At 69.9% G+C, this 57671-nt stretch carries 51 protein-coding genes (1 of these 51 running past the window's edge); 26 read left to right on the top strand and 25 right to left on the bottom strand.

Annotation, left to right across the window (positions count from 1 at the left end; translation table 11 throughout):
• Positions 1-455 precede the first annotated feature (455 nt).
• From rsmG to ACSEEN_RS14215, 4 genes are all read left to right on the top strand, one after another.
• On the top strand, positions 456-1163 hold the full coding sequence (gene rsmG / locus ACSEEN_RS14200) for a 16S rRNA (guanine(527)-N(7))-methyltransferase RsmG (protein WP_440713514.1): 708 nt from the start codon (positions 456-458) through the stop codon (positions 1161-1163).
• A 75-nt stretch (positions 1164-1238) separates the two neighbouring features.
• Positions 1239-2183: a ParA family protein gene (locus ACSEEN_RS14205; RefSeq protein WP_440713554.1), complete on the top strand. Its 945-nt coding sequence runs from the start codon at positions 1239-1241 to the stop codon at positions 2181-2183.
• Positions 2180-3250 carry a ParB/RepB/Spo0J family partition protein gene (locus ACSEEN_RS14210; RefSeq protein ID WP_440713515.1) on the top strand — a complete coding sequence of 357 codons (1071 nt, stop codon included), beginning with the start codon at positions 2180-2182 and terminating at the stop codon, positions 3248-3250. The genes ACSEEN_RS14205 and ACSEEN_RS14210 overlap by 4 nt, the downstream gene beginning before the upstream one ends.
• A 94-nt stretch (positions 3251-3344) precedes the next feature.
• Positions 3345-4040, top strand: a complete 696-nt coding sequence (locus ACSEEN_RS14215; protein ID WP_440713516.1) for a hypothetical protein — start codon at positions 3345-3347, stop codon at positions 4038-4040.
• A gap of 459 nt (positions 4041-4499) precedes the next feature.
• On the opposite strand, the gene ACSEEN_RS14220 is transcribed toward ACSEEN_RS14215, so the two are convergent.
• From ACSEEN_RS14220 to ACSEEN_RS14235, 4 genes are all read right to left on the bottom strand, one after another.
• Positions 4500-5642, bottom strand: coding sequence for an N-acetylmuramoyl-L-alanine amidase (locus tag ACSEEN_RS14220; protein ID WP_247865592.1), 1143 nt, complete (start codon positions 5640-5642; stop codon positions 4500-4502).
• Between the two features lie 133 nt (positions 5643-5775).
• Positions 5776-6114, bottom strand: coding sequence for a thioredoxin (gene trxA / locus ACSEEN_RS14225; protein WP_247865591.1), 339 nt, complete (start codon positions 6112-6114; stop codon positions 5776-5778).
• Between the two features lie 30 nt (positions 6115-6144).
• Positions 6145-7086 carry a thioredoxin-disulfide reductase gene (gene trxB / locus ACSEEN_RS14230; RefSeq protein WP_440713517.1) on the bottom strand — a complete coding sequence of 314 codons (942 nt, stop codon included), beginning with the start codon at positions 7084-7086 and terminating at the stop codon, positions 6145-6147.
• A gap of 81 nt (positions 7087-7167) precedes the next feature.
• Positions 7168-7446, bottom strand: a complete 279-nt coding sequence (locus ACSEEN_RS14235; RefSeq protein ID WP_247865589.1) for an RsmA family anti-sigma factor — start codon at positions 7444-7446, stop codon at positions 7168-7170.
• A 114-nt stretch (positions 7447-7560) separates the two neighbouring features.
• On the opposite strand from ACSEEN_RS14235, the gene ACSEEN_RS14240 reads away from it, so the two are divergent.
• Positions 7561-7881, top strand: a complete 321-nt coding sequence (locus ACSEEN_RS14240; RefSeq protein ID WP_247865588.1) for a hypothetical protein — start codon at positions 7561-7563, stop codon at positions 7879-7881.
• A gap of 5 nt (positions 7882-7886) precedes the next feature.
• Here the strand turns inward: ACSEEN_RS14240 and ACSEEN_RS14245 are convergent, their stop codons facing one another.
• Positions 7887-8579 carry a TetR/AcrR family transcriptional regulator gene (locus ACSEEN_RS14245; protein ID WP_247865587.1) on the bottom strand — a complete coding sequence of 231 codons (693 nt, stop codon included), beginning with the start codon at positions 8577-8579 and terminating at the stop codon, positions 7887-7889.
• Positions 8580-8684: 105 nt separating this feature from the next.
• Between ACSEEN_RS14245 and ACSEEN_RS14250 the strand changes: the two genes are divergently transcribed.
• Complete coding sequence (locus tag ACSEEN_RS14250; RefSeq protein ID WP_440713518.1) at positions 8685-9608, top strand: sterol desaturase family protein; 924 nt, start codon at positions 8685-8687, stop codon at positions 9606-9608.
• A 170-nt stretch (positions 9609-9778) separates the two neighbouring features.
• Here ACSEEN_RS14250 and murJ read toward each other — a convergent pair whose 3' ends face one another.
• From murJ to ACSEEN_RS14265, 3 genes are read right to left on the bottom strand one after another with little or no spacing between them, the layout of a single operon-like run.
• On the bottom strand, positions 9779-13552 hold the full coding sequence (gene murJ, locus ACSEEN_RS14255; protein WP_440713519.1) for a murein biosynthesis integral membrane protein MurJ: 3774 nt from the start codon (positions 13550-13552) through the stop codon (positions 9779-9781).
• Positions 13549-16014 carry a DUF6049 family protein gene (locus ACSEEN_RS14260; RefSeq protein WP_440713520.1) on the bottom strand — a complete coding sequence of 822 codons (2466 nt, stop codon included), beginning with the start codon at positions 16012-16014 and terminating at the stop codon, positions 13549-13551. The genes murJ and ACSEEN_RS14260 overlap by 4 nt, the downstream gene beginning before the upstream one ends.
• 4 nt (positions 16015-16018) lie before the next feature.
• A complete protein-coding gene (locus ACSEEN_RS14265; RefSeq protein WP_247865583.1) occupies positions 16019-17035 on the bottom strand; it encodes an NUDIX hydrolase in 1017 nt (338 codons plus the stop codon).
• Positions 17036-17127: 92 nt separating this feature from the next.
• Here ACSEEN_RS14265 and ACSEEN_RS14270 point away from each other — a divergent pair, with 92 nt between their 5' ends.
• The 3 genes from ACSEEN_RS14270 to ACSEEN_RS14280 are packed head-to-tail and all read left to right on the top strand — an operon-like array spanning position 17128 to position 20177.
• On the top strand, positions 17128-18612 hold the full coding sequence (locus ACSEEN_RS14270; RefSeq protein ID WP_298445221.1) for a CCA tRNA nucleotidyltransferase: 1485 nt from the start codon (positions 17128-17130) through the stop codon (positions 18610-18612).
• A gap of 10 nt (positions 18613-18622) precedes the next feature.
• On the top strand, positions 18623-19714 hold the full coding sequence (locus ACSEEN_RS14275) for an aminotransferase class V-fold PLP-dependent enzyme (RefSeq protein WP_440713521.1): 1092 nt from the start codon (positions 18623-18625) through the stop codon (positions 19712-19714).
• 49 nt (positions 19715-19763) lie between these two features.
• Positions 19764-20177 (top strand): hypothetical protein, encoded by a 414-nt coding sequence (locus ACSEEN_RS14280; RefSeq protein ID WP_440713522.1) that lies wholly within the window; start codon positions 19764-19766, stop codon positions 20175-20177.
• Positions 20178-20200: 23 nt separating this feature from the next.
• On the opposite strand, the gene ACSEEN_RS14285 is transcribed toward ACSEEN_RS14280, so the two are convergent.
• A complete protein-coding gene (locus ACSEEN_RS14285) occupies positions 20201-21508 on the bottom strand; it encodes an MFS transporter (protein WP_440713523.1) in 1308 nt (435 codons plus the stop codon).
• A 76-nt stretch (positions 21509-21584) separates the two neighbouring features.
• Here ACSEEN_RS14285 and ACSEEN_RS14290 point away from each other — a divergent pair, with 76 nt between their 5' ends.
• Both ACSEEN_RS14290 and ACSEEN_RS14295 read left to right on the top strand, forming a co-directional pair.
• A complete protein-coding gene (locus tag ACSEEN_RS14290) occupies positions 21585-22172 on the top strand; it encodes a YqgE/AlgH family protein (RefSeq protein ID WP_247865578.1) in 588 nt (195 codons plus the stop codon).
• 1 nt (position 22173) lies between these two features.
• Positions 22174-22824, top strand: a complete 651-nt coding sequence (locus tag ACSEEN_RS14295) for a DedA family protein (RefSeq protein WP_247865577.1) — start codon at positions 22174-22176, stop codon at positions 22822-22824.
• 116 nt (positions 22825-22940) lie between these two features.
• On the opposite strand, the gene ACSEEN_RS14300 is transcribed toward ACSEEN_RS14295, so the two are convergent.
• The 4 genes from ACSEEN_RS14300 to ACSEEN_RS14315 are packed head-to-tail and all read right to left on the bottom strand — an operon-like array spanning position 22941 to position 25797.
• Positions 22941-23396: an SRPBCC family protein gene (locus ACSEEN_RS14300; protein ID WP_440713524.1), complete on the bottom strand. Its 456-nt coding sequence runs from the start codon at positions 23394-23396 to the stop codon at positions 22941-22943.
• A 10-nt stretch (positions 23397-23406) separates the two neighbouring features.
• Positions 23407-24228 carry an SDR family oxidoreductase gene (locus ACSEEN_RS14305; protein WP_440713525.1) on the bottom strand — a complete coding sequence of 274 codons (822 nt, stop codon included), beginning with the start codon at positions 24226-24228 and terminating at the stop codon, positions 23407-23409.
• Between the two features lie 49 nt (positions 24229-24277).
• A complete protein-coding gene (locus tag ACSEEN_RS14310; RefSeq protein WP_440713526.1) occupies positions 24278-25267 on the bottom strand; it encodes a bile acid:sodium symporter family protein in 990 nt (329 codons plus the stop codon).
• Complete coding sequence (locus tag ACSEEN_RS14315; RefSeq protein ID WP_440713527.1) at positions 25267-25797, bottom strand: SdpI family protein; 531 nt, start codon at positions 25795-25797, stop codon at positions 25267-25269. Before ACSEEN_RS14315 ends, ACSEEN_RS14310 begins: the two co-directional genes overlap by 1 nt.
• A gap of 62 nt (positions 25798-25859) precedes the next feature.
• On the opposite strand from ACSEEN_RS14315, the gene ACSEEN_RS14320 reads away from it, so the two are divergent.
• Entirely contained in the window at positions 25860-28802 is a 2943-nt protein-coding gene (locus ACSEEN_RS14320; RefSeq protein WP_440713528.1) for a leucine--tRNA ligase, read from the top strand.
• A gap of 138 nt (positions 28803-28940) precedes the next feature.
• Here ACSEEN_RS14320 and ACSEEN_RS14325 read toward each other — a convergent pair whose 3' ends face one another.
• Both ACSEEN_RS14325 and ACSEEN_RS14330 read right to left on the bottom strand, forming a co-directional pair.
• A complete protein-coding gene (locus ACSEEN_RS14325; protein WP_440713529.1) occupies positions 28941-30026 on the bottom strand; it encodes a DUF2804 family protein in 1086 nt (361 codons plus the stop codon).
• Positions 30027-30096: 70 nt separating this feature from the next.
• Positions 30097-32244, bottom strand: coding sequence for an FUSC family protein (locus ACSEEN_RS14330; RefSeq protein WP_440713530.1), 2148 nt, complete (start codon positions 32242-32244; stop codon positions 30097-30099).
• Positions 32245-32327: 83 nt separating this feature from the next.
• On the opposite strand from ACSEEN_RS14330, the gene ACSEEN_RS14335 reads away from it, so the two are divergent.
• From ACSEEN_RS14335 to ACSEEN_RS14345, 3 genes are all read left to right on the top strand, one after another.
• A complete protein-coding gene (locus ACSEEN_RS14335) occupies positions 32328-33521 on the top strand; it encodes an acyl-CoA dehydrogenase family protein (protein ID WP_440713531.1) in 1194 nt (397 codons plus the stop codon).
• Between the two features lie 160 nt (positions 33522-33681).
• Positions 33682-35796, top strand: a complete 2115-nt coding sequence (locus ACSEEN_RS14340) for a Dam family site-specific DNA-(adenine-N6)-methyltransferase (protein WP_440713532.1) — start codon at positions 33682-33684, stop codon at positions 35794-35796.
• Between the two features lie 62 nt (positions 35797-35858).
• Positions 35859-36227 carry a nuclear transport factor 2 family protein gene (locus tag ACSEEN_RS14345; protein ID WP_298443180.1) on the top strand — a complete coding sequence of 123 codons (369 nt, stop codon included), beginning with the start codon at positions 35859-35861 and terminating at the stop codon, positions 36225-36227.
• Between the two features lie 119 nt (positions 36228-36346).
• On the opposite strand, the gene ACSEEN_RS14350 is transcribed toward ACSEEN_RS14345, so the two are convergent.
• The 3 genes from ACSEEN_RS14350 to ACSEEN_RS14360 form a co-directional block, all read right to left on the bottom strand.
• Positions 36347-37024, bottom strand: coding sequence for an SDR family oxidoreductase (locus tag ACSEEN_RS14350; RefSeq protein ID WP_440713533.1), 678 nt, complete (start codon positions 37022-37024; stop codon positions 36347-36349).
• 131 nt (positions 37025-37155) lie between these two features.
• Complete coding sequence (locus ACSEEN_RS14355; protein WP_298443176.1) at positions 37156-37614, bottom strand: MarR family winged helix-turn-helix transcriptional regulator; 459 nt, start codon at positions 37612-37614, stop codon at positions 37156-37158.
• A gap of 66 nt (positions 37615-37680) precedes the next feature.
• The gene (locus ACSEEN_RS14360; RefSeq protein WP_440713534.1) at positions 37681-39405 is read right to left on the bottom strand and encodes a TPM domain-containing protein; all 1725 of its coding nucleotides are present in this window, start codon (positions 39403-39405) and stop codon (positions 37681-37683) included.
• Positions 39406-39475: 70 nt separating this feature from the next.
• Here ACSEEN_RS14360 and ACSEEN_RS14365 point away from each other — a divergent pair, with 70 nt between their 5' ends.
• Positions 39476-40882 (top strand): phytoene desaturase family protein, encoded by a 1407-nt coding sequence (locus tag ACSEEN_RS14365; RefSeq protein WP_440713535.1) that lies wholly within the window; start codon positions 39476-39478, stop codon positions 40880-40882.
• A 2-nt stretch (positions 40883-40884) separates the two neighbouring features.
• On the top strand, positions 40885-41403 hold the full coding sequence (locus ACSEEN_RS14370) for a putative immunity protein (RefSeq protein ID WP_247865557.1): 519 nt from the start codon (positions 40885-40887) through the stop codon (positions 41401-41403).
• Positions 41404-41451: 48 nt separating this feature from the next.
• On the opposite strand, the gene ACSEEN_RS14375 is transcribed toward ACSEEN_RS14370, so the two are convergent.
• Positions 41452-42243: an LLM class F420-dependent oxidoreductase gene (locus ACSEEN_RS14375; RefSeq protein WP_440713536.1), complete on the bottom strand. Its 792-nt coding sequence runs from the start codon at positions 42241-42243 to the stop codon at positions 41452-41454.
• A gap of 67 nt (positions 42244-42310) precedes the next feature.
• Here ACSEEN_RS14375 and ACSEEN_RS14380 point away from each other — a divergent pair, with 67 nt between their 5' ends.
• Both ACSEEN_RS14380 and dinB read left to right on the top strand, forming a co-directional pair.
• Positions 42311-42994, top strand: coding sequence for a class I SAM-dependent methyltransferase (locus ACSEEN_RS14380; protein WP_247865555.1), 684 nt, complete (start codon positions 42311-42313; stop codon positions 42992-42994).
• 183 nt (positions 42995-43177) lie between these two features.
• On the top strand, positions 43178-44410 hold the full coding sequence (gene dinB / locus ACSEEN_RS14385; RefSeq protein WP_298443158.1) for a DNA polymerase IV: 1233 nt from the start codon (positions 43178-43180) through the stop codon (positions 44408-44410).
• A 61-nt stretch (positions 44411-44471) separates the two neighbouring features.
• Here dinB and ACSEEN_RS14390 read toward each other — a convergent pair whose 3' ends face one another.
• Complete coding sequence (locus ACSEEN_RS14390; protein ID WP_298443155.1) at positions 44472-45569, bottom strand: DUF475 domain-containing protein; 1098 nt, start codon at positions 45567-45569, stop codon at positions 44472-44474.
• 85 nt (positions 45570-45654) lie between these two features.
• Entirely contained in the window at positions 45655-46638 is a 984-nt protein-coding gene (locus tag ACSEEN_RS14395) for a quinone oxidoreductase family protein (protein WP_440713537.1), read from the bottom strand.
• 64 nt (positions 46639-46702) lie between these two features.
• Between ACSEEN_RS14395 and ACSEEN_RS14400 the strand changes: the two genes are divergently transcribed.
• Entirely contained in the window at positions 46703-48019 is a 1317-nt protein-coding gene (locus ACSEEN_RS14400; protein WP_440713538.1) for a TrpB-like pyridoxal phosphate-dependent enzyme, read from the top strand.
• Between the two features lie 174 nt (positions 48020-48193).
• Here the strand turns inward: ACSEEN_RS14400 and ACSEEN_RS14405 are convergent, their stop codons facing one another.
• Together ACSEEN_RS14405 and ACSEEN_RS14410 are read right to left on the bottom strand one after the other, a co-directional pair.
• Complete coding sequence (locus ACSEEN_RS14405; RefSeq protein WP_440713539.1) at positions 48194-48610, bottom strand: ester cyclase; 417 nt, start codon at positions 48608-48610, stop codon at positions 48194-48196.
• A gap of 91 nt (positions 48611-48701) precedes the next feature.
• Positions 48702-49781 carry a lactonase family protein gene (locus ACSEEN_RS14410; protein WP_440713540.1) on the bottom strand — a complete coding sequence of 360 codons (1080 nt, stop codon included), beginning with the start codon at positions 49779-49781 and terminating at the stop codon, positions 48702-48704.
• A gap of 157 nt (positions 49782-49938) precedes the next feature.
• Here ACSEEN_RS14410 and argG point away from each other — a divergent pair, with 157 nt between their 5' ends.
• The 5 genes from argG (at position 49939) to ACSEEN_RS14435 (ending at position 55373) form a co-directional block, all read left to right on the top strand.
• Positions 49939-51357 (top strand): argininosuccinate synthase, encoded by a 1419-nt coding sequence (argG, locus tag ACSEEN_RS14415; RefSeq protein WP_298441872.1) that lies wholly within the window; start codon positions 49939-49941, stop codon positions 51355-51357.
• 328 nt (positions 51358-51685) lie between these two features.
• A complete protein-coding gene (locus tag ACSEEN_RS14420; protein ID WP_440713541.1) occupies positions 51686-52333 on the top strand; it encodes a helix-turn-helix transcriptional regulator in 648 nt (215 codons plus the stop codon).
• A 59-nt stretch (positions 52334-52392) separates the two neighbouring features.
• Positions 52393-53568, top strand: coding sequence for a sensor histidine kinase (locus tag ACSEEN_RS14425; RefSeq protein WP_440713542.1), 1176 nt, complete (start codon positions 52393-52395; stop codon positions 53566-53568).
• Positions 53565-54590, top strand: coding sequence for a DUF8320 family protein (locus tag ACSEEN_RS14430; RefSeq protein WP_440713543.1), 1026 nt, complete (start codon positions 53565-53567; stop codon positions 54588-54590). Before ACSEEN_RS14425 ends, ACSEEN_RS14430 begins: the two co-directional genes overlap by 4 nt.
• A 162-nt stretch (positions 54591-54752) precedes the next feature.
• On the top strand, positions 54753-55373 hold the full coding sequence (locus ACSEEN_RS14435; protein WP_440713544.1) for a LuxR C-terminal-related transcriptional regulator: 621 nt from the start codon (positions 54753-54755) through the stop codon (positions 55371-55373).
• Between the two features lie 7 nt (positions 55374-55380).
• Here ACSEEN_RS14435 and ACSEEN_RS14440 read toward each other — a convergent pair whose 3' ends face one another.
• A complete protein-coding gene (locus ACSEEN_RS14440) occupies positions 55381-56106 on the bottom strand; it encodes an MSMEG_1198 family transcriptional regulator (RefSeq protein WP_440713545.1) in 726 nt (241 codons plus the stop codon).
• A gap of 202 nt (positions 56107-56308) precedes the next feature.
• Here ACSEEN_RS14440 and ACSEEN_RS14445 point away from each other — a divergent pair, with 202 nt between their 5' ends.
• Entirely contained in the window at positions 56309-56884 is a 576-nt protein-coding gene (locus ACSEEN_RS14445) for a helix-turn-helix transcriptional regulator (RefSeq protein WP_440713546.1), read from the top strand.
• A gap of 4 nt (positions 56885-56888) precedes the next feature.
• On the opposite strand, the gene ACSEEN_RS14450 is transcribed toward ACSEEN_RS14445, so the two are convergent.
• On the bottom strand, positions 56889-57671 hold the 3' portion of the coding sequence (locus tag ACSEEN_RS14450) for a cation:proton antiporter (RefSeq protein WP_440713547.1). 414 nt of this gene lie beyond the right edge of the window; only the last 783 of its 1197 coding nucleotides appear in the window; its start codon lies off the right edge, out of view — the gene reads right to left on this strand; it ends in the stop codon at positions 56889-56891.

Consider the following 57671-nt stretch of genomic DNA (forward strand, 5'->3'; position numbering starts at 1 on the left):
TTTGCAGCAGCTCGCGCATCAGATCCGGTGACGCGTCGGCGAGGGCTTGGCCAAGCAGGCCTGCAGGGTCGACAATATGAGGTGCGGTCATCGTGATGACTCCGTTCGAGGATTCTTTAGACGGTTGACTCGAAGGATCACACGGTGGCCGCTCTACGTCCGTCCCGACACGAAGTCGGAGACGATCTCGGCCACCGAGTTACACCACCTTATGGGGCACTACTCGATGTCGTTCGACTGCCGTGGGTTCTCGACGGGACTTGGTCGCTGGGATCTCGACTCGGGTCCGCCCCGGGGTCCGAATCGGCTCGACTGCGGCCGGTGCGGGCCGTGCTCGGGTGCCCTGCCGGCCTGGCGATGCTTCCTCACCGAGTCGTTCTCGTTTCACGTGGAACCGTGAATGGCCCGGGCGATGTTCAACGTGAAACAGTAGTAGGCAACAGTAAGGAGAAGACGTGAGTAGGACGGTCGAGGAGGCAGAGCCTCAGCCCGCCGTGGCACGAGAGATCTTCGGGGAGCGGATCGGACTGGCCCAGCAATACGTCGACATCCTCAGCGATGAAGGCGTGCTCCGGGGGCTGATCGGACCGAGCGAACCTGCCCGGTTGTGGTCACGCCATGTACTCAACAGCGCGGTGGTCGGCGAAGAGATCGGCGAAGGTCTTCGCGTCATCGACATCGGAAGCGGTGCGGGTTTCCCGGGAATCCCGCTGGCGATCGCGCGTCCCGATCTCGAGGTGGTTCTGGTCGAGCCGCTGCTCCGACGCACGACCTTCCTCGACGAGGTGGTCGAGGCTCTTGGACTCGACAACGTGACGGTCGTACGAGGACGCGCGGAAGAACGGCCGACGCTGGAAGCGGTCGGGACCGCGGACGTCGTGACATCCCGCGCGGTGGCACCGCTGGATCGGCTCGCACGATGGTCCGCTCCCCTGATCGCCGTCGGCGGTCACCTGGTGGCACTGAAAGGCCGCACAGCGGCGGAGGAGATCTCGACGCATGCGGCAGCGGCGGGGATGGTCGGATTGACCGATCTGACGACCCGCGAGGTCGGTGCGCAGCTCGACGAACCGACCACCGTGCTGCTCGGCACTCGCATCGAAACCGCGGACGATCGACGGGCGGCACGTCGCGCGGCGCGTCGGCAGAAGAGAAAGAACTGAAGATTGGTGTCCTTCAAGCGCAAGGCGCAAAATAGTGATGACGACCGAAGGAGTGCCGCCTTGGCGAAGCATGACATGGCCGAATCGGGGGGTTCCGTTTCACGTGGAACCGGCCAGCCCTCGCCCGAGGGCGCACCCCTCGCAGACACACCCATCGCCGCCGCCGCCGAGCGTGCAAGTCAGATCCTGACACCGGGGGGCACCGGAACTCTCCCCCGGCCCGCGGCGCCGCGCATCATGACGGTCGCCAATCAGAAGGGCGGGGTCGGCAAGACCACCTCCGCGGTGAATCTAGCGGCCGGCCTGGCGCTGCACGGACTCGGAGTGCTGGTGATCGACCTCGATCCGCAGGGCAACGCGAGTACCGCGCTCGGCATCGATCACCGCAAGCCGGGAATCGCGTCCGTCTACGAGATGCTGCTCGACGACGTCCCCCTGCGGGAGGCGATCCAGCAGTCCCCCGCGAACGAGCGCCTCTACTGCGTACCGTCGACCCTCGATCTCGCCGGCGCGGAGATCGAACTGGTCTCCGTCGTGGCCCGCGAGAGCCGCCTGCGGAACGCACTGGATCCCGAGCTGTTGCGCGAGCTCGGCATCGACTACGTCCTGATCGACTGCCCGCCGTCACTCGGCCTGCTCACCGTCAACGCGATGGTCGCCGCTCGCGAGGTCCTGATCCCCATCCAGTGCGAGTACTACGCCCTCGAGGGAGTCGGTCAGCTGCTCCGCAACATCGAACTGGTTCAGGCGCACCTCAACAAGGCGCTGCATGTCTCCACGATCCTGCTGACGATGTACGACGGCCGCACCAAGCTCGCCGATCAGGTGGCCGCCGAGGTGCGTTCACACTTCGGCGACAAGGTCTTGAACACGATCATTCCGCGCAGTGTGAAGGTCTCGGAAGCACCGGGATACGGCATGACGATCATCGACTACGACCCGGGCTCACGTGGAGCGATGAGCTACCTCGATGCGGCGCGGGAACTCGCGCGCCAGGTCTTGAAGGAGAACGCACAGTGAGTCAGCGCGACAGCCAGAGACGAGGCGGACTGGGCCGCGGTCTGGCCGCTCTGATCCCGACCGGCCCCACCGAGACGGAGGAGACGACGGGCGACGACGCGAGTGCGGCTCGACCGTCGGTGCCGGCACCCGCGCGGCAGCAGGGCAAGGCACAGGGCATCAACACCACTCGGATGGGCAGCGCCGCGGCCGACGTGCTGATGGGTGGCCCCCCCTCCCCCGCACCGGTGGAACCCGCCGGCGACATGGGAGCGGTGTACCGGGAGATCCCGCCGTCCGAGATCGAGCCGAATCCGCAGCAGCCGCGCACCGTCTTCGATGAAGAGGCACTCGCCGAACTGGAGCACTCCATCCGCGAGTTCGGGCTGATGCAGCCGATCGTCGTTCGCGAGCTCGCGCGGCCGAAGGCCGGTGGGGTCCGCTATCAGCTCATCATGGGCGAGCGTCGCTGGCGGGCGAGCACCAACGTCGGTCTGGAGAAGATCCCGGCCATCGTCCGGGAGACGAGCGACGCCGATCTGCTGCGCGACGCGCTGCTGGAGAACATCCACCGGGCGCAGCTGAATCCTCTTGAAGAGGCGGCGGCCTACCAACAGCTCCTCGAAGAATTCGACGTGACGCACGAGGAACTGGCCAACCGGCTGGGCCGATCGCGTCCGGTGATCACCAACATGATCCGGCTGCTGAAGCTTCCGATTCCCGTGCAGCGGCGGGTCGCGGCAGGCGTCCTGTCGGCGGGACATGCCCGTGCGCTCCTGGCGCTGGACGCGGGCGCCGACGCGCAGGAAGCGCTCGCGGCGCGCATCGTCGCCGAGGGCATGTCGGTGCGTGCGACCGAAGAGGCCGTGACGCTGGCGAATCACGAGGGTGTGCCCGATTCGCCGACGCCGGCCAAGCGGCGTCCGCCGATGGTGATGCCGGGCCTGCAGGATGTGGCCGATCGGCTGTCCGATCGCCTCGACACCAAGGTGTCGGTGAGCCTCTCGAAGCGGAAGGGCAAGGTCGTCATCGAGTTCGGATCGGTCGACGATCTCGAGCGCATCGTCGGCGTCATCTCCGACAGATAGGGCCGAATCCGCCCCGGTGACAGCCGTCCCGGGACCACCGGTCTGATACGTCACTGTGACAGTAGGATTTTCGGGAAGCGAGGAACACAGCGCGATGGGTGTGGTGATCGAGGCGCTCGAGTTGGACGGCTTCGACCGTCTGCCGCTCCACACCCGTCGATGCGTGTTCTGGGAAGTCGATCCGGAATCCGCGTCCGATACGCTCGACGACGCTCTCCTGGGTTCGCTCGGCGGATTCGAGAGCGAGTTCGACAAGGAGGCGTGGATCTCCGGTCTCCTCCTCGAGTGGGGCAACTGCTGCCAGATGGCGGTGGAGAAGACCACCGGTCGTGTCGTGGGCAGCGCCTTCTACGCTCCGCCGGGACGAGTGCCGCGGGCCAGACGGTTCCCGACGGCACCGGTGAGTGCGGACGCGGTACTGCTGACCAAGGTCGCCACCGAGCCCGGTTTCGCTGACGCCGCTCCCCTGCTCTTCGATGCGGTGATCGCCGATGTGATCGGTCGCGGTGTCCGCGCGCTCGAGGCTTTCGGGCGGAGCGCCGCGGACTCGGCACTCGCCGGTGACCTGACGGCACTGCTCCTCGGCGGTGGGGTCCCGGGGAACGTGTGTGACGACTGCCTGATGCCGACGACCTTCCTCGAGGACGCGGGGTTCATCGTGATCGCCGACGACCAGTACCTGCCGCGGCTCCGGCTCGAGCTTGATGAGGGGCTGGGCTGGAAGCGTCAGGTGGAGCGGGCGCTGGAGAAGCTGGTGATCTCGGAGAGTGTGGCGTTGCAATCGACGTGAGTCGGGCCGCCGCGTTTCATGGGAGGCGGTTCTCAGTCGGGGGTCGTTTCGACACGATTCCGCCTAGCGGCTCCATCGGCTCAACGGGCTGGGATGGCGTTCGTCGGCTCAACGGGCGATGGGGGTTTCGTCGGTTCCGCGGGCTGGGGTGGCTTTCGTAGGTTCAGTGGGTGGTGGTCGGTTCGTCGGCTCAGCGGATGATGGTGAGTTTCGTCGGCTCGTCGGCTCGTCGGCTGAGCGGATGATGGTGAGTTTCGCCGGCTCAGCGGCTCAGCGGGCGGTGGTGGACTTCATCGGCTCAGCGGGCTGCGGTGACATTCATCGGCTCAGCGGGCCGGGGTGGCTTTCGCCGGCTCAACGAGCTGGGACGGGTTTTATCAGCTCAACAGACTGCGGTGGCGTTCGTCGAGTCAGCGGGCGGTGCCGGGGCTTCGTCGAGCCGACGGGTTGTGGTGAAGCTCAGTACGGAAGTTGTTCTGCCGCAAGGAGATCGGCGAAAGTGTAGGTGCCGGTCGGGCGATCGTTGTTGCCCTGGAGGTAGAGCCGCTTGACCGCGACGAGGATGGCCTCGGCGATCGTGTCGCGGTACTCCGGGGCGTTCAGCAGGGCCGCGTCCGCGGGGTTGGTGATGTAGCCGGCCTCCAGCACGACGGCGGGCATCCTGGTGAGCCGCAGCAGGTTCCAGGTGCGCTCGTGGATCCGGCAGTCGAGCAGCGGGGTGCGGGCGACCACCTCGCGCTGGATGTACCCGGCCAGATGACGCCCGATGGTCGAGTACGACCCGTGATGGGTGCCGAAGTAGAAGGTCGCCACCCCGTTCGCGCGCTCGTTGTCGTAATGGCCGAGGCGCAGGGCGATCATGAGATCGGCGTCGATCACGTTCGCGACCCGGGCGCGCTGCTCGTCGCTCGGGGCGGAGGTGCGGTCGTGCGAGAGGAAGGTGGTCATCCCGGCGGCCGACATGCGGCCCTCCAGACGGGCCGCCAGATCCCACAGGATCTCGCTCTCCGCCTCGGAGCCGTCGACATCGCACGGATCGATCAGAATGCGCTTACCGGTCAGCTGGGGGCCCGACTGGCGGACGTGCTCCTCCTCGCGGATGGCGTGCGGGGAACCGCCGGTCACCCGGGAGCCGAGACGGTTGAGCGATTGCAGGGTCGCCGGGCCGCAGATGCCGTCGGACGCGAGGCCGTACTCGGTCTGGTAGAGGCTGACGGCGTGATGGGTGGTCTCACCGAAGGTGCCGTCGACCAGCCCGTGGTAGAAGCCGAGATTCTGCAGCCGGCTCTGGAGAGTCGCGACGTCGTCGCCGGTCATCGGCGCGGACAGCCGGTAGGTCAGGACCCGGCTGCCGAGCCGGTACGACGCCTCGCGCAGCGCGGCGTACGTCGAGGGTCCGACGATGCCGTCGGCGATCAGACCGCGCTGCTGCTGGAAGGCCCGGACGGCGCGCTCGCAGGCGTCGTCGAAGTCTTCGGAGGGGCGCGCGTGGCGTCCAGTGCCCGCTTCGGCCGCCGGCCTGGCGAGCAGACCGAGACCGGCAAGGATCTCGCGGATCTCGGCGACACCGGATCCGTGGTCACCCGGACGCAACGTGGCCATGTAGTACCCGCTTCCCTCTTCAGCGCCGGGCGCGTGTCCCGGCGCCCCCCGCGTCAGTGTTCAACGCCCATTCTCTCAGGCGTTCGCCGGGGGCGACAAATGAACCCGTCGATTGTGACCGTTGCGTGCGGTACTACCCCGCTGTGGCGAGCACCGGCTCGAGAGCGGTGAGGATCGCCTTCTTCGACTTGGCGCCGCGCAGCGTCGCGACCACCTCGCCGCCGGAGAACACCATCAGGGTCGGCAGGCCGAGCACCTGCATGTCCCGGGCGACGAGCGGGTTCTCGTCGACCTCGACCTTGGCCACGACGAGCCGGTCGGCATGCTCGGCGGCGATCTGCTCGACCACCGGGGCGATCATCTTGCACGGGCCGCACCAGGCCGCCCAGAAATCGACGAGCACCGGCTTGTCGGATTCCAGAACGGTCGACTTGAACTCGGCGTCGGTCACATCGACGACGTGATTTCCCATGGAGATCTCCTTCTTTCGGGTGGAGTCGGATCAGGACTCGCGGGCCGCCAGCCAGCGTTCGGCGTCGATGGCGGCGCTGCAGCCGCTGCCGGCGGCGGTGATCGCCTGACGGTAGGTGTGGTCGACGAGATCACCGCAGGCGAAGACGCCGTCGACATCGGTGTAGGTGCTGCGACCCTGGACCTGCACATAGCCGTCGTCGTCCAGGGTGACCTGGCCGCGGACCAGTTCGCTGCGCGGATCGTGGCCGATCGCGACGAACATGCCGGTGGCCGCGAGGATCGTGGTCTCGCCGGTGCAGGTGTCGGTCACGACCAGTTCGCTGACACCCTGGTCGCCGTGGACCTCGCTGACGGTGGCGTTGGTGAGGAACTCGATCTTCTCGTTGGCGCGGGCGCGCTCCAGCATGATCTTGGACGCGCGGAACTCGTCGCGCCGGTGGATCAAGGTCACCTTGCGGGCGAACTTGGTGAGGAAGGTGGCCTCCTCCATCGCCGAGTCGCCACCGCCGATCACGACGATGTCCTGGTCCCGGAAGAAGAACCCGTCGCACGTCGCGCAGGCGGAGACGCCGCGGCCGAGGTATTCCTGCTCCCCCGGCACGTTCAGGTAGCGGGCGGCGGCACCCATCGCGAGGATCACGGCGCGGGCCCGGTAGACCTCACCGCCGACCTCGACCTCCTTGATCTCGCCGTCGAGCCGGAGCTCGTCGACCTCTTCGGTGCGCAGATCGGCGCCGAAGCGCAGCGCCTGCTCGCGCATCTCGTCCATCAGATCCGGACCCTGGATACCGCTGCGGAAGCCGGGGAAGTTCTCCACCTCGGTGGTCGTCATCAGCGCCCCGCCGAAGGCGACGCCCTCGAAGACCAGCGGCTTGAGCTCGGCACGTGCGGCATAGATCGCCGCGGTGTAGCCGGCCGGGCCGGAACCCACGATGATCAGGTCGTGGATCGTGCTGTCGGTCTCGGTCATCTATTCCTCCGTGGAGCGGGCTCGGATGGGACGTGGCCGCGCCGGGGTGGCAACGGGGGTACGTCAGCGTTCAACACCAGCCTAGGGGCTGGTGTTCCCGAGGCCCCGAAGCAGGTTCCGCAGTCGTTCGTCGACCGCGGGCGGAACATCGACGGGCTCCACCCGCGCACGGGCGAGGTCGGCCCGGGTCAGGGCCAGGGCGTCGAGGATCCGGCGTGCGCCGGGGTCGTCGCCGAGCCGTGCGGTGATGTGCGCGGTGAGCTCCGGGGGCAGTGCTCCGGCGTCGTACTCGGCGAGCAGTTCGCCGGTGAAGGGAGGTTCCGGGAGTGATCCGGGGACGGGTGGATCGGTCGAGTTCATCTGCCTGTTGCGCACCTGTCCCGATCCCGTGTCGTCTTGACCCACAATACTTAGACGCACGGGGCCGGCGATCGGTTCCGTGCGAGTCGATCGCCCGGCGGAATGGAGAACGAGATGAACGACGAGGCGCCGCTGCGGACCTGGAAGGCGCGACGGCCGGTGGGCCGCGGTCTGGCCGGCGGTGAGCTGCAGCTGACCAAGACCCATGTCGTCTTCGAGCCGAAGGGTCTGGCCGCCCGCGTCGACGGCATCCGCTTCTCGGTGGCCTGCCGGTATCTCAGTGCGGTGGGCACCGCCCCCGGTCGAGGCGGCCGGTTCTCCCGGAAACTGGAGATGCTGTGTCTCACCATGTCCGACGGCTCGCAGTGGCAGTTCGTCGTCGACGACCTCGATGACGCGGTCGCCACCATCGCCGCCCGGCTGTCGAAGAACTGACCGCGCTAGCTGCGGAAGACGTGCTCGTAGGTGCCGACCAGCATCTCGGTGATCACGTCGTGGATGGCGTCGACCGTGAACAGCTCCGGCCCGGCGTCGGGGCTGATCGGCGAGACCTGGGCCATCTGCCAGTCGACCAGCAGCTGGGTGATGGCGCCGACCAGGCCGATCGCGGCGAGGCGGTGCATCGGGTCCGACGATCCGGGCGCGCCGAAGCCGATGATCAGCTCGGCCCACTGGTGGATCGCACCGATGCGGAGCTGTTCGAGTGCCGGGCTCACGCCGACCACCTCGATCAGGATCACGCGGGCGCGCCGTCGATCGGTGGTCAGCGTGCTCAGCAGTGCGCCGAAGGCGGCCCGGGCGAGCGGGCGGATGTGCTCCTCGGGGACGGCGCCCTCCGCGACCACGTCGGGCACCTCGGTGAGGTATTCGAGCGCGGCCGTGGCGGCCGCGTCGCGCAGATCCTCGAAGCATGACCGGTAGACGGCGTTCAGCAGCGCCTCCCGGTCGGTGAACGACTCGTAGAAGTAGCGCTGCGTCAGTCCGGCCTCGTCGCAGATCATCTTCACCGGGACATTCGGATAGCCGAGAGTGCCGAACAACTCCAGCCCCGCGTCGATCAGGGCGGCGTGGCGCTGCTCGCGGCGCTGCTGCGCGCTCACTCCCCCGTAGACCCGCTCTTTGCCCTGTGCCATCGGACTCATGCTACGTGGACTGAATTCGGTATGAACTCTGGACCTCGCGCTATCTGACACGATATAGTGTCAGAAGAACGACGATCCTCCGCGACAAGGCCTGCCATGCTCGACTTCCTCCCCGCCGCCATGCGCGAGCCCACCGTGCTCGCCATTCCGTTCTTCGTGCTGATGCTCGGTCTGGAGTTCTTCGCCGCGGCCAGACTCGAGGATCACGACGACGAGGGTCGTCCGCCGAAGGGCTCGTACTACGGCAAGGACACCCGGGCATCGCTCTGGATGGGTGTCGTCTCGATCGGCACCTCGGCGCTGAGCAAGTTCATCGCGCTCTTCGCCTATGCGGCGATCTTCGCGTACGTCGCGCCGTGGCACTTGCCGATCACCGCCTGGTACACCTGGGTGATCGGCTTCGTCGGCCTCGACTTCCTCTTCTACTGGGAACACCGGGTGGCTCATCGCGTGCGGCTCATCTGGGCGACGCACCAGGCGCACCACTCCAGCGAGTACTTCAATTTCGCGACCGCGCTGCGCCAGAAGTGGAACAACTCGATGGCGATGATCCTCTGGGCTCCGCTGGTCTTCCTCGGGGTGCCGCCGGCGGTCGTGTTCGCCTGCTATTCGCTGAATCTGATCTACCAGTTCTGGATCCACACCGAGCGGATCGACAAGATGTGGCGCCCGTTCGAGTTCGTGATGAACACGCCGTCGCACCACCGCGTGCACCACGGCAGCGATCCGGAGTACCTGGACAAGAACTACGGCGGCACGTTCATCGTCTGGGACCGCCTGTTCGGCAGCTTCCAGCCCGAGCTGTTCCGGCCCCACTACGGGCTGACCAAGCCGGTCGGTACCTACAACATCTGGAAGCTCCAGACGCACGAGTACGTGAACCTCGGGCGCGACGTCGCCTCGGCGCCCCGCTTCCGTGACAAGCTCGGCTACGTCTTCGGTCCGCCCGGCTGGGCCCCGGCGGCGGTCCTCGCCGAGCGGGCCGCGATGGCCGCGGATCAGGAGCAGACCGCGGCGTAGGCCTCATCGTGTGGAAGCCGGGTCCTCGATGCTGGGCTGGGGGCTTCGACTCGATCTCGCCCTTGCGGGCACTTCGTCCGCGTGTCGTCGCAGGCTCCGCCACGCATGCTCAGCACGAGGCTCGATCGGTGGTTCCTGAGCGAAGTCGAAGGGCTCAGCCGGCTACGTGGTCAGGGACCCGCGAACGACGCCTGGTCGATGATCGCCTGGTAGTAGCCGGAGGAACTCTTCGGCAGCGAGGTGATCCAGACCAGCAGGTACTCGGTGCTCGCCGGGTTGTCGAGGCCGATGACGGTGGTCTTCTTGGTGACCGTGCCGGCGCCGACCACCGAGGTCTCGCCGAACGACGGCTTCGCCGAGCGGGCGGTCCGGATCTCCACCTTGAACTGCGCGCCGACGGTCGGGGTCTTGAGCGTCACGGAACTGATCTTGGCACCCTTGGCGAAGCGGAACATCAGGCCGACGCCGTCCTTGGCGTTACCGAAGTTCGCACTCTGCCACTGTGAGGTCTGCCAGGGCGGCTGGGTGTCGGTGAGGACGTGCCCGGCGTTCAGGGCGGCCGTGTCGTCGACCGTCGGTCCCGGATCGAAGACCGTCACGGCTTTGGCGGTCACCGGAGTGGTGGCGGTGGGCGCCGCCGGCGCCGAGGTGCTCCCCGACCGGTCTCCGACGAAGCTGTCGACGTCGTTGTTGTCGTTGGACGCGAAGGGGTCGGCGAGCCACAGCACCAGGGCGATCACCAGGAAGAGCAGGAAGACCCCGGTCCCGATGAGCAGCGCGCCGTTGCGTTTGCCCGCGTCGCCCTCGCCGAGCAGCCGCTCCTTACGCGTGCGGCTGAGCGGTGCCACCGAGATCGGCGGCGAGTCGTCGGCGATGCGCGGCAGCACGTCGGTGGCGAGGTCGACGACGGTGGCCTGATCCAGGATGTGCTGGACGGTCCCGGCGGTCCGGATCGCCGAACCGCCTTCCAGGGCCCGCGCGGCGACCGCGGAGATCTCGAACGGGATCTCCGGCTTCACCTTGACCGGCGCGATCGGCTGGCCCTTGCGTTCGACGTCGGGCGCCGCCGCGGTGAGGCCGCCGACCGGCCCCTCCTGGGCCTGCGCGGTGGTCACGGTGTGCCCGGTCGCGCCGTCGAGCGGCCACCGGTCCAGCAGCAGGGCGTAGAGCACCGCGCCCAGGCCGCGGACGTCGGAGGCGCGGTCGTCGTCGGCCAGCACGGCCGGGAAGGCGAGGACGGCGTCGCCGTCGAGGCTCACCCGGATGCGGTCCGGATGGTCGATCGACAACGCCGCACCGGCCCGGTGGGCGGCCTCGGCGGCCGCGGCGAGAGCACGCACCGCACGGGCGGCACCGGTGGCCGACGGGCCGCTGTCGGCGACCTCGGCCAACGATGAACCGGGCACCCATTCGGTGACGACGATGCCGCCGGAGGCGCCACGCACCACGTCGAGCACCCGCGCGATGCCCGCGGTGTGTAGCTGGCCCAGCCGGCGCGTCCGGTTGAGGATCGCCTGCGGCCCGTCCGGGTCGGTGTCCCGATCCTCCGGGCGATAGGGCGGTGCCTGCTGCTCCGGGTCGACGAAGGTGAGGCCCACCTCGCGGTCGAGCTGGGTGTCCTTGGCACGCCAGAACTGCAGTCCCCGCGTTCCGCCGTGCGGCTCGAGCAGCCGGTACCGGCCGCCGGCGATGGCGGCCCCGGGAACCAGGCGCGGGCCGCGGGGCGGGGTGCTCGCCGGTGGGGTCTGCGTCATCGGGGGCTGTCCTGTTCGGGGCTGTGCTGGTTCGGCCGCGGCGTCCGCGGACGGTTTCTGGTGGACGGTGCGAGTCGGCATCTGCGACGGCAGATACCCGCCCTCGGCACCGCGACTCCGGTCGGTGCGGCCACCGCGGCCGGGCGGCAGCGGATCGGCGCCGATGCGCGGCAGCACGGCGGTCTCTCCGGCGGCTCCACCACTGGTCACGGCGTATTCCTGCCAGCTGGCCGAACCGCGATCGAAGCGTCGTCGGACCTCTACCTGACCAGAGTACGGGAGGCCTTCGTCGCCGCTGACCCGCGGGAACTGGACCGTCATGGTGGCGGCATCGGTGTCACCCGCGGCGGACCGCGGCGCCGGTGCCAGCGCCGGAATGAAGCGGCCGACCAGGCGCATCACCGAATCGCTGATCGTCACCATGTCCGGGATGCGCAGGGCGACCAGGAACAGGTAGATCACGCCGAGCACCACCACGCCGGTCAGGGCGAGGTACGCGATCGAGCCGATCTTGCCCGCGTGCAGCGACATCCGATTCAAGTGCGTCAGATGCGTGACGGCCCAGACCGCCGCGGTGACCACCAGGGAGACGCCGAAGGTGAGCCACGAGGTGCGCATGACATGGGTCATCCGGGCGTTGCCGAGCCGCTTGTACAGCAGGTAGTGGCCGACGACCGCGCCGACCAGATAGCCGAGCCCGTTGGACAGGGCGAGCCAGCGGACCACCATGTCGGGGTCATCGAAGAGGACCGTACCCAGGTACGACGCCACGACCTTGACGATCGTGATGCCGAAGACCATGAGGGTGGGCGTCCACGCGTCCTCGCGGGCGTAGAACACCCGGAGCTGGACCAGGGTCATCGCGTACGGGATCAGCGTGAACGCTCCCCACGCCAGGACCGAGCCGAGTTGAGATGCGTCTTTCTGGGTGTATTCGCCGAAATTGAAGATGGCCACGCCGATGGCGGGGCCGAAGAAGGTCATGAATGTGACGGTCGGAACCAGCGCCAGCATGGTCAGGCGAGTGGCCAGCGACATGTCGTCGATCACCGCGTCGCGGTTCTGTGCGGCCGCGTTACGTGAGAGGCGCGGCATGATCGCGGTCAGGATCGTCACGCCGAGGACACCGTAGGGAAGCTGGAGCAGCTGCCAGGACGTGGCGTAGGCGGCGATGCCGTCGCCGGTGGCCGAGGAGGCGATGTTGTAGGTGATCACCAGGCCGACCTGCAGGATCAGCACGTAGGTGATGATCGCCAGGGCCATGTTGCCGAAGCGTCGCAACCGGGCGTCGATCCCCCATTTGATCCGAAGACGGATCCCGGCTGTACGCAGATAGGGCACCAGGATCGCCGCCTGCACGATCACGCCGATGGTGGTGCCGACACCGAGAACCAGCAGTTTCGGGTCGCTCATCTGAACGGGATTGAGAGTGATCTTGCCCGGCATCACCGCGAAGAGGATGAGCGTGGCGATCTGCACGATGTTGTTCAACACCGGTGCCCAGGCCCCTGGTTTGAAGATGTTCTTGACGTTCAGGAGGGCCATGAACAGGGCGGACAGACCGTAGAAGAAGATCTCCGGCAGAAGTAGATACGCCAGCGCGGTAACGAGCGGGCGGTCCACTTTGCCGTCTCCGCTGACGTTCATCACAGTCAGGAGGGGCGCCGCAACCAGCGCGACCACTGTCGCCACGCCCAGGACGAGCAGGGCGAGGGTGAAGATGCGGTTGATGAAGCCTTCGCCGCGATCGTCGTCCTCGGCTTCGGCGCGTACCAGGACGGGGATCACGATGGCGGTGAGCACGGCGCCGAGGACCACTTCGGCGATCATGTTCGGCAGCACGTAGGCGGCTTGGAACGCCGAGGCGACCCCGCCGAGCATGGCCAGGACCAGCACGGTCCGGATGAAGCCGGTGACACGGCTCACCAGCGTCGCCAGGGCGATGGAGCCACTCGTCCTCATCACCGATGCATCGGAGTCGTCGTTCCCGGTGGCGGCGACCTCGTTCTCGTCGGCCATCTCCGTACTCGCGAGCAGGTGCGGCACCGCGGTCTCGGGCCGACGACCGGGTGCGGCCGGGCGTGCGCCCGGGCCCTCATGCTTGCCCGGATGCGGCTCGTACCGCACCGGATGCGCGCGCGGGGGCACCGGGGAGTCCGGTGCGTCCGGGCGTTCGCGGCGTGAACTCATGAGTCCTCCCGGTCCGGCGGTTGGGGTGGTTCGACGTGCTCTTCGCGGGCCACTTCCAGACGCTCCTCGTACGGGGTCGCGGCGAGCCGCAACTCGTCGGCGTCGGGTTCCGGCCGATCCTCGTCGGCGGGGTCGGGTTCGCCGCGGAAGCGGTGCCACAGCCGCCGTGCGGTGAGCAGCACCAGGGCGATTCCCGCGCCGATGGTGATCCAGAAGAGCGGTTTGCCGTAGGCGTTCGAGAAGATCGACAGCGTGATCGGCTCGTTCAGCGGGACGCCGGTCGAGGTGACCAGGGCGATCTTCACCGTGGCCCGCTCGGAGGTGGAGGCGTGCGTCGGAATCTGGATCTGCCGGGTCCCCATCGGCGGGATCTCCTGCACTCCGACGTCGCCGACGTTCAGGACCGCCGGGGCGTCGATGTTCATCCGGACGCGCATCGGCAGGGCGAGGTCGTTGCGGACGACCAGCAGCAGCGGGCTGCGTTCGGAGGCGAGCGTGTAGCGGCCGCCCGGATCGAGCAGTGCCACCGACTGCCGCATCCTGGTCAGGGTGGAGCCGACCGCGCCGATCCGCGTCGACCGCAGGCCGCGCGCCTGGTCGAGGGTCTGTGCCTCGGGGACGCTGACCGCGCGCAGCGCGTCTTCGCCGAGCGGTGCGAGGTAGGCCTGGGGGGTGGTCACCGTGTCGCGCGAGCCGACCAGAGATGCCTGAAGCTGCGAGGAGAGTTCCAGGTTCGCGCGGACCTGGCCGGCGTCGGCGGCCGAGATCGGGAAGCCCTGCGCGACGACGGGGTCCACATCACCCGGGGTGACGAGCGGGGCGCGCCCTGTGGCGTCCGGGAGCTGTCCGACCACGTCGCGCAGCGACTCCTCGTGGGCGGTGCCGGAGGCGAGGAGCAGTTCGACGGCGTCGACCAGGGCCGTCGCGTCGTCCGCGGTCGGCGACCAGTAGGTCGGCGGCATGATGAACGCGCTGCGCCCGGTGACCGGCGCCGACTCGCCCGCCTCGGCGCGCGGGACGGTCAGCATCGGGAAGGCCAGCGCGGCGACGGCGGTCTGCCGGCGGCTGACCGGCGATTCGTGGCTCAGATCCGGCTGCTGCCAGCCCGGCATGATCGACGGCACCACCGTGGTGTCTCCGGCGGCGCCCAGCGCCGCGGTGATCGGCGCGTCGTAGGTCTGCAGGGCGACCGCCCCCGAGCGGTAGCGGCCCGACGGCGCCGGGACCTGCGGCTCCACCGACGACGACGCGATCGCCGCGGTGTGGATGCCGTTGTCGTCGAGCAGTGCCCGGCCGGAATCGGTCAGGGTGCCCGTCGCGGGCAGGGTCACCCCGCGCAGCGACGTGACCCCGAGGATGCTGTCGACGACGTCCGACGCGCTGGTGAGCGCGGTCGAGGTGAGTCCGGCGTCGTCGATGGTGTGCAGCGAATCCAGTCCGGCCTGCGCGAACGGCAGCGCGGTGACGCACAGATGCTGGGCGACGGCGCTGAGCCGGGACAGCCAGGCGCGGGCGGCGGCCCGGCCGGTGCCGCGGGTGACGGCACCGCGCGGATCGTCCGGATCCTTGGTGACGTCGTACCCGAGGGTCATGGCGTGCACGGTGACCAGCAGATCGGGATCGACCGCCACGCACAGGCTGGTACGGACCCGGTCGTCGCCGTCGCCGTCGGAGGCGAGTCGTTCCAGGGCGGCGAGCTGGACGTCGAGCCGCCCGTTCGGCGCGAGCGAGCCGGCGAGCCGGTCGCTGAGCAGCCGGACGGGTTCGGTCTTGCCGCCCAGGATGCCGGGGGCGAGCTGCGGGGTGTCGGCGAGAGGCCAGATCATGGTCAGCGCGGCCGGCGACGAGTCGTCCGGGGCGAGGGAGCCGTCCTGGCCGAGGCGGGTATCGGTGCCGGTGTAGCCCGGATCGAGGTAGCCGGCCGCGCGTTCGGCATCGGCGGGCAGGGACAGCACCGGCAGCAGGGTGCGGGAGACGGCGACCTGGACCGCACCGCCGGACTCGGGGACGCCGACGGCGTCGATCTGCAGCGGGAACACACCGGTGGTGTCGATGTGCAGGCCGTTCTCGCCGCTGAGCGGGACCTCGAGGTCGAAGTCGGCGGTGCGGCCGGGATCGAGCCGCTCGCTGACCCGGTGCGGCGGCGTCGTGACGGGGAACGGCGTGTCGCCCATCAGGGAGGTGCGCAGCGCGACCGCGGTCTTCACCTGTCCGCCGACCCGCAACCGGATGCGCAGGTCGCTGAGCGGCCGGTCGAAGGTGTTGGTGAGGTGGCCGCGCACGTGCACCACCGAGCCGCTGGAACTGGTCACGGTCGACGGGGTCAGTTCGGTGAGCGCCAGCTCCGCGTATTCGGGCTCGACGGCGCGGGCCGGACCGGTGGCCGACGGCACCGCTGTCACCAGGGCGATCAGCAGCACGGTCCCGACGAGCGCGGCGAGCACGAGGAGTGGCCGCCGCATCAGGTCAGCTCGCACCGTCGGTACGACTGCCCGCTCCCGATCGCCGCGGTCGGCGACGTCGCCGTCGCGGCTTCGCCTGCGGCGGCTCGTTGCGGCGCTGATTGCGGGCGGCGGCGGCCTTCTCATAGTCGTTCGGTTCGGTCCGGTTGGCCTCGGCCTCGGACTGGGCGAGTCGGGCGGGATCGCTGCACAGTTCGGCGATCACACCTTCGGCGGCCCGGGCGAGTCGTCGCTCGTCAGAGTACGTGAGACGACGTGGCAATTCGGTCAACGGCACCCACGCCACGGCACTGACTTCGTAGTCCGCATCGGAGAGCTCTCCCCCGGTGTAGCGCAGCAGGAAGTGGTGCACCGTCTTGTGGATGCGACGGCCCTCGCTGACGAACCAGTAGTCGATCTTCCCGAGCGGGGCCACCACGGCGCCGGTCACGCCGGTTTCCTCGGCGATCTCGCGGATCGCGGTCTGCTCGGCGGTCTCCCCGGTCTCGATATGCCCCTTGGGCAGCGACCACATCATCCGGCCGCGCCGGTCGATGCGCCCGATGAGCACGGCTTTGAGCTGCTCGAAGGGCTCGTCGAGGTTGGTCAGGACCAGACCGCCCGCGGACGTCTCCCGCACGGTGCGCAGGCGCGCGCCCGCCGCGTCGTTCTTGCCGCCGTCCTGGTTCTTCCCGTGCGGACGACGCTGGGTGCGCGGCATGGCGGCCGGAGTGCCGGCCTCGTCGCGGGCGTGTCGCCGGGGGGCGAGGTCGGACGGTTTGGGGCAGGTGTCGGCCGTGGCCGCCGCGCCGCTGCGGTGCGCACCGGGCGGGCCGGGTTTCGGCCGCGGAGCCGCCTGCTCCGCCGGGGCGGCCGCGGCGGAAGCGCCGGCGGCCGTGTTCTGCTGCTGGCCGCCCTTGCCGCGACGACGTCCGCGGCGGCGGCCACGACGATTGCGGCGTGGCCGGGGGGTTTGCGGGTCACCGGCGGCCGGACCGTCGTTCACGACGTCCGGTCGGCTCACCGGGGACTCAGCTGACACACCACGACTCTATCCGTTCGTTACCCGCCGTTAGCTCAGGCGCATGGCCTGACGCGGCGACCGGTCATCGAGCGTCGGTAGGCTGGCATGTCATGACACAGAGTGAATCCACTTCGCGCGCCGTGCCCGGCGCGCCGGTGGATGCGGCCCGCGAGGAACGACGAGCCCGTCTGCTCGCGGCGGCGGCGATCACGCTTCGCGACCTGGGCGACGTCCTCACCCCGCTCGCCGGACGATTCGCCGACCGCGGCCATCAGCTGTACCTGGTGGGCGGCAGCGTGCGTGACGCGGTGCTCGGCCGGCTGGCCGGCGACCTCGACTTCACCACCGACGCCCGGCCGGAGGTGATCGCCGAGATCCTCGCCGACTGGGCGGACACGGTATGGGACACCGGGATCGCCTTCGGCACGGTCAGCGGTGCCCGCCACGGGCACACCGTGGAGATCACCACCTTCCGCGCCGACGTGTACGACCGGATCGGCCGCAATCCGACGGTCACCTTCGGCGACACCCTGGAAGGTGACCTGATCCGCCGCGACTTCCGGGTCAACGCGATGGCGGTGAAGCTGGCGGCCGACGGCGGACAGGAGTTCGTCGACCCGCTCGGCGGCATGGACGACCTGCTGGCCGGCGTCATCGACACCCCGGCGGCGCCGGAGGACTCGTTCAACGACGACCCGCTGCGCATGCTGCGCGGGATCCGATTCGTCTCTCAACTGGGCTTCTCGCTGTCGGAGCGGACACTCGCGGCGACGACGGCGATGGCCGGCGAGATCGAGCGCATCACCGCCGAGCGCATCCAGGTGGAGCTGGACAAGCTGATCTGCGGCGAGTACCCGATCGAGGCCATCGACCTGCTCGTGGAGACCGGCCTCGCCGACCGGATCCTCCCCGAGGTGCCCGGCATGAAGCTCACCATCGACGAGCACCACCAGCACAAGGACGTCTACCAGCATTCGCTCACCGTGCTGAAGCAGGCGATCGACCTGGAGACCGGCGACCCGGACCCGGTGCTGCGCTGGGCGGCGCTGCTGCACGACATCGGCAAGCCGGCCACCCGGCGGCACGAGGACAACGGCGGCGTCAGCTTCCACCACCACGAGGTGGTCGGCGCCAAGATGGTCCGCAAACGGATGCGGGCGCTCAAGTACTCCAAGGCCATGGTCGACGACGTCTCCCAGCTGGTGTTCCTCCACCTGCGGTTCCACGGCTACGGTGAGGGCAAATGGACCGATTCGGCGGTCCGGCGCTACGTGACCGACGCCGGTCCGCTGCTCGATCGCCTGCACAAACTGGTCCGGGCGGACTGCACCACCCGCAACCGCCGTCGTGCGCAGCGATTGCAGGAGACCTACGACCACCTCGAGCAGCGGATCGCCGAGCTGCAGGCGGCCGAGGACCTGAACCGGGTGCGCCCCGACCTCGACGGCAACGCGATCATGCAGTTGCTCGGTCTGGAACCCGGACCGCTGGTCGGCGAGGCGTGGAAGTACCTGAAGGAGCTGCGGCTCGATTCCGGTCCGCTGTCCCGCGAGGAGGCCGAGGCGGCCCTACTGCAGTGGTGGGCTCAGCGGTAGATTGAGCAGTATGTACTGCAGCGACCTGGGGGAACAGTGGCATGCGGCGCGGATCGAGCCCACGATCACGCACCTGGACTCCGCGTCGGCGGGTCGTGCCTCGCGCGCGGCGATCGAGACCATCACCGCGCATCTGTGGCGGGAGGCGGAGCGCGGGTCGTATGTCGCGGCCGAGGAGCAGGCGTCGGCGCGGGCCCGTGGCCGCCGGGCGCTGGCCTCGCTGGTCGGGCACACGCCGGACGAGCTGAGCTACCGGGACAGTGCGCGCGCCTGCCTGCGCGCGCTGCTGAACAGCTGGAATCTGCCGATCGCGTCGACCGTCTGGGTGGCCACCAACGAATTCGGGCCGAATCTCGATGAGTTCGAGCGCCGCGGCATCGCGGTGCGGACCATGCCGTCGGCCGACGTCTACGGCCGGGTCGACGTCGACGCGCTGGAGAACATGCTGCAGTTCGAGCAGCCCGACTTCATCCACGTCTGCATGATCGGTTCGGCCAGCGGCGTGGTGCAGCCGGTGCTGGAGATCGTGGAGGTGGCTCACCACGCCGGGGTCCCGGTCGTGGTCGACATGGCGCAGGCCGTCGGTCATGTGCCGACCGTGACCGGCGCCGACATCGTCTACGGGACCGCCCGCAAGTGGCTGACCGGACCGCGCGGCGTCGGTTTCCTCGCGGTGCGTGCCGACGCGTTGCGCGCGGTGGAGGTGGATTCCTCCGAGGCCTACGTCGCCGGCGCTCTCGGGCTGGGGCAGGCCGTCGCCGAACTGCAGGAGATCGGGCAGCAGCGGGTCTTCCGTGAACTCGCCAAGATCGGCCAGATCACCCGGGAGCGGCTCAACGGGATCGGGTCGTGGGAGGTCCTCGAACCGGTCGACGAGCCGTCCGCCCTGGTCACCCTGGCTCCCCCGCCCGGCTGGCAGCCGAGCGACGTGCTCACCGCCAAGCGTGCCCTGCAGGAGACCGGAATCCTGGTGACCTGCGCCGATTCGTGGCGTGCACCCCTGGCGAACGACCAGTCGGTGCTGCGCGTCTCCCCGCACCTGGACGTGCGGCGGTCCCAGCTCGACGCCCTCGCTGCCGCCATCCGCACCATGGGTTACTGACGCCCGGCGTGTCGGGGAACCCGGCGGGCCGGGTGTGCGTCCAATACTCATGGACTCCCTCGAGTACTTCTTCGGCACCGGTGACGGCGCACTGTCGACCTGGCATTCCCCGGCCGACCTCGACCTGAACCACGACGGCGTGCTGGATGCGGTGGCGCTCGACTTCGACGGTGACGGTCTCGCCGACGACGCGATGTGGGACGCCGACGGCGATGGGATCGCCGACCACGTGGTGCTCGACCTGGATGACGACGGCACCGGAGAGACGGCGTTCACCGACGGCGGCCGCGGGTTGTGGGAACGCCCCGCGGACGCACCCGCACCGGGCTCCGACCCCAAGCCGCCTCCCCCGCCGGCGCCGGGCCCGCGTCGGCTGAAGATCGACCTGGACGGCGACGGTGTCGCGGATCAGATCCTGGAGGACACCGACGGCGACGGCTACGCGGATCGTCTCGCGAGATAGTGGTCCGCAGAACACCGGCCGTTTCAGAGGCTGCGAGGGCGCATTGCCGCCGGCGGCGCTGAGACGGCCGATGTTCTGCGGTCACGCGGGTGGCGCAGCCAGACACCGACCGCGGCGAAGAAGTACAGCCCGCCGCACAGCAGCACCAGCGTGGGCGCGATGCCGTCGAGCGGCAGGATCGACGCGCCGAGGAACATGGCGACCACGAACGCGGTGTTGAAGAGCGCGTCCTGCACCGCGAACACCTGCCCGCGGTAGGTGTCGGAGATGTCGGCCTGCATGGCGAGGTCGCCGCACAACTTGATGGTCTGACCGGCCAGCCCGAGGGCGACCGCGCTCACGCAGATCGTGGTCCAGCTGATGTGCACCAGGCTGAGCTCGGCGGCGGTCGCGACGGCCAGACCGGTGACGATGGTCCAGCGCCGGCCGATCCGGTGCACCAGAAGCGGAGTGGTGAACGCGGCGACCAGAGCCCCGATCGCCACCCCGCCGCCGATCACCGCGAGGGCACCGACGTCGTGCCCGCGGATCGGACCCAGGTTCACCGACCGCACGATGAGCAGCAGCATCAGGGTGTTGATGCCGAAGACGAAGCGGTGCACGCCGATCGCCGACAGGACCACGGCCACGGTCCGGGTGGAGGCGGCCGCGCGCAATCCGTGCCGCAGCCCGTGGGCGACGGCGTAGAGCGCGCTGTGCCCGCGGTCGTCCGGGGTGTCCGGGCCCAGGAATCGCCGGGCGAAACCGGCGGCGATGCCCGCCGAGATCAGGGCGATGGCGGCGCCCGCCAGCAGGGTGGCCGCCGAGCCGTTGTCGCCCGAACCGAACACGGCCCGCAGCCCGGCCGAGATGCCGGCGCCGAGGCCCAGCACCGCAGCGCCGAGTGTCGTGAAGAAGGCGTTCATCTCGATCAGGACCTCGCGCGACGCGACATGCGGCAGGGAGGCGGACAGACCCGAGGCCACGAACCGGCTGCAGCCGGTCACCACCAGCGCGGCCACCAGCACCACCCCGGCCGGGGCGCTCGACGCCATCGCGAGGGCGACGAGGGCGACGGCGGCGGCCCGTAAGACGTTGACCCACACCAGCACCCGTCGCCGGTCCCAGTGGTCGAGCAGCGCCCCGGCGAACGGTCCGATCAGCGAATACGGCAGCAGCAGGACCGCGAATCCGGCGGCGACCGCCATCGGATCGGTGTGCCGATCCGGGTTGAACAGGATGGAGAAAGCGAGCGCGGCCTGGAAGGCGCCGTCGCTCAGTTGGCTGGTCAGCCGGACCAGGAGCAGGCGCCAGAGACCGGGCGAATGCCCGAGCGACCGGATGAACCCCACCGATCGAGAATACCGGGCGGATACTGAGAGGTTCTTCGAGTGAAACGAAGGATGCGGTGTGTGCCATGATTGATTGGTGGCTGGCGATGACCTTCGCGGACCGGTGCAGGTGAAACCCGGTTCCCTGCTGATCGCGTCGACCCTGCTGACCGCTCCGACCTTCGCTCGCACCGTCATCTACGTCATCGAGCACGACGAGAACGGGACCCTCGGCGTGGTGCTGAACCGGATGAGTCAGGCTGCGGTGTTCAACATCCTTCCCCAGTGGTCGGAGCTGGCGGCGTCCCCGCGCGCGGTCTTCATCGGCGGACCGGTCCAGGCCGAGTCGGCGGTGTGCCTGGGAGTGGCCAAATCGGGGGTCGACCTGGACACGCAGCCGCGTCTGCATCGGGTGCGGGGACCGGTGTGCATGGTCGACCTCGACGCCGACCCCGACGAACTCGAGCCGATCCTCACCGGGGTGCGGATCTTCGCCGGTTACGCGGGCTGGAGTGCCGGTCAGCTCGGTGAGGAACTGGACGAGGGCAGCTGGATCGTCGCGACCGGACTGCCGGCCGATCTGCTCGCCCCGGCGACCGTCGATGTCTGGCACGCGGTGCTGCGGCGCCAGGAATGGCCGCTCCCCCTGCTCGCGACCTACCCGGCGGACCCGCTGACCAACTGACATGCACGAGATCACCGAATGGTTGACCAATGTCGTCGACATGGCGCCCGCGTGGGCCGTGTACCTGGTGGTCGTCGGTGTGCTCTACTCCGAGACGGCGGTGCTGATCTGCGGGCTGATCATGCCGAGCGAAGCCGTCCTGATCGCGGCGGGCGTCGCGGCAGCGGTCGGCCAGCCGAACATCTACATCCTGATCCTCTGCGCGGTCGCCGCGGCACTGTGCGGCGACCTGACCGGCTACGCCCTCGGCCGACATTCCGGTCCGCGCATCATGGATTCGTGGGCCGGCCGCAAGTTCGGTGAACAGCAGTGGGAGCGCGCCCAGCAGCGGGTGCGCTACAACAGCTATGTCACGGTGCCGATCGGGCGCTGGATCGGCTACGTCCGCACCCTGGTGCCGATCGCCGCGGGGATGTCGCGTGTGCCGGTGAGCAGGTATGCGCTGGCCACCTTCCTCGGCGGCTCCACCTGGGCGTCGACGGTGCTGCTGCTGGCCTACCTGCTCGGCGCGGCCGCGGGCGTCCGGCTGATGGGCATGATGGTGATCTGTCTGGTCAGCGCGGCGGTGCTGATGGTGCTGATCCGGTGGCTGTTCCACCGGGTCAAGGTGCGCCGCGAGGCGGAAGCCGGCCGCGAGTCGGCGTCGGTTTAGGCCATGTCTCCCGAGTCTCGTTCCGGTCCTCGGCGGCCCGCTGAACGCCTGGCGGCGTTGTCGTCGGTCGCCCAGCGGATCCACCGATGCCTCGGAGAAGACTCAGGAGACACGGCCTAGCGCCGTTCCGCGAGGTCCTTCAGGGCGGCGAGGCCGCGATCGAAGTCCTTGGCGATGGCGCGATCGAAGAAGAGCGGGCCCATCACCGCGAACAGCAGGTTGCGTTCCCCGCGCATGGTCCACGAGACGCGGGTCCCCGAGCCCGCGGATTCGAGCGCGAAGGTGGTCTTGTTGGACGCCTTGAACGGTGCGACGAACTCCAGATCGAGGTCGATCCGATCCGGGGTCGACGCCGTGATCTCCATCGATCCGCTGCCCGCCTTCCGGTTCCCGGACCACTCGTAGCGCGCTCCGACCCCGGCGTCCGGGCCGGCGTACGACCGCTTCAGCTCGGGATCGAGCCCCTCCCACGGCGACCATTCGACCCACCGGTGGAAGTCGTCGATGAGCGGGCGGATCGCCGAAGGGTCGGCATCGACGACGATGCTGCGTGTCTGCGAGAACGAGGGCATGCCCGCGACCCTAGCCCAGCGCGTCCTTCTCGTAGCCGCTTCGATCGGCCTTCGCCGCGGCGGCGACCTGATCGGGCACCGCGCGGCGCAGCAGAACGTCCCGAATCCCCTGCGGGAGCAGGCCGGACACCGCGACCAGCGGGCCGACATACGACGGGATGGTGGTGATGAAACGCGGTGCGGAGATCACTCGGAGCACGGCGGCGGCGACGTCGTCCGGGGACAGCAGCTTCGCCGCACCGGTGTCGGTGCCCGCCGCGAGGGCGGTGTCGACGACGCCGGGCAGGATCGCCGAGATATGGACTCCGCTCCCCCGCAACTCCTCGCGGACCCCGGTGAGATAGCCGAGGACCGCGTGCTTGCTGGCGGCGTAGCTGGCCTCGCCGGGCGGTGCGAGCTTGGAGGCCGCGGACGCGATGGTGACGACGTGGCCGCCGCCGCGCTCGCGCATGCGGGGCGCGGCGAGCCGGATGCCGCGGATCACGCCGAGCACGTTCACCGCGAACATGGCCTCGGTGGCGGTCTCCGATTCGGCGTCGAACGGGCCGACCCACATGACCCCGGCGTTGTTGACCAGGACGTCGAGCGGGCCGAGGTCCCGTTCGACGTCGTCCAGGAAGGTCGTGAACGACGCTTCGTCGGTGACGTCGAGCGGGTAGCTGCGCATCCCGGCGCCGAGTTCGCTCGCCGTCGCGGCCGCGGCCTCGGCATTGCGGTCGCCGATGGCGACGCGGGCTCCCGCCCATGCCGCCTGTTCGGCGATCTGCCGTCCGATGCCCGCGGCGCCGCCGGTCACCGCGATCACGAGCCCGTCGAGCTGTCTCTTCCCCATGGGTCCAGCGTGGCACAGTGCCGAAGGAGCCGAAAGGGCCGAAAGTGCTCTAGGCGGCGACCGTCTCCTCGGCGGCGCGTCCGTACCGGGTCGCCAGCCAGGAGCACAGGATCAACTGCACCTGATGGAAGATCATCAGCGGCAGCACGATCAGGCCGACCGACGAGCCGGCGAACAGCACCGTCGCCATCGGCAGACCGGTGGCGAGAGACTTCTTGGTGCCGCAGAACTGGATGGCGATGGTGTCCTCGCGGTCGAAGCCCATCCGTTTCGGCAACCAGCCGGAGGCGATCAGCATCACGACCACCAGGGCGGTCGCGATGAGCACCATCAGGATCACCTGCCAGGCGCTGACCAGCGACCACAGTCCTTCGCGCACACCCTCGCTGAACGCGACGTAGACCACCAGCACGATGGATCCGCGGTCGACGTACTTGGTCGGCTCGGCGTAGCGCCGCAGCCGCGGAGCCACCCACGGCCGCAGCACCTGGCCGACGACGAAGGGCAGCAGGATCTCCAGCAGCAGCTTGGTGATCGATGATCCGGAGAACTGCACGCCCGAATCGGTGCTCATCAGCCAGACCACCAGGATCGGGGTGAGGAACACCCCGAGCAGGTTGGAGACGGACGCGCTCACGATGGCGCCCGGCACGTTGCCGCGGGCGATCGAGGTGAACGCGATCGACGACTGCACCGTCGACGGCACCAGGGTCAGGTAGAGCATGCCGGACGAGAGATCGGTGCCGATCACGTGGACGAGCAGCGGATGCAGCAGGTATCCGATGATCGGGAAGAGCACGAAGGTGAAGCCGAGGATGGTCAGGTGCAGGCGCCAGTGGGTCAGACCCTCGAGCGCCTCACGCGGATGCAGCCGGGTGCCGTACAGGAAGAAGAGCAGGGCGATCGCGGCCACGACGACGTCGTCGAGCACGGAGGCGAAGGTTCCGCGCGCCGGGAGGACGGCGGCGACGACGACCGCGAGCAGGATCGACAGCACGAAGCCGTCGACCGGCGAGCGCGCCAGCAGTCTGCCGAACATCAGCGGGCCTGGCCGCTCCCGGCCTGGGTCTCCGGCAGGCACATGCCGCTGAGCGCGCACGACCCGCAACTCGACTCGCCGCATTCCGCCGCCGGTTCGCCGGCCTCGGCGGCGCAGCTCTGTTCCGGCGCCGTGCCGGCCGCGTCACCGGAGCAGCAGTCGCTGGAGCAGCCGCCGGCGGCGTCGTCCGGCGCCGGAACGGTCTGGGCGGCGCGGATCGCGACGCCGCTGACCACCGACACCGCCAGCAGACCGAGGACCAGCCCGCCCAGCGCGTAGAACACGCCGCCGGTCGCGAACAGCGACAACAGCCCGCCGAGGATCAGGGCCAGCGCTCCGCCCAGGAACCCGGGCGCGGCCACTCGGTGGGCCAGCGTCCAGGCGTCCTTCGACGCGATCGTCTCCTTGGTGCGCACACCCACCCAGCGGTTGCCGGGGAGAGTGCCGGTCAGGCCTGCCACGCCCACGAACAGCCAGACGGCGGCGAGGACGAAGACCAGAACGGCGGCGATCACGGACACGGCGTACACGGCCCTCATGGTATCGCCGAGCCGGTCTCACCCCGGCATCGGCGACGATTTACCCTGGTCGGGTGAGCAATGCCGAAGCCGCCCCGGGGCACCGTTACACCGCACAGACCGCCGGTGACATCGAAAACCGCTGGCAGGAGTACTGGACCGCCCAGCAGACCTTCGCCGCGCCGAACCCGGTCGGACCGCTCGCCGGGGACTTCTCCGCGTTCTCCGGCTCCGGCCCGGATGCGCCGGACAAGCTCTTCGTGCAGGACATGTTCCCCTACCCCTCCGGCGCCGGCCTGCATGTCGGGCACCCGCTGGGCTTCATCGCGTCCGACGTCTACGCGCGCTTCCAGCGCATGGCCGGCCGCAACGTGCTTCACACCATGGGCTTCGACTCGTTCGGCCTGCCCGCCGAGCAGTACGCGGTGCAGACCGGCACGCACCCGCGGACCACCACCGAGGCGAACATCGAGCGCTACCTGCAGCAGATCCGTCGTCTCGGCCTCGGCCACGACGAACGACGCCGCGTGGCCACCACCGACGTCGACTTCTACCGCTGGACGCAGTGGATCTTCCTGCAGATCTACAACGCCTGGTTCGACGCCGAGGCGAACAAGGCTCGTCCGATCTCCGAGCTGATCGCCGAATTCGATTCCGGCGCAAGGACTCTCGGCGACGGCCGGGTGTGGTCCGAGCTGGACGACGCCGCGCGCCGCGAGGTGCTCGACTCATTCCGGCTCGTCTACCTGAGCGATTCGCTGGTCAACTGGTGCCCCGGCCTGGGCACCGTGCTGGCCAACGAAGAGGTGACCGCCGACGGCAAGAGCGAGCGCGGCAACTTCCCGGTCTTCCGGAAGAACCTGCGCCAGTGGATGATGCGGATCACCGCGTACTCCGACCGCCTGCTCGACGACCTCGACCTGCTGGACTGGCCGGAGAAGGTCAAGACCATGCAGCGCAACTGGATCGGCCGTTCGCGCGGTGCGCGGGTCAAATTCCCGGTCCCCGCGATCCCTCCGCTCGTTGAGTCCCCGACGACCCCTGAGCCTGTCGAAGGGTCAGCCGGCGAAACGTCCATCGAGGTGTTCACGACCCGCCCGGACACGCTGTTCGGTGCGTCGTACATGGTGCTGGCCCCCGAGCACGAGCTGGTGGACCGGATCGTGGCCGAGGCATGGCCGACGGACCCTTCGACGGGCTCAGGGATCGATGCGCGCTGGACCGGCGGGGCGGCCGATCCGAAGGCCGCGATCGCGTCGTACCGGGCGTCGATCGCCGCCAAGAGTGACCTGGAGCGGCAGGAGAACAAGGAGAAGACCGGCGTCTTCACCGGTGCCTATGCCACCAACCCGGTCAACGGCGAACGACTGCCCGTCTTCATCGCCGACTACGTGCTGCTCGGCTACGGCACCGGCGCGATCATGGCGGTCCCCGCGCACGACGAGCGCGACTACGAGTTCGCGACCGCCTTCGGCCTGCCGATCCGCGAGGTGATCGGTAGTGACGAGGGCGTCGCCGACAAGGCCTTCACCGGTGACGGCCCGCTGGTCAACAGCGGTTTCCTCGATGGATTGCGGGTCGACGAGGCCAAGGCCGCGATCGTCGAGCGCCTGGAGTCGGAGGGCACCGGAGTCGGTACCGTGCAGTTCAAACTGCGCGACTGGCTCTTCGCGCGGCAGCGCTACTGGGGCGAGCCCTTCCCCATCGTGTACGACGAGCACGGTGCGCCGGTCGCGCTGCCGGAGACCATGCTCCCCATCGAGCTGCCGGAGGTGGCCGACTACGCGCCGGTCGCCTTCGATCCGGACGACGCCGACAGCCGTCCGTCTCCCCCGCTGGCCAAGGCCACCGAGTGGGTCACCGTCGATCTGGACCTGGGCGACGGCCTGCAGCGCTACACCCGCGACACCAACGTGATGCCGCAGTGGGCCGGCAGCTCCTGGTACCAGCTGCGCTACATCGACCCGACCAACGAGGAAACGTTGTGCGCCAAGGAGAACGAGGCGTACTGGATGGGTCCGCGGCCGGCGCTGCACGGCGCGAACGATCCGGGTGGCCTGGACCTGTACATCGGCGGCGTGGAGCACGCGGTGCTGCACCTGCTGTACTCGCGCTTCTGGCACAAGGTGCTCTTCGATCTCGGGTACGTGACCAGCCGTGAGCCGTACCGCCGGCTGTTCAATCAGGGCATGATCCAGGCGTACGCCTACACCGACGCGCGCGGCGTGTACGTACCGGCCGAGGAGGTCATCGAGCGCGACCCTTCGACGGGCTCAGGGGGCGCACGGTACTTCTACGGCGATGAGGAGGTGTCGCAGGAGTACGGGAAGATGGGCAAGTCGCTCAAGAATTCCGTTGCGCCGGACGACATCTGCCGCGACTACGGCGCCGATACCCTCCGCGTCTACGAGATGTCGATGGGTCCGCTGGACCAGTCACGGCCGTGGGCCACGAAGGATGTCGTCGGCGCCCAGCGGTTCCTGCAGCGCGTGTGGCGCCTGGTGGTCGACGAGGAGACCGGCGACGTGCGGGTGTCCGACTCGGAGCCGACCGGCGACGACCTCAAGGCGCTGCACCGGACGATCGCCGGGGTCCGCGACGACTACGACGGCCTCCGGATGAACACCGCGGGCGCCAAGCTGATCGAGCTGACCAACCATCTGACCAAGAACTACCCGGGCGGCGCCCCGCGCGCGGTGGTGGAACCGCTGGTCCTGATGCTCGCTCCGCTGGCCCCGCATCTCGCCGAAGAACTCTGGAATCGACTGGGCCACAAGGGTTCTCTCGCGCACGGCCCGTTCCCGGAGGTCGACGAGAGCTACCTGGTGGAGGACACCGTCGAGGTGCCGGTGCAGGTGAAGGGGAAGGTGCGCAGCCGGATTCAGGTGGCCGCCGATGCCGATGAGGCCACCGTGGTCGCCGCCGCGCTGGCCGACGAGAAGATCGCTGCCCTCCTCGACGGCGAGCCCCGCAAGGTGATCTACGTCCCCGGCCGGATGGTCAACGTCGTCCCGTGACCTCGTAGCGGGTGGAAGGCCCGGGATCGGTGGCCGCTCCATGGTCACCGATCCCGGGCCTCGCGCGTTTCCTGGGGGAGTCGTGTCCGCTCCGTGGTCAGGTGACCCGGGGTTTCACCCGAGCCTCGGGAGGGGGTGTTAGAGGGTGATGCGTTTCTGTTCGCCGACGCCGAAGATGCCGTCGACGTTCATCGAGGCGCCCTCGGCGTAGATGGCGCCCTCGTACCAGCCGTACGGCGCGTAGTACTCGGCCAGTGACTTGCGGGGGCCGACGTGCATGGTGGAGCGGACCGTCGGGGAGAAGGTGACGTCGACGGCGCCGGCGGCGTCGCGGATCAGCCACTTGCCCCACGGACCCTGCGGACGTTCGACGGTCACCGGCGGCAGGCGCCAGAGGCGATCACCGATCCAGATGGCGTTCTCGTTGAATTCGGCCGGGTCGAGGACCTGGTTGTCGGTGAGGTTGAACCCCTCGACGATGCCCTCGTCGGTGGTGCGGATGCCCGTGACCCAGTCGTAGCGCATCGGACGCGGGTAGTCGCCGTGGTGGTCGTCGAGGATCAGGTGACCGCGGCCGGCGCCGAAACCGACCTGCTCGCCGCCGATCACCAGGGTGCCGTCCATCGGCATCATCGTCTTGTGCGAGTACAGGGCCCGATCGGCGCTGAACGGGTGCACCACCACCAGGTGGGCGGCATCGTCACGCCCGCAGGAGCCGGTGACGTGCAGGCCCATCGAGGGAAGCTCGCCGCGGCCGGGGTGGTGGGCGTCGACCGTGATGCGGCCGCGCTCGAGATGATTGCCGATCTCGACGCGGAAATCGGCCACCCGTCCGCGCGACGACGAACCGAGCAGTCCGCGCGCCACCGACAGCGTCGGGGCGGGCATCTTGGTCTCCCAGCGGGTGATGGTGGCGTCGTGCTTGTTGACCGCCAGCACCTGGATCAGGCCCACGGTCTTGGCGTTGTAGACCGCGCCGAGGACGAACCAGTCGTCGTCGCCGAGCTGGAACGCCTCCCACTCCTTGAGCCGGAGATTCCGGTTGGCCCGGCGGACGCCGTCGAAGCGCTTGCGGCGGGTGCCGTCGAAGGAGTGTCGGGTCCCGGCGTCGAGCGGATTGATGACGCCGATCGGACCGTCGTAGGTGCCGAATCGGTACTGCCCGTCCTCGACGAGTGCGGGCGGCGGGCTGACGGGCGCCGGGGGATATGCGGGAGTACTCATCGGTAAGAACGTAGCGCGCTCGCCGGGCGACCGCGATGTGTCGTTCGCCGGTGGCCGTCCGTCGATCGACTCAGCGGGTCAATCGGATGTCGATCGTTCGGCGGAGCGCCCAATCGACGCGGGACAGCTGCTTGATCGCGTTCACCTGGGGCGACGTCCGCGAATAGGGGAGATTCGCCAATTCGGCGAGAACCGGGGTGCCCTCGGCGAGCGCGGCGCCGGCGCCGGGAGCGCCGTGGATGACGATCTCCCGGGCACGTTGCGACGTGTCGAGCACCACGCCGAAGGCCCGCTCGTAGGCCTGCTGGGCGGCCGCCGGCGCCGGTGCGCCGGTGGTGGACAGGTCGTGTGCGGCGTCGATCGACCAGCGGCCGACGCCCTCGGCGAAGTGGTCGGTGGTCGTCATCATCTGTTCCAGCCGGTCGACGGGCGATCGCCGGGTGATCTCGAGGGCGGTCGTCATGGCCGCGGCGGTGGTGGTCACCGCGGAACTGGCCGCATCCAGGCGGTGGACGGCGGCGAGCACCCGCCGATCGGCATCCGCACCGTCGAGCGCGGCGTGCGAGGAGCCGAGGACGTCGTCGATCGCGTCGAAGTAGGCGGTGGTCTTCTCGATCAGGACCGATCGCGAGTTCGACGAGAAGATCAGGTAGGCGCAAGCGACGCCGATCACCGCGCCGACCACGGTCTCGTCGAGCCGCATGTCGAGGAGCCGCAGGTCGAGGGCCCCGAGCAGGTCGAAGATCATCACGACCAGCACGGTCATGAAGAAGGCCACGAACGTGTACCGGAGGGGGCCGAAGTAGAGGGCGGCGAAGACGGTGAGCACGCTGACGAGGATCAGTCCGAGGCGGTCGCCGTCGAGCAGGACGGCCAGCCCGTAACCGACGACGAGGCCGCCGACCGTGCCGAGGATCCGCCGCCAGGCCCGCGTGAGGATGGCGCCGCGGGTGGTGGTGCCGACGAAGACCAGCCAGGCGGTCAGTACGGCCCAGTACCACTTCGAGGCCGAGATCGCCTCGCCGGCGACGGTCGCGATCAGCGCCGCGATCATCACCTGGACGGCCATGCGCGAGGTGTATCGCCAGTGGTGCCAGAACCGTGGATCCGGGGTAGTGGAAGTCGATTCAGCGGTGGTCGCGGGCCGCGCGGGAGTCTTCGGCGCGGGCTGGGGAGGCGGTGCCGGGGTCCGCTCGGCCGGGGCCTCGTCCGGGTGCCGGACGGCGCTGTCGAGCGCCTGCTGGGAGCCGGTCGCGCGGCAGACGTTGACGACGGCCAGGTGCACCGCATCGGTCGGTTCCGTGCGCTCGAGCTGCGCGGCGGCGCGGTCGGCGGCGCGGCGCCGGTCGTCGTCGGCGGCGTGCTCGGAGAGGACGGTCCGCAGGTCGTGAAGGGCGGCGGTCAGATCGGTGCCGTCGTCCCGGGCGAGGGCGGCACAGGCGAGGCAGGCGTGATCGATCTCGATTCGCGCGTCGAGTACGAGGGTCGCGAAGGCGGCCTCGTCGCAGCCGAGGTAGCGCGCGGTGGCGTGCTGGGACTGCCAGGTGGTGATCGCTGTCGCGATGCCGTCGACGCGGATCAGCGCACGGTGCACGGCTTTCGCGCGCGCGTCACCCGCGGACGCACGCGTCGCCGTCGCGATCGCGGCGGCCGAGGCGGCCCGCAGCTCGCGTACCAGGAGGGTGATCTGACGACGCGGGAAGGCGAGCAGTGCGAAGGAGCGGGCGAGGAGCATCGCGGCGACCGCACAGGTTCCCACCAGCACGAAATCCCCCAGCTGATGCAGGCCCGAGTGCTGTATCCCGGCGAAGAAGTACGAGAAGAACATGATCGAGCCGAGGGTCGTCGCCCGCCCGCCGAAGCGGCGTACCCACATCGACGCGCCGGCCACCGCGATGAAACCGGCGACGGCGGCGGCGCGCCACGGCTCCAGGGCGAGCGCGAGGGCGAAGCTCAGGCAGATCGGCACGATGGCGAGCGCCGTCGTCACCAGCCGTTTCGGTCCGGTCGGGTCCTTGGTCATCCGGCCGAGCAGGAACGGCAGGAACACGCCGATGGAGATCAGCGAGCCTTCCGCGTCCAGGAAGTGCACGATCGCCCAGGCCGCGAGTGCGCTGATCAGGACCGCGGAGGAGATCGTGAAGGCGTCGGTCAACCGGGCCCGGCCGGGATCGGCGGCCGCCAGCCGACTGCGCCAGGGCGGGACACGGAGAGACACGGCCTCAGTCTGCCCGACCGTGGTCGGGGCGGGTCGTGCCGAGGGCCTTGGCAACTATCTTACTCAGTAGTAAGGTTGCGGCCATGGCGATCAACCTTGAGCTCCCGGAGAAGCTGAACTCCACGGTCGAGCGTGCTCATCTCGCAGCCGAGCACATCTTCCGGCCGATCACTCGCAAATACGACCTGGCCGAGCACGAATACCCCACCGAACTCGACGAGCTCGGCAAACTCGCGAAGCAGGCCCGGTCCGCCGAGCGCTCCGGCGAGGCCGAGTCCGGCTCGTCGTCCGAGGACACCGTGAACGGCGCCAACCTGCGGTCGGTGCTCAACGCCCGCGAGTTGAGCTGGGGCGACGTCGGCCTGATGCTGTCGATCCCGGGCCAGGGCCTGGGCAACGCGGCGATCGCCGCCGTCGCCGACGACGAGCAGCTGGAGCGCTTCGGCGACGTGTGGGCCGCGATGGCGATCACCGAGCCGGGCTTCGGCAGCGACTCGGCCGCCGTCTCGACGACCGCCGTCGCCGACGGCGACGACTACGTGATCAACGGAGAGAAGATCTTCGTGACGGCCGGCTCGCGCGCCGACCACGTGGTGGTCTGGGCGACGCTGGACGCCTCGCTCGGGCGCGCCGCCATCAAGAGCTTCGTCGTGCCGATGGACACCGAGGGTGTCACCGTGGTGCGGCTGGAGAACAAGCTGGGGATCCGGTCGTCGGACACCGCCGTCGTGCGGTTCGATGACGTCCGCGTCCCATCCGGCAACCTGCTCGGCAGCCCGGAGATCGACGTCAAGAAGGCCTTCGGCGGGGTCATGCAGACCTTCGACAACACCCGCCCCGTCGTCGCCGCCATGGCCGTCGGCCTCGGTCGTGCCGCGCTCGAAGAACTGCGCCGGATCCTGGAGGAGGCCGGACACCCCGTCGACTACGACCGTCCCGCCGCCGCCCAGCACGCCGCGGTCGCCGAGTTCATCCGGCTCGAGTCGGACTGGGAGGCCTCCTGGCTGCTCACCCTGCGCGCGGCGTGGATGGCGGACAACAAGGAGCCCAACTCGCTCGAGGCGTCGATGAGCAAGGCCAAGGCCGGCCGCACCGTCACCGAGCTGACCAACAAGGCCGTCGAGATCGGCGCCACCGCCGCCTACAGCGAGACCGAACTCCTGGAGAAGTGGGCGCGCGACTCGAAGATCCTGGACATCTTCGAGGGCACCCAGCAGATCCAGCAGCTGATCATCGCCCGCCGGGTGCTCGGCAAGTCGTCCGCCGACCTGAAGTAGCCGCGCTCCGCGCGACGCATCCCGTCAGAAGGTCCGGGGCTGGTTTCCACCATGTGGTCACCGGCCCCGGACCTTGTGTCTTGCCGGGGAGGGAGAAGGTGGCTGGGGCGGGGTGGTAACGTCGCCGCGGGGGCGATGCAGAAATGGAAAGACGCAGGTCGTGAAGACGTTTCAGCTGCGGAACCGCCGCTACTTGGGCTCCAAGCGCGCGGTGTTGCCGGTGCTCGACGAGGTGCTCGCGGCGCTGCCCGCACCGCCGGGGACCGCCGCGGATCTGTTCGCCGGCACCGGGGTGGTCGGGGAGTCGCTGGCACGAGCCGGGCTCGCCGTCACCTTCAACGACCTGCTCTCCTCGAACACCACGATCTATCGCGCGTTCTTCGGAAGCGGAACCATGCGCGACGAGCTGCTGTGTGAACTGGTCGGGGAGATCAACGACGTCCGCGCGCCGGCTCCGAACTACTTCTCCACGACCTTCGCCGGCACGTATTTCAGTGACGACAACGCGCGGCTGATCGGGCACTTCCGCTCGCGCATCGAGGACTGGACGGACGCCGGGCGGATCACCGAGCGCGAACGCGCCGTCTTGATCAGCAGCCTGCTGTACGGGATGGACAAGCAGGCGGCCACCGTCGGGCACTACGACGCGTTCCGCGCCGGTGCGGCTGCCGAGCAACCCCGCCTGGTGTTCGGTCTCCCCGAACTGGAGGAGTTCTCCAGGCCGCATGCCGTCACCCGGCGCGACGCGAATCAACTTGTCCGCGAACAGCATTGGGATCTGGTCTACATCGACCCGCCCTACAACTCGCGGCAATACGGCGACCTCTACCACGTGCTCGACAACGTGACCGACTGGCAGCAGGGGCCGGTGCGCTTCAAGGCACGGAAGATGGACCGCCGCCACCTCAAGAGCGACTACTGCACCACCGCGGCGCTGCCCGCGTTCAGCGACCTGATCGATGCGCTCGACACGTCGACCATCGTCATGAGCTACAACGACACCGGCGAGCGCGGCAACGCCCGCTCGGCCGCCCGCCTGACCGATGACGACATCCTCTCGGTGATGGGCCGTCGCGGCCGGGTGGAGGTGATCGACGTCCCGCACCGCGAGTTCACCACCGGCCGATCGGGGATCGGCGACATCGTCGAGCGCCTCTTCGTCTGCCGGGTGGCGGCCCGCCGGCCGCGGGCTGCCTCACCGAGCCGCTCGAGCGGAGTCGCGACCGTGGCGGACCGGTCGGAGGATGCCCCGGCATGCGGATCGAGTGAAGCCCCGACCGTGGCGGCTCGGTCGGGGGCGGCCCCGGCACGCCGGTCGGGCGGAGTCGAGACGTCGACCGACATCTCCGTCGAGACCACCTCGGTGGTCCGCAGTCCGCTAAATTACACCGGGAACAAGAAGCGCCTGGTCCGCGAGATCATCCCGCTGCTGCCCGCTCCGAGCGAGTCGCACCGGCGCTTCGTCGACGTCTTCGGCGGTTCGATGACCGTCGGCATGAACGCCGGATACCCGCGGGTCGTCCTCAACGACGTGCAGGGCGACGTCATCGCCCTCGCCCGGCTCTTCGTCTCGACGTCGTACGGTGAGATCGTCGCGGAGGTCGAGCGGCTCATCGCCGAGTACGAACTCACCGACAGCCAGCGATACGGCTATCAGGCCTACGGAGCCAACTCGTCGAACGGGCTGGGCCGGGTCAACAAGGACGCTTACCTGCGGCTCCGCGCGGATTTCAACGCGATGGACCCGGCGGATCGCCGTCGGCCGTTCGCCTTCTTCGCGCTGGTGGTGTTCGGCTTCAACAACCAGATCCGCTACAACGGCCGCGGTCGGTTCAACATGCCGGTCGGCAAGCGGGACTTCAACTCCCGGGTGCGCAAGAACCTCTTCGACACGGTCACCCGAATGCATCGGCTCGCGCCCGAGCTGTGGACCCGCGACTTCCGCGAGGTCTTCGGCGAGGTCGAGAGCACCGACGTGGTCTACTGCGATCCGCCGTATCTCCTCGGCACCGCGCCGTACAACGAGCAGAACGCCTGGACCGTGGACGACGAGACCGCGCTGCTCGACGAGCTGTCCCGCTTCGCGGCGCGCGGCGGCGTCTTCGGACTGTCGAATGTGCTGTCGCACAAAGGAACCGAGCATTCGCAGCTGGCCGATTGGGCCTGCCGTCACGGTTTCGTGGTGCACACGCTGGAACACAGCTACGCCAATTCGTCGTATCACCGGAAAGACCGCAACGGCTCCCGCGAGGTTCTGATCACCAACCATCGGTGACCGGGCCGAGGGCCTGCTATCGTCCGAGTGACTAGAACACGTTCTATTTCTGTGGAGGGTGCATGAGCGCGGACAAGCGGGCGGTGGTCGACGCCTACGTCGAGTTGCTGTCGAACGGAACGGCCGAACAACTCGCCGATCTCTACGCGGACGGGGCGACGGTGGAGGATCCGATCGGTGCGCCGATCCGCCGGACCCGGCAGGAACTGATCGAGTTCTACTCGATCATCACCGGCCTCGATTCGCGCGAGGCGACACTCAAGTGGGCCAAGATCGCGGGCGACACCGCGGTCTTCGAGTTCACCCTCGTCACCGGGACCGCGGGGATGTCGTTCGAGATCACCCCGGTCGACATCATGGTGTTCGACGACGCCGGAAAGATCGTGTCGATGCGGGCGGTCTGGGAGCAGTCGGACCTGAAGCAGTTGTAGGCCACGGCCTGGGCCGCAGAACATCGGCCGCTGGGGCGCCGCCGGGGGAATATCGCCGCCCGCGGCGCCGAGACGGCCGGTCTTCTGCGAACGCGGCCGGGTGGGGCGCGCGTGCGTGCCTATCGGCCGCGGGGGCGCAGGATCAGGTCTGTCGGATGCGCGTCCGGCGGAGCGGCGATCGTCTGGGCGACGGCCAGGGCCACCGTCTCCGGACTGAGGAACTGCGAGGCGTCGTAGGGCCGGCCCTCCAGGGCGACGATGCCGCGCTGCATGTCGGTATCGATCCGCCCGGGGTAGATCGACGTGACGCGCAGGTCCGGCTCCTCGGCGCGGATCCCGTCGGCGAGTGCGCGCAGGGCGAACTTGCTGGCGGCGTAGGGAGTCCAGTCGGCGCGCACGTTCTGGCCCGCACCCGAATTGAGGAAGACGAGGTGGCCGCGCCGTGCCCGCAGGCCGGGCAGCAGAAGCCGGGTGAGCTCGGCGGCGGCGATGACGTTGATCTCCATCAGGTCACGCCATTCGCTCGCTCGAGTGTCGCCGACCGGCCGCAGCGCGCTCGCGATTCCGGCGGAGTGCACCAGTGCGTCGAGTTCGTCGATCGGGGCGACGGCGCGCGCGAGGGCGTCGTGGTCGGTGAGGTCCACCCGCAGGACCGCGGCGGCCCCGACGTCGGCGGCGACGGCGTCGAGCGCGGTACCGTCGCGGCCGACGAGGATCAGCTCGTGCGTGTCGGCGAGGACCCGGGCGATCGCGGCGCCGACACCGCGGCTGGCTCCGGTGACGAGGGCGGTCGGCATGGACGCGACTCTACCGGCGGCTCAAGCGGTGGGCCTGCGACGTGTGTCGCGGGTCCAGCTCCGCGTCGCGGCCCATGCGGAACCCGCGGCACCATGGAGGGCCCGCGACACGGGGTGGGGAGAACCGGGCCTCACTCGCCGGAATCGCGACCGGGGCACCGCTCCAGGGCTGCTTGCAGTGCGGTGAGGGCGGGAAGGGCGTCGATCAGCGCGGCACGGTGTTCCGGCGGGAGCGATTCGACGGCGGCCGCGAGCACCTCGTCGCGGTGCGTGCGGAGTTCGGCGACGGCCTCGCGGCCGTGGTCGGTCAGTTCGACGAGCACGGCGCGCCGGTCGTCCGGGTCCGGCCGGCGCTGCACCATCTCCTTGCGGGCCAGGGTGTCGATGAGTGTGGTCGCCGAGGGCATCCGGATCGATTCGCGCTGGGCGAAGTCGCCCATCCGCATCGGTCCGTGATCGGTCAGCGTCGCGATCGCCGAGGCGTGCGCCGCGGTCAGCTCGGTGCTGGGCGAGTTGCGGCGCAGCGAGAGATACAGCCGGGTCACGGCGGCGCGCAGCCGTCCGATCGCGGCGGGGTCGGCTTCGGTCACGATTCCAGTCTAATACTTAGGTTAGCTAAGTAAAAGTAGTCCTCGGGTCCGCTTGCACCGGACCCGTCAGTGACGACCCCCGGTGGCGATCCGCCCGGACGTCTCGGTCCCGCCGAAGGAGCCCGGGGTACGGCCACCGATGGTGAAACCGCCCCGGCCGATCTCCGTCGGCGCGGACTGCGGGCCGGTCGAGACCACCGCGTCGACCAGCACCCCCGTCAGCACCGGGCCGCCGTCGTCGGACGACACCCGCCACGCCTCGACGTCCCGCCCGCTGAGGGACAGCGCCTCCAGTGCGTGGGCGAGGGCCGCCGCCGTCGAGGCGGCCGCCTCCTCCGGACCGTCGGTCCGCTCGGCCGCGTCGAGCAGCCGTTCGGCCTCGGAGAGCCGGATGCGCGCCGGTGTGCCGACGGCACCGCGCCGGGTGTCGATGAAGCTCTCGGCGGCGCTCACCGTGGCGGTGGCGACCGGGGAGCCCTCCGTCGCCTCGCCGACCAGAGCGAGGTTCAGTTCGGCGTCGGCGAGGGCATCGAGGAGCTTGCCCGCGGTGTCCAGCGCGCACTCGGCCGAGCGGATCGCGGCCACCGTCGACGGACCGCCCGCCTCGGTGCCGGCCTCGCGGCCCTGCCCGATGCTGTCGTCGGCGAACTGCACCAGCTCGCGGGCCAGCGCGACGTTCCCGGCGACCGACTGGGCCACGGCCCGGCCGGACGACCCGGTGACCGCGGCCTCGTGCTCGGCGGCATCGTCGAGCCGGTCGGCCAGCCGTGCCGAGCGGTCGGCCAGCGCGTCGAGCCGGTCGCCGGCATCGGTCACCAGATCGCGCAGGCGGTCGAAGGCCGGGACCTGCTCGTCGAGGGCCGCGTCGGCGTCCGAGCACATGCTGATGATCTCGACCAGGAGGCGGTGCCGTTCGGCGGTGCCGAGGCCGGCATCCACGTCGTACGAGCGGCGCAGGCGGAACGACGCGGCGAGCGCGCTCTCCGCGGTGGTCAGGGCGGCGCGGAACGGCGCGACGGCGGCGTCGCCGAACTCCTCGACCGCCAGGGCCAGCTCGTCCGCGCTGACCGAGACGGCGTTGTCGGTACTGGTCAGGACCTCCGCGGACCACGGATCGAGCACCTCGATCGGCTGCGAGGTCAGTTCGTCGACGGTGAGCACGGCGTCGGAGGCGATGGCGGCCTCGGCGTCGTCGTCGGCTTGCCGCCGCTTGCTGCGGCGGTACAGCGCGGCCACGATGCCGGCCAGGATCGCGAGGACGACGAGAACGGCGATGAGCAGGTAGATCCACCGGTGCGAGCTGGTGCGATCGAGGTCGTGGGCGGTGTCGAGTGCCGCCTTCTCCCATCTGCCGTCGCGGACGGCCGGTGCGATCGCCGAATCGGCGATCGAGCGCAGGTCGGAGGCGGGGAAGTCGTCGATGGCGTCGGCGCTGCCGAAGTAGAACTTGTGGTCGTCGACGGAGACCGCGAGGAGGATGTCGCGGTAGCTCATCTCGCTCAGATCCTGCGTCTGCTGTGCCCAGGCGGCGGGTGATTTGCCGTCGAAATTGCGCACGTAGACCACGTACAACTGCACGTTCTCGTCGGCCGACAGCTTGGTCACCGCCTGCTTGACCTGGTTCTCCTGGTCGACAGTCAGGGCGTCCGCGGAATCGACCACCTGCTCCCCGGCGGGCAACTGGAGCGGGGCGTCGCCGCGTGCGGGGGCGGCACCGAGCGCACCGAAGAACAGCGCCAGGACGAGACTCAGGGCGGGCAGCGCGACCGGGCGCCGTCGAGCGGGAGGCATGGCATCAATCTAATCGGTCGGGCCGGGCGACGCCGCCGGGAGACGGGCGCCGTGTGGAAGCCTGGGTCCTATGGACTACGACGACGTGGTGGTCGGCGCCGGACCGAACGGCCTCACCGCGGCGGCCGTGCTGGCGCGCGCGGGTCACCGGGTACTGGTGTGCGAGGCCGCCGAGACGATCGGGGGCGGTGCGCGCACCGATGAGGCGTTCGGCGCCGGGATCCGCCGGGACGCCTGCTCGGCGGTTCACCCGACCGGCTTCGTCTCACCCGCGTTCGAGCGACTCGCGCTCGCCGACCACGGGCTGCGCTGGCTGGTCCCGGACCTGTCCGTGGTCCACGGATTCGGGCCGGGCCACGCGATCGGGCTCGCGCGGGATCGTGAACGACGCGCGGCCGGACTCGGCCGGGATGCGCGGCGGTGGGAGGCGGCCGTCGGGTGGGCCGGGGAATCACCCGGCCTGGTCGACGACGTCCTCGGACTGCCCGCGCCACCGCGGCATCCGTTGGCGCTCGGCCGATTCGGTGCGGCGGCCGCGCTACCGGTGAGCGCGTTCACGCGCGGCGCCTTCCGCGACGACGCGACGCGCGCCCTGTTCGCCGGTATCGCCGCCCACGGAGCCCGCCCGCTGTCGTCCGCGGGGTCGACGGCCGCGGGACTGCTGCTGGCGACGCTCGCCGGCTCCGGGTGGCCGGTGGCGCGCGGGGGTTCGCAGGCGATCTCCGACGCGCTGGCCTCGGTGGTCACCGCCGCCGGCGGCACGATCGAGACTGGTCGCCGGATCACCGGTCTCGCCGAACTTCCGCGGGCGGACCGGCTGTTCTTCGACACCTCGCCGCGTGCGTTCGCGGCGATCATGGGGGAGCGGCTGCCGGCCCGGTACCGCCGCGCGCTCGGCCGCTTCCGCTACGGGCCGGGCACATGCAAGGTGGATTTCCTGCTGCGCGAACCGATTCCGTGGCGTGACGAATGCTTCTCCCGAACGGCGACCTTTCATCTGGCCGCCGATGTCGGACAGATCGCCGAGTCCGAGCGCGCGGTGGCCGCGGGCCGGATTCCGGCCGTTCCCTGGGTGCTCGGTGGCGAACCGACGCGGATCGATCCCACGCGTGCGCCCGCGGGCACGCATCTGGCGTGGGCGTACTGCCATGTCCCGGCGGGGAGCGATGCGGATTGCTCGGACGCGATCGTCGAGCAGATCGAGCGGTGCGCCCCGGGCTTCCGCGACGTGGTGAGCGGCACCATCGTGACCACGGCCGCCGGTCTCGAGCGGTACAACGCCAACAACGTCGGCGGCGACATCGGTTGCGGCGCAACGTCGTTGCGTCAGCTGCTGGCGAGGCCAGTGGTCCGGCCGACGCCCCAGGCGACACCGGTGCCGGGGGTGTACCTGTGTTCGGCGGCCACCGCGCCCGGCGGCGGCGTGCACGGCATGAGCGGGTATCGCGCGGCCCGGCACGCGCTGGCGCAGGAGTGAGCGTGATCCTGCCGTCCGTCCGCGATCCGGCGATGATCACCATCCGTCGCGGCGGCACGCTCACCGACGACGACCACCATCTGCTCGCACTCTGGGCGGCCACCTGCGCCGAGCGCGTTCTCGGCTTGTTCGAGGCGACGTGTCCCGGGGACGCCCGCCCGCGCGCGGCGATCGAGGCGGCCCGGGCCTGGGCCGCTGGAGACCTGGCGATGATGGCGGCTCGGGCACTCGGCGGCCATGCGATGGGAGCGGCCCGGCCGCTGACCGGCGCCGCACGCTTCGCCGCCCACGCGGCCGGACAGGCGGCGTGCGTCGGTCACGTCGCCGAGCACGATCTCGGGGCCGCCGCCTACGCCATCAAGGCCGCGATGGCCGCCGCCCCGGCCGGTGAACGCGACGAGGTCAGGCTCGCCGAGCGTGACCGGCAGCGCGCGCTGTTGCCTCCCGCCGTGCGCCAGCTGGTGCTCGCCGATCAGGCGCAGCGGAACGGTCTCTGCTGGGGCGTGTTCGGTGACGGCTGACCGGTCGTGGTCGGGGGAGCTCGGATGGAACTCCACCTGGCGCGTCCACTACCGGTTCCGGTCGCGCCAGTCGCAGAGGAGTTTGGCGGCGGTCAGGTCGTAGTCGGGGCCGCCGGTGGCGACGGTGAACAGCGAGACGCCCTCGGCACTGATCGCGTCGGCGAAGCTCAGGGTCGCGCCGGCGTCGCCCCGGTAGCGGATCTCGGCGGAGCGCTCGATGTCGCCCGGATCGCGCCCGAGATCGGCGCAGTAGCCGGCGAGCAGGGCGCTCTTCTCGCGGTAGGTCTCGACGTTGACGAACGAATGCCAGATGTCGGCATATCGCGCGACCAGCGGCAGGGTCTTGCGCGGTCCGCCGCCGCCGATCATCACCGGAATGTCGCGCACCGGTGGGGGATTGAGCTTGCCGAGGCGATCGGTGATTCGCGGAAGCGACTCGGCGAGGGCGTCGAGCCTGCTGCCCTTGGTGCCGAAGTCGTGGCCGTACTCGGTGTAGTCGCGCTCGAACCAGCCGCTGCCGATGCCGAGGATCAGCCGGCCGCCGGAGATGTGATCGACGGTGCGCGCCATGTCGGCGAGCAGATCCGGGTTGCGGTAGCTGTTGCAGGTCACCAGCGCGCCGAACTCCACGCGTTCGGTCTCCTCGGCCCAGGCGCCGAGCATGGTCCAGCATTCGAAGTGGGCGCCGTCGGGGTCCCCGTAGAGGGGATAGAAGTGATCCCAGTTGAAGATGACGTCGACGCCGAGGTCCTCGGCGCGCAACACTGCGTCGCGGATCAGGCCGTAGTCGGGGGCGTGCTGGGGCTGGAGCTGGACACCGATGCGTGGGGAGCGGGACATGGGTTCCAGTGTGCGCGCACGCCCCGGCGGCGCGCACGGATCGGGTTTGCCGGATACCGTGGAGGGTATGAGTCACGAGCACGGGCACGACGGCAATCCGCACAGCGCGGCCGAATGGGATGAGCGCTATTCCGGCGCGGACCGGCTGTGGACGGCACAGGCGAACCCGGCCCTGATCCGCGAAGCCGCGGACCTGGCGCCGGGCCGGGCGCTGGACGTCGGGAGCGGCGAGGGAGCGGACGCGCGATGGCTCGCGGATCGGGGCTGGACGGTGGTCGCCGTGGACATCTCGCAGGTCGCGCTCGATCGGGCCGCCGCGATTGATTCACGTGAAACCATCGTGTGGCGGCAGGCGGATCTCACGGTCGATCCGGTCCCCTCGACAAGCTCGGGGAGCGGAACGACAAGCTCGGGGAGCGTGACGACGAGCGCGGGGAGCGGGGATGCCGGGTTCGATCTTGTTGCGCTGCACTACTTCCCGGTCGACATCGCGCGGATGGACGTGATCGAGAAGCTGGTCGACGCGCTGGTGCCGGGCGGCACGTTGCTCGTCGTCGCGCACGACGCCGAGGGCATCCGCGCGCACGGCCACGACCCCGACGCCTACGTCCAGCCCGGTGACATCGCCGCCCGCTTCGCCGACCTGCTCGACGTGCAGATCCTCGATACCGTGCCGCGCGGCCGCCCGGCGGGTGGAGTCAGCGACCAGCGCCACATGGACGACGTGGTGTTGAAGGCCCGCCGGAAGTAGCCGAGAGCGTCGTCCGCGGAGAGCCCGCCGAATTCGTCGGACGGGCGAGCGGCTCCGCGGAACCGCCTCACCCCGGTGCGTCGTCGTGGGCCGGCTTCGGTGTGGTCTCGTTCCTCGGCCTGCTCAGCCGGCAAGGTCTCCCGGCCCGAGCTCTCTGTCGGAGGGCGGTGGGACCATCCGGGAGTGAGGATCGAGCGGGCCGGACGGAGCGAGGCGTCGATCCTCCATGCCGATCTGGATTCGTTCTACGCGTCGGTGGAGCAGCGGGACGACCCGGGATTGCGCGGGCGGCCGGTTCTGGTCGGTGGCGGGGTGGTGCTGGCGGCGAGCTACGAGGCCAAGGCGTGCGGGGTGCGGACGCCGATGCCGGGCCGGGAGGCGCGCGCACTCTGCCGGGGCCGGGCGGTGACCGTCGCGCCGCGCTTCGCCGCCTACGTCGAGGCCAGTCGTGCGGTGTTCGACGTCTTCGGCGACACCACGCCGATCGTCGAGGGGATCTCGGTCGATGAGGCGTTCCTGGACGTCGGTGGTCTGCGGAAGATCAGCGGCAGCCCGCGGGAGATCGCCACGCGGCTCCGCGAACGGGTCCGCGGCGAGGTGGGGCTGCCGATCACCGTCGGCATCGCACGGACCAAGTTTCTGGCGAAGGTCGCCAGCGGGGCGGGTAAGCCCGACGGATTGCTCGAGGTACCGCCCGACGGTGAACTGGCCTTCCTGCACCCGCTGCCGGTGCGCAGCCTGTGGGGTGTGGGTCGCAAGACCGAGGAGCGGCTCACCGCGGCCGGAATCCGTACCGTCGGCGACATGGCCGCGTTCGGCGAGTCGGGCCTGGCGGCGCTTCTCGGTCAGAACATCGGCCGCCACCTCTACGCGCTGGCGATGGCGCGCGATCCGCGCCGCGTCGAGACGGGGCGGCGCCGCAAGTCCATCGGTGCGCAACGGGCGCTGGGGCGCCGGATCAAGTCCGAACGCGACATCGAGGCGACACTGCTCGCCATCGTCGATGGACTGGGCAAGCGGCTGCGTGGCGCGCGGCGGGTGTGCCGGACCGTCGTCCTGCGATTGCGGTTCGACGACTACTCGAGGGTGACGCGGTCGCGGTCGCTCGGTGAGCCCACCGATTCGACCGCGGTCCTCCTCGCGCTCGCGCGAGGCCTGTTCGACGATGCGCTGCCGCTGATCCGCGACCGCGGGTGCACGCTCATCGGGCTCTCGCTGACCAACTTGTCGTCGTACGACGCGGTGCAGCTGGCCCTGCCGTTCGACGGCCGGACCGGCGCGGTGGGTGACGACCACGCGGCGGAGCTGGACGTGGCGATCGACGAGTTGAAGGCCCGGTTCGGTCGTGACGCGGTGACGCGTGGGCGGCTGGTGGGGCGACAGCACGGCGACGACGCCCCGATGCTTCCGGATTGATCGGTTGCTGGACCTGGCTCCTGACCGGAGTCGAAGGGCGCAGTCAACGAATGGACGGAGTTCAGTGTTCGGACAAGGCGCGCTTGCGGACGATGCTGGAGATCAGCGCGGCGCCGATCAGCACCACGCCGATCAGGCCGGTGACGAGCTCGGGCACCTCGGTGCCGATCGAGTAGAAGAGGATCAGTGCCAGTGCGCCGATCGCCCAGTGGGCGCCGTGTTCCAGGTAGACGTACTCCGACAGCGTGCCCTGGCGGACGAGGTAGACGGTGAGCGAGCGGACGAACATGGCGCCGACCAGACCCAGGCCCAGCGCGATGATGATCGGGTCGGCGGTGATGGCGAACGCGCCGATGACGCCGTCGAACGAGAACGACGCGTCGAGCACCTCGAGATAGAGGAACAGGAAGAACGCCGCTTTGCCGGTCGCCCTGGCGAGGTCCGACGGCCCCGAGCGGCGCGGGGCGTCGTCGAGGCTTTCCTCGATGCCCTCCTCGTCGACGTGGAAGAAGTCACCCAGGCCGTTGACCAGGATGTAGGTGACCATGCCGAGGACTCCGGCGACCATCACCGTGCCGGTGGTGCCGTCCGGGGCGATCACGGTGCCGGTGATCAGCAACAGGGTCGACGCGACGACGACCGACAGCTGGTCGAGTCTGCCGATGCGGATCAGCGGCCGCTCGATCCACGACAGCCAGGTGATCTCCTTGTCCGCGAAGAGGAAATCGAGGAAGAGCAGCAACAGGAACATGCCGCCGAAGGCGGCGATCTGCGGGTGCGCGTCGGTGAGCATGGTCTGGTAGCTCGGTGAACCGTCAGGGAAGTGCGAGGCCCCGCCGGCGGGCGGGTGCAGTGCCAGGTCGAGCGCATCCCACGGGTTCTTACCCGACGCGATCCACACGATGACGAGCGGGAACACCAGACGCATACCGAAGACGGCGATCACCACGCCGACGGTCAGGAAGATCTTCTGCCAGAACTCGCTCAGCCGTTGCAGCACGGTCGCGTTGATGACGGCGTTGTCGAACGACAGCGTCACTTCCATGATGCCCAGGATCAGGGTCAGCAGGACGGCGGTGGTGCCGCCGTAGAAGAACGCCGCGACCAGTGCGGCGAGGGAGACCAGGAAGGACAGGCCGAAGATTCGGACGAGATGCATCGGTGCTGGGCGCCTTTCGGGTGTGCCAGGCGGGCGCTTCACTGTATCCCGGCGGGGCGGACGGGCCCGCCCGTGCCCGCGGGGCTCAGGGGAGCAGGACCACCTTGCCGTGGGCGTGACCGGAGGCGACCAGTTCCAGTGCGGCGGGGGCCTCCGACAGGTCGAAGGTGCGGGCGATCGGGACCGTCAGCTCACCGGTACCGAGCAGGGAGACCAGTTGCGCGCGTACGGAATCGCGGTAGGCGGCGCTGTCCGGGGCGGTGCCGGCGAGCGCGGTGAACCCGTATTCGCGGGCGGCCGCGGGGGCCGCGACGGTGAGGATCCGGGAACGTTCCGGCACCAGATCGAGGCTCGCGGCCACCGCCTCGGGGGTGCCTGCGCAGTCGAGCGCGGCGACGACCGGTCCGGGAGCGGCGGCGCGGATCCGGGCGGCGAGCGAAGTCCCTTCGACGGGGCTCAGCGGGCGTGGAACGGGGCTCGGGGTGCGGGGGACGGGGATGCCGCCGAAGCGTCGTACGTCGTCCTCCCGATCGGGGCCGCAGGTGCCGATCACCGTGATCCCGGCGCGGCGGGCCAGCTGCAGAACGACGGTGCCGACCGCACCGGAAGCACCGTGCACGACGACGGTGTCGCCGCGCCGCGCGCCGCTGCGATGCAGCAGTTCGGCGGCGGTGCATCCGGCGAGCAGCAGACCGGCGGCGGCGCGATGGTCGACGTGCGCGTCGAGCGCGAAGGCATCGGTCGCCGGAACGGTCAGCGCCTCGGCGTAGCCGCCGTGCACCCGGAAGGCGGCGACCCGGTCGCCGATCGCCGCCGGGGCGCCCGAACCGAGGACCGCACCCGGACCGGTGGCGGACACGGTGCCGGCGATCTCGTACCCGATCGGCATCGGAAGCAGCGCCGGGTCGCTCGCGCGCCGGACGTGCTTCAGGTCGGCCGGATTCACCCCGGCGGCGGTGACCGACACGGTGATCTCGCCGGGTCCGGGCGCGGGCACCTCGCGCGGGCCGAAGACGAAGCTGTCGAGGCCGGAGAAGCCGTGCGCGGTCCATGCGTTCGCAGTGCTCATACGTCCCAGTGTCCGGCATATGCCACCTGTGTGACCGATCACAGGGACCACTACAGTGACGGGCATGACGACTTCCGAGTTCCGTCCCGCCGTGGACACCTCCCATTCCGACATGGTCACCGTCGAGGTGCCCACCCACTGGTACAACCTGGCGGCCGAGCTCGGTACGCCGATCCCGCCGCATCTGCACCCGGGCACCAAGGAGCCGGTCGGGCCCGACGACCTCGCCGCGCTGTTCCCGGCCGGGCTGATCGCGCAGGAGGTGACCGACGAGGTCTACGTCGAGATCCCCGAGGCGGTGCGCGAGATCTACAAGATGTGGCGGCCGTCGCCGCTGTTCCGCGCCCGCAACTTCGAGAAGGCGCTGAACACCAAGGCGCGCATCTACGTGAAGTACGAGGGCGTGAGCCCGGTCGGCAGCCACAAGACGAATTCCGCTGTGGCGCAGGCGTATTACAACAGCGTCGACGGCGTCAAGAAGCTCACCACGGAGACCGGCGCCGGTCAGTGGGGCAGCGCCCTGGCGTTCGCCGGCGCGCAGTTCGGGATCGACGTCGAGGTGTGGCAGGTGCGAGCGTCGTACGACTCCAAGCCCTACCGCGGCTACCTGATCCGCACCTACGGCGGCACGCTGCACCCGAGCCCGTCGGATCTCACCGAGTCCGGCCGGGCCATGCTGGCCAAGGACCCGAACACCACCGGCAGCCTCGGCATGGCCGTCAGCGAGGCGGTGGAGGTGGCGGCGCAGAACGACGACACGCGCTACGCCCTCGGCAGCGTGCTCAACCATGTGGTGCTGCACCAGAGCGTGATCGGCCAGGAGGCCGTCGAGCAGCTGTACGCGGTGGAGCCCGGCGGTGCGGACGTCGTCTTCGGTTGTGCCGGAGGCGGATCCAACCTCGCCGGCCTCTCGTTTCCGTTCCTGCGGGAGAAGATCCACGGCCGCAGCAACCCGCGCATCGTGGCCGCCGAGCCGGCCGCCTGCCCGTCGATCACCCAGGGCGAGTACCGGTACGACCACGGTGACGTGGCCGGCCTGACCCCGCTGCTGAAGATGCACACCCTCGGTATGGACTTCGTGCCCGACCCGATCCACGCGGGCGGCCTCCGCTACCACGGCATGGCGCCGGCGCTGAGCCACACGGTGAAGCTGGGTCTGGTCGAGGGCACCGCGATCAGCCAGCACGACGCGTTCAGCGCGGGCGTGCAGTTCGCGCGGACCCAGGGCATCGTGCCGGCGCCGGAATCCACGCACGCCATCGCCGCCTGCGCGGCGCACGTGGCGAACAGCGACACCGAAGAGGTGGTGGTGATCGGACTGTCCGGACACGGTCAGCTCGATCTGCCCGCTTACGCCGCGTTCCTCGACGAGGATTTCTGACGGGTCGGCGACCCCGGACGACGACGGCCCGGCACTCCCGCGAACGGGGGTGCCGGGCCGTCTCCTTCGACAGGCTCAGGGAGCGGACTCCGAAGGCTCAGGGAGTGGACTCCGAACGCTCGGGGAGCGAACCCGAAGGCTCAGGTGCCGAACCCCGAAGGCTTCGGCCGGGGCTCAGGCCAGGCCGAGCTGGCTGAGGAAGCCGAGGTTGTCGTAGTAGACGCGGTGATCGGTCACCTTGCCGTCGTCGTTCAGCAGGAAGGTGTCGATCAGACCGAAGGTCACCTTCTTGCCGGTCGGCGGGACCTCGCCGTCGGGCGTGGCGAGCGGGCCGTCGTGCGTGCCGTTGAACACCTGCTCCAGCACCACGCCGCTCTCGTCGGCCCACACCTGGCGCGTGGTGAGACTGATGTCCGGGAAGGCCGTGTAGAAGACCTCGATCGTCGCCAGCAACCCCTCGATGCCCTGGAACGACGAGCCCGGCATCTCGACGGCGACGTCGTCGGCGAAGATGGTCGCGAACAGCTCCTTGTCGTGCTCGGCGAGGCCGCGGTTGTGGGCGTCGATGATGGTGTCGGTGTGGGCGTTCATGGGATTCCTCCTGGGGGTGAGCCGTGATCGTGACTGACCTCACGATGGCCGACGGGCCGGGCCGCGACTGTCCAGATTCCTACACAGGTGGTCAGGCGAGTGGCACCACGGCGGCGCTGGGTCCGTCGGCGAATGCCAGTCCGGTCGGCGCGGGGGCGTGGCCGGAGGGCCGCAGACTGCCGTCGTCCCCGATGAAGAAGCAGGTCACCACCACTTTGGAACCGTTCTTGAACACCGGTGAGGAGACCAGGTAGAGGCGGGTGCCGTCGGACGACAGCGCCAGCATCGCCGGCCCGGGCTCGGTGTCGACGGGGCAGCCGGGCACCCGCCGCAGCGCCCCGTCCGGGTCGACGGCGAAGCCGTCGATGGTGTGCGACATGGTGTTGGCGAACCACACGAAACGGCCGTCGGCGCCGGCGACCGGATTGTGCGGGAACTTGCCGGTCGGATAGGGCGAGCCGGGGAGCTCGGTCAGCGCTCCGCCGGGGGCCACCGCGAACGCCGTGATCGACTTCGACTGCTCGTTGGGGACGTAGAGGAAGTCGCCGCCCGCCGCGAACACCGGCGTGATGGGGAAGACGCCGGACGACTTGGCGCGCCCGGCCGGCCCGTGCGGAGTGCCGTCGTCGTCGATGTCGAACCAGACGATGGACTTGGCGAAGACGCTCGCGATGTAAAGGCGGGTGCCGTCCGGGCTGAGGTACGGCTGCGGGGCGCCGTCGAGGAATCGGCCGAGGCGGATCGGGTCGCCGTCGGCGACGGGCCGGCCGTCGTCGCCGATCCGGTAGTGCGCCAGCGCGCCGCGGAAGAAGCCGGCCGGGCCGTTGCCGATCCCGAGGTAGAGGTGCCGGCCGTCCCCGGAGAGCGCCATGGCGACGGGCGTCCGGTCGAGCGGCAGCGTATCGACCTTGCGCAGGGTGCCGTCGTCGGCGATGGCGAAGGTGAGCAGCGCGGGTGAGAACGCCTGGCGGAGGCTGTACGGGGTGCCCAGGCCGAGGCCCTGCGCCGTGTAGAGGAATCTGTGGTCGGGTGTCGTGCGCACGCAGAAGGTGCCCGCGCCGGTGGGTACCGGCTCGTCGAACGGCTCGATCGACCCGTCGTCGTACAGGTTCAGCACGGCGATGCCGCCGCTCTGGGCGACCACGTACATGCGGTCGACGGGCTGGCTCATGGGGAACTCCTCACGGATGGGGTGATGGCCGTCACGCGGCGCGGTAACACCTGTATAGGTGCGCCGTGGCCGGCCGACTGTCCAGATTCCCGGACGCGGGGCGGCGTTACCCCGAGTCGATTCGTTGCACCGAGAGGCCGGGATTTATGCTGGTCGCATGTCGAAAGTCCTGAGCTCGCTGCCCATTGGTGAGCGTGTCGGTATCGCCTTCTCCGGCGGCCTTGACACCTCCGTCGCCGTCGCCTGGATGCGGGAGAAGGGGGCCGTCCCCTGCACCTACACCGCCAATCTCGGTCAGTACGACGAGCCGGACATCGACTCGGTTCCCGGTCGTGCGCTGCAGTACGGCGCCGAGCTGTCCCGGCTGGTCGACTGCCGGGAGGCGCTGGTCGAGGAGGGTATCGCCGCGTTGCAGTGCGGTGCGTTCCACATCCGCACCGCGGGCAAGGTGTACTTCAACACCACGCCGCTCGGGCGCGTCGTGACCGGCATGCTGCTGGTCCGCGCCATGAAAGAGGACGGCGTCAACATCTGGGGCGACGGCTCCACCTACAAGGGCAACGACATCGAGCGGTTCTACCGCTACGGGCTGATGGCCAACCCGGGCCTGCAGATCTACAAGCCGTGGCTCGACACCGACTTCGTCGAAGAGCTCGGTGGCCGCACCGAGATGAGCGAATGGCTGCTCGCGCGGGACCTGCCGTACCGCGACTCCACCGAGAAGGCGTACTCGACCGACGCCAACATCCTGGGCGCCACCCACGAGGCCAAGGTGCTCGAGCACCTCAACCAGGGCCTGGACATCGTCGACCCGATCATGGGTGTGGCCGCCTGGCGCGACGACGTCGACGTGCCCACCGAAGAGGTGACGCTGGAGTTCGAGCAGGGCCGGCCGGTCGCCATCAACGGGGAGCGCTTCGACTCGATCGTCGACCTGATGATGAAGGCCAACGAGATCGGCGGCCGGCACGGGCTCGGCGTCTCGGACCAGATCGAGAACCGCATCATCGAGGCCAAGTCGCGCGGCATCTACGAAGCCCCCGGCATGGCGCTGCTGCACATCGGCTACGAGCGCCTGGTGAATGCGATCCACAACGAGGACACCGTCGCCAACTACCACAACGAGGGCCGCCGCCTGGGCCGCCTGATGTACGAGGGCCGCTGGATGGACAGCCAGGCCCTGATGCTGCGCGAGGCGCTGGTCCGCTGGGTCGCCTCCGCCATCACCGGCGAGGTGACCGTCCGGCTCCGCCGCGGCGACGACTACCAGTTCCTGAACACCACCGGCCCGGCGCTCAGCTACCACCCGGACAAGCTGTCGATGGAGCGCGTCGGCGACTCCGCCTTCGGGCCGTCGGACCGTATCGGTCAGCTCACCATGCGGAACCTGGACATCGCCGATTCGCGGGCCCGCCTGGAGCAGTACGCGCAGCTCGGCATCGTGGGCGGCTCGACGGCCGAGCTGGTCGGCGAGCTGACCGAGGGCGGTGCCGCCGCGATCGCCGGCGGCGAGGGCCCGGAGGATCCGGCGGAGGTCGCGCTCGACCGCGCCGCGATGGAGTTCGGCGTCGACTAGCTGCTTGCTGCGTCCTCGTCGTCGTGCCGTGTCGTTGTGCGGCGGCGTGAGGCGCTTCGCACCCTGAGTCGGAGGGTCGTTTCGACTCGGCCGGGCCCTTGGGGCCCGTCCGGCGGTTCCTGAGCGAAGTCGAAGGGCTCAACGGGCTGTGTGGCCCCTGTCTGCGTGTCGCCGGTCCCCGCGGCCCGCGACACAGAAATGGACCCGCGACACGGCGCATCTACGGATGGGGGAACGCCGGGTCTGGGCCGGTTGATGTCATCCGAAAGGAGGACAGAACTCGCTGGTAGTGCGGGTTTTTGCGTCGTCGCGTGTTGAACTGGATGGCATGGCGGACAAGAGGATCGGCGTCGTCGAAGACCACGAATCGATGGTGCTCGGGGTGCGGGCCATGCTCGACGGGCACCCGGGCCTGACCCTGGCGTCGTCGTCGGACACCGTGCCGGGGCTCCTGGACCAGCGGCCCGAGCTGGACCTGGTGCTGCTGGATCTGCGGCTCGCGGACGGGTCGTCGCCGACGGCCAACATCGACGCGCTGCACGCCGCAGGGCTGCCGGTGCTGGTCTACACCGGAGCCGAGAATCCGTACCTGGTACGACTCGCCGCGAAGGCGGGGGTGCTGGGCATCGTGCGCAAGTCGGCGCCGGTCGACGCGGTGGTCGAGGCGATCGCCGCGGCGGCCGAGGGGCATCCGGTGATCACCACCGAGTGGGCCGCCGCGATCGACGGCGACCCGGACCTGGACGCCGTCGACCTGAGCCCGCGCCAGCAGGAGGTGCTGTCGCTGTACGCCTCGGGGGAGAAGGCGGACCGGGTGGCGCGGCTGACCGGGCTCACCACCGAGACGGTGAACGACTACGTCGGGCGCATCCGCGCCAAGTATGCGGCGGCGGGCCGTCCGGCCGGCACCAAGATCGATCTCTACCGGCGGGCCGTCGAGGACGGGCTGCTGCCGATGCCGGAGCGGGACCGGTGAGGACGGAGGTCCGGCCCGCGGGCCCGGTCTAGGCCGCGCCCAGCGGCATGGCGCGGGTGGTGCCCGGTGCGAACAACGCCGAGCGGATCACCCGGCTGTTCGGACTGTGCATCGGGTTCGGCTACCTGGGCTATCTGCTGCTGCTGTCGCCGAGCATCGCCGCGCTCATGCCGTACGTGGCGTCCTGGTGGACCCCGGTGACGATCGTGGTGGTCTTCGGGCCGGGGGCCGTGCTGGCGGTGGTCGCCCGGCGGGGCAGCCTGGCGACGACGCGGCGGGTCGCCGCCGTCGCGGCGCTGAGCTTCTTCGTCGGGGTGATCACCTTTCCGCTCGCCTGGAACGGTGTGGCCCTGCCGAGTGACGTCGGCATGTGGCTCGCCGCGTTCCCCGGACTGGCCAGCATGGCGGCGGTGGTCGCCTGGCCGGGTATGGCGGCGTTCGTGCAGATGGTGGTCGCCTGCGTGAGTGTCCAGGTGCTCGAGTTCGTCGCCCACGACGGCCAGCGAGCGACCGCCCTCCTGCCGAACATCTGCTTCGCGGTGATGTTCTGCAGTCTCTTCGTCTTCGGCGTGATGATGTCGATCCGGACCGGCCGGATCCTGGATGAGACCACCGACGAGACGCACGCGACGGCCGCCGCGGCGGCGGCGGTCGACGCGCGGAGCGTGGAGCGCGAGCGATTCGACGCGCTGATCCACGACAGCGTGATGTCGACGCTGCTCGCGGCATCCCGGCCGGGCACGACCGATGTGCCCACCCTCGCGACCGGCACCCTCGCCGAACTCGACGAGATCCGCGCGGGCGTCGAGACCGACCGGCCGTTCTCGCTGTCGCGTGCCGTGGTGCATCTCCGCGCGACGGCGGCCGCCGCCGATGCCGGCGCTCGCTTCGCCGTGGCCGTCGACGAGAGAGGCGCGGGGGAGAGCGACGATCCGATTCCCGCGGAGGCGGTGCGCGCGGTCGGCGCCGCGGTCGCCGAAGCGCTCCGCAACAGTCTGCGGCACGCGGGCAAGGACGCGCATCGCGCGGTCGAAGGCACGGTGGGGCCGTCGTCGATCGAGGTGGCGGTGACCGACGACGGAGCCGGATTCGATCCGTCCTCGGTGTCTGCCCGCCGACTCGGCATCGCGGTGAGTATCCGGGGCCGGATGGACCGGCTCCCGGGCGGAAGCGCGCGGATCGAGTCCGTTCCGGGCGCCGGGACCACGGTGCGGCTGGGCTGGGAGCGTCCGTGAGCGCCCGGCACGAGGACGACGTCAGCGAACTGGCCGGTCTGCGGACGACGGCCGCGGCCTTGCTGGTCGGGGTGTTCGTCGGCACGTACGCGTTGATCGTGTTCACCACGGCGGCGCCGAGCCAGTGGCCCGCGCAGATTCCGGCGTGGTTGCTCGCCAGCGGGGCGGCGATCGCGCTGATCCGCGCCCCCGGTGACCCGGCACCGCTGGGCTGGACCCTCTTCATCGCCTCCGCCGGCCCGGTCGCCGCGATCCTGGTGTTCGCCGCGGTGGACGTGCCGCTGCGCAATCATCTGGAGATCTGGCCGCTCTCGGCGACGACCGCCCTGGGCGTGTACCTGTGCGTGCGCGGCCGGACGATCGCCGCGTGGATCTCGATCATGAGCGCGATCCTGGCGGCCGGAGTCTGGGCGGATCTCACCGGACAGGGCTTCGGATACGGCATATCCATCAGCCTGATCAACCTGGCGCCGATGGTGGTGGCGACGTTCTTCGGGTTCACCATCCGGCCCGCGGCGCGGGACATCTTCGCGCTGCGGCGAGCCGGTACCGCGGCGGCCGCGGCCGAAGCTGCCGACAACGCGGCGCTCGACGAGCGCGACCGTCAGCTCCAGCGGCTCGACAGCGAAGCGCGGCCGCTCCTGGAACGACTCGCCGCCCCGCGACCCCTCACCGATGCCGACCGGCGGTCGTGCGCGCTGGTGGAGGCCCGGCTCCGCGACTCCCTGCGCGCCCCGGTCCTGGACGCCCCGGAACTGGTCGACGCGGTGTGGCAGGCCCGCACCCGCGGCGTCGAGGTGGTCCTGCTGGACGATCACGGTCTCGACGGTGCGCCGGACGCGGTCCGGGAGCGGCTGGTGGGGGCCATGGTTCCGGCCCTGGCCGGGGCCGCCGACGGCACCGTCACGATCCGCATCCTGCCGCCGGGCCGGCGCATCCTGGCGACCGTCCTGCGGGCGTCCGGCGACGACATCGACCGCGCCGAGTACGACGCCGCCGGCGCACTCATCGCCGCGAACTGACGCCGGTTCGGCCGCCGGCGCAGCCCGTTCGAGCGCCCCAAGAACTGGTGTCCGGCTTTCGGACGACGGAGCAATTGGGGTCTTCTCCCGCTTCGTCCCCGTCGATACCGTTCCGGTGAACGGTGTCGGGGATGGCGAGGCGACGGAGAGAGAGTAGGGGCGATGACTGGCGCAGGCACGCGGCGAGCCGTGGGGGTGTGGTCGGCCAACGGCTGGGAACGAGAGGCGATCGCCGCGTGGATCGAGGGGCTCGGCTGTACGGCGGAGATCGTCGAACCGGGGACGGTTCCGGCGGATCTGCCGCAGGTCGTGGTGCTCAGTGGGCGTGACCGGTCGCTGGCGCAGCGGATCGCCTGGATTCCGGCCGCCCGGACGGTCGTCCTCGGCGGCGTCTTCGACGCGACCGTGATGCGGACCGCGCACCACGTGCCCGACGGCCCGGATGTCGCGGACCGGTTGCGCGCACTGCTGTGCGAACTGCTCGGCACCGGTGGCACCCGCATTCAGCTGTCGGCCCGCGAACGGGAGATCCTCACCACCTACGTGCTGGGCGCGACCGTCGAGGAGGCCGCGGCGGAGCACTTCGTCGCCACCAGCACCGTGCGGACGCACTATCGGCGCGTCACCGCCCGGTATGTCGCCGCCGGACGGCCCGTCGCGAACAAGGCGCAGCTGCTGCTGCGGCTGATCGCCGACGGCTGGATCCGGCTGAACGACGTCGTGCCGCCGGCCGGGCCGGCGGTCCTGCCGGTGGAGCCCGCGCCCGACGCGGGCGCCGCTTGAGCCCGGCTCAGAGCACGTCGGAGTGACCGTGCCGGCGGCACCAGCTGGTCAGATACCGGGCGTGCAGGCCGCACCAGCGGTAGATCGATCCCTGGGTGAGCGACAGCGCCTCGTCGTGTTCACCGCGAGCCAGCATCATCGGCCCGAGATAGTGGCTGGTCACCTTGTTCGCGGTCGATGGCGACACCTTCGCGACCGCGGCGAGGGAAGCGTTGTCCGACGCTCGCCCGGCCGCGATGGCACCGGCCAGACGTCCCGCGGTCTGGCCGCGCCGGTCGGCCAGCAACTCGTAGAGCGGCGGTCGGCTCGGCTGCTCGGGGGTCGGCAGTGCCAGGCGTTTGCCGAGCGCCACCGTGCGCAGCGCATCCATGATGGCGTGCAGGCCGTCGGCCTTGGGGATCACCCCGAAGACCTCCGGTCGCAGTCGCGCCTCATCGAGGTGGTCGCGTTCCATGCTGTGGCCCTGGGTGGCGAGCAGCACCGGCGCGGGACGTTCCACCTGGCGGAGACGGTCGATCACGTCGAGCCCGTCGAACGTCCACTCCATCTCGGGGCGGTTCCAGATCAGGTCGGCGGCCACCACGTCGTACCGGACGGAACCGGAGATGAGACTCGTCAGCTCGACGTCGGAGGTGGCGACGGACACGGTGACGTTGTCGAAGGCGTTCTCCAGCGGTGCCGAGATCACTCGCCCGAGAGGCGAGGCGATGAGGATACGCAGACCGGATGCCACGTGGCGAGAGTATCGCCGTGATCACCGGAATGTGTAATCGCGCATGACGCTCGCCGGTTCATGACGATTGTCGCCCGATCCCGGGCGAATCCTGACAGAAAGCATGCTGACCGCGGGATTTCTATCGCACAAACTGAGGTAGTTCGAAGCGGGTCGCCCGGCGGCGAGGGGTACGCCGGGTGCGGGTGAAGGGGTGCCGAACATGGGCGATGTCCGGGAGGTGGGCGTAGTCGCCGAGCATGATCTGGTGGACCTCGCGCTGGTGGAATTGGTGCGGCGCTGCGGCTATCGCGCGGTGATTCTCGACTGTGAACAGGACGCGGCCGACGACCTGCCGGTGACGCCGGTGGTGCTGGCACGCACCGGCATCCGGGTGGCACAGGTGAGTGCCAATCCCGCTTTCGCCGGGGCCGCGATCGCCGTGATGGAGACCGCCGGCATGGTGGTGCCGCAGGTGCGGGGTATCACGGTGATCCCGTCGAACGACGACGCCGTGAAGCATCTGCGCGCGTTCCTGGAAGGCGTGCTCGGGGCACCGGGCGACCGCGGCGCGGTGCCGCTGAGTCCGCGGGAGCGGGAGATCCTGGGCACGTACGTGCTCGGCGCGACCGTCGAGCAGACCGCCGCCGAACACTACGTGGCCAACAGCACCGTCCGGACGCACTATCGCCGGGTGACCGCGCGCTACGCGGTCGCCGGGCGGCCGGTGACCAACAAAGCGCAACTGCTGCTGCACATGGTGGCCGACGGGTGGATCGACCTGCCCGAGCCGTCGTGACGGCTCACGGCGCCGCGGCCGCCGGCGGAGTCTCGGCGCGGGACCGGACGAAACCGGCGAGCGCCGGGAAGATGAGCACCGACAGCATGCCGCCACCGACCAGAACCGCCGCGACCGTGCCGGAGAGGTAGCCCTGCTCCGTGCCGGCCGATGTCGCGATGATGATGATGGGCAGGCCCGTGGCGCCCATCAGGGCGACGGCCACCCGGGTGCGGGCGGTCGCCCCGTCCGGCGCGGCCAGGGTCGACGGCAGGCCGCGGACCAGCAGCAGGACGACGGCGACCACCGGGACCAGGGCCAGCGTCCAGGGGGCGTCGAGCAGGGCGTGCAGGTCGAAGTCGATACCGGTCGTGATGAAGAACATCGGGATCAGGAAGCCGAAGGCGAGGCCCTCGACCTTGCTCTCCACCGCCTCCTGCGTCTCCGGGGACGCATCGCGGATCAGCGCCTGCCAGATGACGCCGGCGGTGAAGGCGCCGAGCAGCATGTCGACGCCGAGGGCCAGGCTGAGCGCCGTCAGCGAGGCGATGATCAGCACCACCAGGCGGATCGCGAACTGACCGGAGGTGTGCAGGGTCGACTCGACGAAGCGGTGCAGGCTTCCGCGGCCCCGCTCGAAGCGGTGTGCCTGCCAGATGGTCAGGCCCCCGATCACGGCGAAGGCGACCAGGACACCGATCGCGGCGCCCGTGCCGCGGTTGGACAGCACCACCGAGATCGCGATGATCGGACCGAACTCGCCGACGGCGCCGATCGCGCCGATGGAGTTCCCGAACGGGGTGCCGAA

It is taken from the genome of Gordonia marina, from assembly GCF_052036135.1.
Classification (GTDB): Bacteria; Actinomycetota; Actinomycetes; order Mycobacteriales; family Mycobacteriaceae; genus Gordonia.

Coding starts and splice junctions, on each gene's coding strand:
- ACSEEN_RS14205 (WP_440713554.1), top strand. CDS start 1,239: ATGGCCGAATCGGGGGGTTCCGTTTCACGTGGAACCGGCCAGCCCTCG.
- ACSEEN_RS14215 (WP_440713516.1), top strand. CDS start 3,345: ATGGGTGTGGTGATCGAGGCGCTCGAGTTGGACGGCTTCGACCGTCTG.
- ACSEEN_RS14220 (WP_247865592.1), bottom strand. CDS start 5,642: ATGGCCACGTTGCGTCCGGGTGACCACGGATCCGGTGTCGCCGAGATC.
- trxA (WP_247865591.1), bottom strand. CDS start 6,114: ATGGGAAATCACGTCGTCGATGTGACCGACGCCGAGTTCAAGTCGACC.
- trxB (WP_440713517.1), bottom strand. CDS start 7,086: ATGACCGAGACCGACAGCACGATCCACGACCTGATCATCGTGGGTTCC.
- ACSEEN_RS14235 (WP_247865589.1), bottom strand. CDS start 7,446: ATGAACTCGACCGATCCACCCGTCCCCGGATCACTCCCGGAACCTCCC.
- ACSEEN_RS14240 (WP_247865588.1), top strand. CDS start 7,561: ATGAACGACGAGGCGCCGCTGCGGACCTGGAAGGCGCGACGGCCGGTG.
- ACSEEN_RS14245 (WP_247865587.1), bottom strand. CDS start 8,579: ATGGCACAGGGCAAAGAGCGGGTCTACGGGGGAGTGAGCGCGCAGCAG.
- ACSEEN_RS14250 (WP_440713518.1), top strand. CDS start 8,685: ATGCTCGACTTCCTCCCCGCCGCCATGCGCGAGCCCACCGTGCTCGCC.
- murJ (WP_440713519.1), bottom strand. CDS start 13,552: ATGAGTTCACGCCGCGAACGCCCGGACGCACCGGACTCCCCGGTGCCC.
- ACSEEN_RS14260 (WP_440713520.1), bottom strand. CDS start 16,014: ATGCGGCGGCCACTCCTCGTGCTCGCCGCGCTCGTCGGGACCGTGCTG.
- ACSEEN_RS14270 (WP_298445221.1), top strand. CDS start 17,128: ATGACACAGAGTGAATCCACTTCGCGCGCCGTGCCCGGCGCGCCGGTG.
- ACSEEN_RS14275 (WP_440713521.1), top strand. CDS start 18,623: ATGTACTGCAGCGACCTGGGGGAACAGTGGCATGCGGCGCGGATCGAG.
- ACSEEN_RS14280 (WP_440713522.1), top strand. CDS start 19,764: ATGGACTCCCTCGAGTACTTCTTCGGCACCGGTGACGGCGCACTGTCG.
- ACSEEN_RS14295 (WP_247865577.1), top strand. CDS start 22,174: ATGCACGAGATCACCGAATGGTTGACCAATGTCGTCGACATGGCGCCC.
- ACSEEN_RS14300 (WP_440713524.1), bottom strand. CDS start 23,396: ATGCCCTCGTTCTCGCAGACACGCAGCATCGTCGTCGATGCCGACCCT.
- ACSEEN_RS14305 (WP_440713525.1), bottom strand. CDS start 24,228: ATGGGGAAGAGACAGCTCGACGGGCTCGTGATCGCGGTGACCGGCGGC.
- ACSEEN_RS14310 (WP_440713526.1), bottom strand. CDS start 25,267: ATGTTCGGCAGACTGCTGGCGCGCTCGCCGGTCGACGGCTTCGTGCTG.
- ACSEEN_RS14325 (WP_440713529.1), bottom strand. CDS start 30,026: ATGAGTACTCCCGCATATCCCCCGGCGCCCGTCAGCCCGCCGCCCGCA.
- ACSEEN_RS14335 (WP_440713531.1), top strand. CDS start 32,328: ATGGCGATCAACCTTGAGCTCCCGGAGAAGCTGAACTCCACGGTCGAG.
- ACSEEN_RS14345 (WP_298443180.1), top strand. CDS start 35,859: ATGAGCGCGGACAAGCGGGCGGTGGTCGACGCCTACGTCGAGTTGCTG.
- ACSEEN_RS14350 (WP_440713533.1), bottom strand. CDS start 37,024: ATGCCGACCGCCCTCGTCACCGGAGCCAGCCGCGGTGTCGGCGCCGCG.
- ACSEEN_RS14360 (WP_440713534.1), bottom strand. CDS start 39,405: ATGCCTCCCGCTCGACGGCGCCCGGTCGCGCTGCCCGCCCTGAGTCTC.
- ACSEEN_RS14365 (WP_440713535.1), top strand. CDS start 39,476: ATGGACTACGACGACGTGGTGGTCGGCGCCGGACCGAACGGCCTCACC.
- ACSEEN_RS14375 (WP_440713536.1), bottom strand. CDS start 42,243: ATGTCCCGCTCCCCACGCATCGGTGTCCAGCTCCAGCCCCAGCACGCC.
- ACSEEN_RS14380 (WP_247865555.1), top strand. CDS start 42,311: ATGAGTCACGAGCACGGGCACGACGGCAATCCGCACAGCGCGGCCGAA.
- ACSEEN_RS14390 (WP_298443155.1), bottom strand. CDS start 45,569: ATGCATCTCGTCCGAATCTTCGGCCTGTCCTTCCTGGTCTCCCTCGCC.
- ACSEEN_RS14395 (WP_440713537.1), bottom strand. CDS start 46,638: ATGAGCACTGCGAACGCATGGACCGCGCACGGCTTCTCCGGCCTCGAC.
- ACSEEN_RS14400 (WP_440713538.1), top strand. CDS start 46,703: ATGACGACTTCCGAGTTCCGTCCCGCCGTGGACACCTCCCATTCCGAC.
- ACSEEN_RS14405 (WP_440713539.1), bottom strand. CDS start 48,610: ATGAACGCCCACACCGACACCATCATCGACGCCCACAACCGCGGCCTC.
- ACSEEN_RS14410 (WP_440713540.1), bottom strand. CDS start 49,781: ATGAGCCAGCCCGTCGACCGCATGTACGTGGTCGCCCAGAGCGGCGGC.
- argG (WP_298441872.1), top strand. CDS start 49,939: ATGTCGAAAGTCCTGAGCTCGCTGCCCATTGGTGAGCGTGTCGGTATC.
- ACSEEN_RS14420 (WP_440713541.1), top strand. CDS start 51,686: ATGGCGGACAAGAGGATCGGCGTCGTCGAAGACCACGAATCGATGGTG.
- ACSEEN_RS14435 (WP_440713544.1), top strand. CDS start 54,753: ATGACTGGCGCAGGCACGCGGCGAGCCGTGGGGGTGTGGTCGGCCAAC.
- ACSEEN_RS14445 (WP_440713546.1), top strand. CDS start 56,309: ATGGGCGATGTCCGGGAGGTGGGCGTAGTCGCCGAGCATGATCTGGTG.